Genomic DNA, 56,612 nt, shown 5'->3' with positions numbered 1-56,612 from the left:
CGCGCCTGGGCGAGCTGCACTTCCGCTGGCGTGCCCGCAACTTTGCCCAGAGCCTGGACGCCACCGAGCGCGCTCGCTGGCAGCAGCACTGCGTGGAGCGCTTGCACCATGGGGTGGGCGGGGGCCTCAGCTTGCAGGCCTTCCAAGACCGCATTGACGAGTTGGGGGAGTCGGCCGACGACGCCGCCCAAGACCTGCTGGGCGCCCTGATGGACTGGGCCGAGCAGATTGCGCCGCCCTTGGACTGAGCCTGCCTGGGCGGCCTCGGGCTTGCCCTCTGCACACGACGCACGGGCTGGCGTAAGGTCTGGGCGTAGGATGGCTCAGTCATTCACCAACCCTCAGGAGAACCCATGCTCAAGTCCGGTATCGACCAAGACGCCCTGATCCAGCAATTTGCCCAAGCCAGCGCCAAGGGCACGGCGCAGTTGCGCAAGGGCGTCACCGACGCCACGCTCAAGGCCCTGCAAGGGCGAGAGCTGAGCCTGAAGAACATTCGTGCGGTGGTCAAGTCCGTGACCCAAGCGGCCAGTGCTGGGGCGGCGCAAAACACCAATGTCGACCCTGAGGGTTTGCTCAATTCGGCCGTGGCGGGCTTGGATGACGCGTTGATCAAAGCCGTCGAGGCCAACAAGCTGGCGCTGCAGCGCTTTGTGGACCAAGGCATGAGCTTGCAGCAAAAACCGTTGCAAGAGGCCCTCTCCAACCTGGAGAAATTTGAAGACACGATGTTTGCCGCCATCAAAAAGGCGGCGGCCGGCGCCGACGCGCCGATGACCGGCCCCTGGAGCCAAGTCATGGAGCAGTTCCAAAAGGCCGGCAGCCAATCCGGCCTGCAGGCCACCGCCACCGTGGCCCAGCTCACCGACCAGATGCAAACCACCTTGCGGGACAGCCGCGCCGCCAGCCTCAAGGCCGTGCAAACCCTGGCCGACAGCTACACCGCCATGGTCAGCGGCGTGCTGCTGGGCTTGTCGGATGCCTTCAGCCAGGGCGGTGTGGCCGCTGCTCCTGCCCCAGCGGCCAAGAGCAGCCGGGCCAAGAAGTAGAGCGGCTTCTCTAGAGGCGGCGGGCGTGGGCGCAGACACTCTCGCCTCCCGCTTTTTCGTGCCGCCTGAGCCCGTGGGCTCAGGCGCGCTGTGTCTCACCAACCCTCATCCACCATGACAGCAGTCGTCATCAGCGGCACCGGCTTGTTCCAGGCGCCTCATGTCATCACCAATGCCGAACTGGTCGAGGCTTTCAATGCCTACACCGAGCGCTATAACGCTGAACATGCGGTGGCCATCGCCGCTGGCGAGCGCGAGCCCTTGTCGCCCTCCAGTGTGGAATTCATCGAAAAAGCCTCGGGCATCAAGCAGCGCTTTGTGATGGACAAGGCTGGTGTGCTGGACCCGGCGCGCATGTATCCCAAGTTTGAGCCGCGCCCCGACGACCAGATGTCCTTGATGGCCGAGATCGGTGTGGATGCCGCCCAAAAAGCACTGGCAGCGGCCGGCCGAGAGGGGCATGAGATCGATGCCGTGATCTGCGGTGCCTCGAACATGCAGCGCGCCTATCCGGCCATGGCGGTGGAGATTCAGCAAGGCATTGGCGCCCAAGGCTATGGTTTCGACATGAACGTGGCCTGCTCCACCGCCACCTTTGCCATTGAGCAGGCTTACAACGCTGTGCGCTCGGGCAGCGCACGCCGGGTGCTGGTGGTCAACCCCGAGATCACTTCAGCCCACCTGGAATGGCGCGACCGCGACTGCCACTTCATCTTTGGCGATGTCTGCACCGCCACCGTGGTGGAGCGGGCTGATGAAGCCCGCAGCAGTGATTGTTTTGAGATCCTGGGCACCAAGCTGTCGACCCAGTTTTCCAACAACATCCGCAACAACTTTGGCTTCATGAACCGCTGTGAAGACACGCCGCATGACGCCCGCGACAAAACCTTCCGCCAAGAAGGCCGCAAGGTCTTCAAAGAGGTGGTGCCCATGGCCGCCGCCCACATCAGCGCGCACCTTGAAGCCCTGGGCTTCACCGCGCCGCAGGTGCGCCGCTTCTGGCTGCACCAAGCCAACCTGGGCATGAACCAGTTCATCATCCGCAAGCTGCTGGGGCAGGAGCCCGACGCCGAAGTCGCGCCGCTCATCCTCGACCGCTATGCCAACACCTCGTCGGCTGGCTCCATCATTGCCTTTCACGAAACCCGAGGCGACATGGCCAAGGGAGACTTGGGCGTCATCTGCTCTTTTGGCGCGGGATATTCCATCGGCTCGGTGCTCTTGCGCCGCCAATGAGCGTTTGGCTGTTCGAGACCGCCAGGCTGGGCGCCCGCCCACCGACGGCGGATGACCTCGCGGCCATGGTGGCCGTTTACGGCGATGCCGAGGCCATGCGCTATGTGGGAGATGGCGAGGCGCTGACGGCCGAGCGTTGCCAAGAATGGCTCGCCGTGATCGAGCAGCGCTATGCGCTCAAGGGCTATGGCATGGCCGCGCTGTGCCGGCGGTCTGACGAGGTGGTGCTGGGCTTTTGTGGTGTAGTGCATCCCGAGCTGCGGCCCTTGGGCGAGATCAAATACGCTTTGGCGCGCGAGCACTGGGGCCAAGGCTATGCCACCGAGGCGGTACGCGGCATGCTCGAGTACATCGCCAAGAACTTTTCCCCGACGCAGATCGCTGCCACGGTCAACCCGGCCCACCTGCGATCTCAACAAGTCTTGAGCAAGGCCGGCATGCTCAAAGGCGGCTTGCGAGCCAATGCCGATGGCAGCTTCACCCAGCTCTTTTGGTGGCGCGAGCCGACAGAAGCCGATCTTCAGAGCGTCTGAGTGGCCGACGGCGCATGCAGGGTCACATCCCCCAGCGCCTCCGCCACACAGGGCAGCACCAGCCCTTGCTCACGCTCCTCGGTGCTCAAGCCGGGCCACTCCACCCGATAGCGCACCTGCCCCGACGTCATCGGGCACAAGCACGCACGGCAGGTGCCGTTGCGACAGGACTTCGCCAGCCGCACGCCAGCGCTCAAGGCTGCTTCCAGCAGGCTTTGGCCGGGCTCTATCGGCAGGGTCCAACCGGCAGGGGTGATGGTCAGTTGGGGCATGCAGAGTCCGCGAGGTCGGGCCATCGCAGGCCGTTGGGCAGGCTCGCCGGCCCAAAAACAAAGTGCAAGACTCGGCGCCGGCTGGTGCCAGTCGCTTTCGAGGATGCATGCAGCAGCAAAGGGCGCATGCATACAACATCCCCCACATGCGCCACGCAAGTCTGTTCAGCGGCGCGTTGTCGCCATCCCGGAGCCAGCTCTGCATCAATGACGCCGTGCAGGTGCGTTCCGCACAGCACCCTGAGCGGCCCGTCCTCTGGGCCGCAAGGATCCAGATGCAGCCTCACGGCGACCAAGCTCGCCAGCACCGTTGGGGGAGCTTGAACAAACCATTGCCCTTGCTTCAAAGACCATCCCTGCCACCCCAAAGCTTCAACACGCTGCGCCACGGGAATAGAGAGGTCTTGATGCAGGCTGACCAGCCAGGTACGCAGGCGGTCCTTCTCGAAGTAAGTGCATTGAACGGCACGCGGCGTAGAAGCGAGCAACTGCTTTAAGGAAGGGTGCTCACGCAATTGCGTGGCCAACGCTTTGCACCAGCGTTCTTGAAGCAATTGCCGTGTGCCCGCGGAGTCGCTGACCAAAGGAGCCAGCTCACGCTCGATATCTGCACATTGCGGCGCCGTCAGGACGCCGGGAATCGACAGTACGCCCAGTTGATCTAAGTTTTCCGCAGCGGTCATTCGAAGTGGTTTCCACAGCACAGATGCCATGCTGCCACAGCACACTAAACTCGACCCATGAACATTCCCCAAGACTTGGAACCCCCTCTGCCGGACTTGTTTGCTGGCGCTCGCTTGGCCGCCAGTGTGATCGTGCTGCGCGAAGCCCCTGCTGAGGCCGCGAGCCCTGGCGCGCCTCAGGTGCTGATGCTGCGCCGCGCAGAGCGAGATAACGACTTGCGCAGTGGCGTGTGGGTGTTTCCGGGTGGGGTGCTGGATGCGGTGGATGCGGCCTTGCACGCGCGCTGCGAGGGTGACACGCCCGCGGCGGCCAATGCCCGGCTGGGGCTGGCGAGTGGGGCGTTGGATTACAGCGTGGCGGCGGTGCGCGAGTGCTTTGAAGAAGTGGGTGTGCTGTTCGCGCGTTCGGGCCGCACGCCGGCCAGTTGGCCCACAGCGCAGGAGCGCAAGGCGTCGGTCACCGGCGCCGACTTTGTGGCCCTGTGTGAGGCGCACGACTTGCGCCTCCAACTCGATGCGCTGGTGTATCACTCGCATTGGCTGACGCCGCCGGGCATTCCCAAGCGCTTCAACACGCGGTTTTATGTGGCGCGCTTGCCCGAGGGGCAGGTGGCGCAAGCTGATGAAGGCGAGGCCCAAGAGCTGGCCTGGTTCACGCCGGCCGAGGCCCTGAAGGCGGGGCTCAAGCTCTTGCCGGTCACCACGCGCACGCTGCAAGACCTGGCCCGCTTCGACACGGTGCAGGCCATCTTGGAGGAGGCGCGGGGTCGCCAGCATCCACCGCTGATGATGCCGCGCTTGGGGCAGAACGCCGCGGGCAAGGGACGGCCCGTGCTGCCCGATGAGCCCGCCTGGGCCGAAATCGGCCGGCTTGACCCTCAAGGGCGCGGAGGGGTGTGTTTTGAGCTGCCACCGCTGCGCGCCGTGGCCCTGTCACCGCGCATCACGCGCGTCACCTGCAACAACGGCTCGGTGATGACCGGGCCAGGCACCAACACCTATCTCATCGCTGAGCCCGGCAGCGCCGAGGTCACCGTGCTGGACCCTGGGCCCGACGATGCCGACACGGCGGCCCACCTGCAAGCGGTGATGGCGGCTGTGGGCCCGCGCCGCGTGGCGCGCATCGTGGTGACCCACACCCACAAAGACCATTCGCCCGCCGCTCAGGCGCTCAAGGCTTTGACCGGCGCGCCCTTGGTGGGTTTGGCAGCGCTGAACCCAGAGTGGCAAGACACGGCGTTTCAGCCGGATCACTCGGCTTTGGACGGCGACGTGTTGACGCTGGGGGCGCACACCCATCTGCAAGCGGTTCACACCCCGGGCCATGCGGCCAACCACCTGTGCTGGCTCTTGCAAGAGGAAGAGACGCTCTTCACGGGCGACCACATCATGCAAGGCTCCACCGTGGTCATCAACCCGCCGGATGGCGACATGTCGGCTTACTTCCGTTCGCTGGAGCGCCTGTTGACGATGGCGCTGCGTTGGTTCGCCCCCGGCCACGGCTTTTTGATGGCCGAGCCCCATGCCGAGGTCCGCAAGCTGCTGGCCCACCGCCGCGCCCGCGAGGCCAAGGTACTGGCCGCCCTGCAGGCCAGTGGGCCCAGCACCGCGGTGGCTCTGGTGCCAGCGGTCTATGGCGATGTGCCCGTGCAGCGCCATGGCATTGCAGCCCGCTCGCTGACGGCCCATTTGCTGAAACTGGCGGGCGAGGGCGTTATCCACGCCCGGCCAGGTGATGAGGCCACGATCTGGGAAGCCTGAGCCTCAGGTTGTGGCGGCCCCAGGCGCCGGGCTGGGCCCGACCCCATCTTGTCGCCGTCTCAGCGATCAAAGTCCAGTGGCGGAATCAAGTCCGCCATATTGGGCCGCCAGCCCAGCAGTTGCGCCAGCGCAGCGTCCCAGCGGTGGCGGGCCAGTTTGCTAAAGCCGGCCTTGTTGGGGTGGATCTCGTCCAGCCAATCGCCGCTGGCGGTGTTGGAGCCGGGCAGGGCGGGGTCGAGCAGGCCGCGTGCGTCAATCACATGCACATTGGGCAGCACCGCCACTTCGGCGTGCAGGCGCTCATTGAGCTTGTCCACCACAGCGCGGGCCGCTGAGAACATCTGGCCGTCACTCAAACCTGCACGTTTCATGGATGGGTAGAGCCAAGGGCCGGCCACCTTGAGCAGGCCGCCCACCAACGCGCCCGTGACCGGGCGGGGCTGGATGTAGTCATAGCCGTTGACCAGGATGGGCGCTTTGCGCGTCTTGGCGCTGCCGGCGCGGTCGCGCAGGGTGACAAAGGCCTTGATCTGCGTGATCACCTCGTCAAAAAACTCATCCGCCTGGGGCGAGGCCATTTGGCCCGCCAGCAGCTGCACAAAATGGGCCGGTGCCAGGGTCTGGCCCGAGAGGGCTTGGCTGTGTTGGGCGTCGTACAGCTCGGCAAACAGGTTTTTCAAGTCGTTGCCGCCGCCGGAGAAGAGGATGGCGTCAAAGTCGAAGAGCTGGAACATGGCTTCGGTCTGGCGGCGCTGGCCGCCTCGCACCATGTCCGACACCACATCGCCAATGTGTGAGACGTCTACCACCCCTGTGAAATAGGGGGTGGAGATGGCATCCAGCAGGTTGGTGCCAGTCTCCAGCAGGGGAGTGAATTTGTCGAACCAGGAGTCGCCTTCCGCATAGATCAGGCGCTCGAAGGGGTAGTTCAACACAGCGTCGACGGCGTCTTGTGTGCCCCCGGTGGCTTCGATGCGATGCATCTTGCGCATCACGGGCTGGTGGGTGGCTTGATACCACGGGGCCGCAAAGGCGGCAGCACTGGCGGCATTGATGACAGGCATGAGTTCCTCCTTGTTTTAACGCCCGACTGTAGGGGAAGGCGAGGTTTTGTGCATCCTGCATCAAGGGGAGAGCGTGCCCCTCTTGAAACGGCTGTCGCTGTCCCCATATGGCCTGCCAGCACCCGGGCCGCTTGGGCCTGTGTGGTGTTCAGATTTCATATTCCGAAAACACCATGAGCAAACAAACCCATTCCTTCCAGGCCGAGGTCAAACAGATCCTGCATCTGGTGACCCACTCGCTGTATTCGAACAAAGAAATCTTTCTGCGGGAATTGGTCTCCAATGCTTCAGACGCCTGCGACAAGCTGCGCTACGAAGCCCTGGACAAGCCCGAGCTGCTGGAAGACGCGCCCAACTTGGATGTGCGGGTGTTTTTCGACGCTGAGGCTAAGACTCTGACCATTCGTGACAACGGCATTGGCATGAGTGCCGAAGAAGCCGCCGCTCACCTGGGCACCATCGCCAAGAGCGGCACCCGCGAGTTCATGGCCAAGCTCGATGGCGAGCAGAAGAAGGACGCCAACCTGATCGGCCAGTTCGGTGTGGGCTTCTACTCGGGCTTCATCGTGGCCGACCGCATGACGGTGGAAACCCGCCGCGCGGGCTTGCCGGCCGAGCAAGGCGTGCGCTGGAGCAGTGAGGGGACGGGCGAGTTTGAGCTGGAGACCATCACCCGGCCAGAGCGAGGCACGGATGTGATCTTGCATCTGCGCGACGAAGAGGTCGAGTACCTCTCCACCTGGAAGCTGAAGTCCATCATCAGCAAGTACTCGGACCACCTCAGCCTGCCCGTGCTGATGCAACAAGAGGTGTGGGACGCCGAGGCCAACGAGGGCAAGGGCGCCCAGGTCAAGAAGGACGAGTGGGAGCCCGTCAACAAGGCCCAGGCCTTGTGGGCGCGCGCCAAGAGCGAGGTCACCGACGCTGAGTACCAAGAGTTCTACAAGCAGATCAGCTACGACCAAGAGGCCCCGCTGGCCTATACCCACAACCGGGTCGAAGGCCGCAGCGAGTACACCCAGCTGCTCTACATCCCCAAGAAGGCGCCCTTCGACCTCTGGAACCGCGACAAGCGCGGCGGCGTGAAGCTCTATGTGAAGCGCGTCTTCATCATGGACGACGCCGAGGCGCTGATGCCCACCTACCTGCGCTTCGTCAAGGGTGTGATCGACTCGGCGGATCTACCGCTGAATGTGAGCCGCGAGCTGCTGCAAGAAAGCCGCGACGTCAAGGCCATTCGTGAAGGCTGCACCAAGCGCGTGCTCTCCATGCTGGAAAGCCTGGCCGACAGCGACAGCGCCGACGACAAGGCCAAGTACGCCGACTTCTGGAAGGAGTTTGGCGGCGTGCTCAAAGAAGGCATTGGCGAAGACTTTGCCAACCGCGAGCGCCTCTCCAAGCTCTATCGCTTTGCCTCGACCCATGCCGACGAGGGCGTGAGCCTGGCCGACTATGTCTCGCGCATGAAGGAAGGCCAAGAGGCCATCTACGTGATCACCGCCGACAGCTTGGCTGCGGCCAAGAGCAGCCCGCAGCTGGAGATCTTCAAGAAGAAGGGCATCGAGGTGCTGCTGCTGATCGACCGCGTGGACGAGTGGCTGCTGTCACACCTCTATGAGTTCGACGGCCACCCGCTGCAAAGCGTGGCCAAGGGCGCGGTGGATTTGGGCAAGCTGCAGGACGAGGAAGAAAAGAAGAAGGCGGAAGAGGCCGCCGAAGCCTTCAAGCCGGTGCTCGACAAGCTCAAAGAAGCCCTCAAGGACCGCGCCAAAGATGTGCGCGTCACGACCCGTCTGGTCGACTCCCCGGCCTGCGTGGTGGTGGAAGAGGGCGACATGAGCGCCCACCTGGCCCGCATGCTCAAGCAAGCCGGCCAAGACGCCCCCAAGGCCAAGCCCATCCTGGAGATCAACGCCGAACATGCGCTGGTCAAGCGCCTGGACGGCGACGCCCGCTTCGACGACCTGGCCCACATCCTCTTCGACCAAGCCTTGCTGGCCGAAGGGGGCCAACTGGAAGATCCGGCCGCCTATGTGCGCCGTGTGACGGCCTTGCTGACCTGCGACTGACCAGCGTCTCTTAGATTGTTAAGGGAATCTCCCAGGGGCACCCAAGTCAAGGTGCTTGTCTATACTGAACCGGGCAAAAAAAGTCCGGTTCGGTTCTAAGCATGGACACGGGCTAGCCTACGCACAAATCCATCATCCCCGGGAGGTTCTTTTGACTCATTCCTTACGACTAGTGTGGGCCGCTGCATTGGGCTGCGCGGCAGTCATATCAGGCCAGGTCCAAGCTCAATCTTGGCCGATGTACCAAGCGAACGCGGCTCACACAGGCTATGCACCCTTGAGTGTTTCCGCAGCGAACTTTCAGACGCGGTGGACGAAACAGATCAGCTCTGGCGTCGGTTTGACTGATGTGGCCGTTGCAGATGGTCGCCTCTTTGTGTCAACAACGGGCTACTTCAATGGGCAATTCATCTACGCATTGGATGCGTCCACGGGCGACCAACTGTGGAAGGTAGATTACGGCTCTGTTTTTTCTGTCAATCCACCGAGCTACTCTGATGGCGTTGTGTATTTGCAGACTGGCAATCATGGCTCCGATTCATGGTTGCGTGGGCTGGATGCTGCGACGGGGGAGCAACGCTTCCAGTCGGCGTACTCGGCGCAATGGGAGCATTACCTAGCGCCGACTGTTTATAAGAATCAGGTTTACGTCAATGCTGGCTACTACGGCGGCATGCAGATGTTCCGCAAAGATACGGGCGTCAGTAAGTGGTTCATTGGCATGCCTCAATATGATGGGTGGACGCCCGCAGTTGATGAGAGATATGCCTACAGTTTTGTAGGCAGCACATTTCACGCCGTTGACCGACTCACGGGAGAACTTGCTTTTAAGATTCCCGATCCTGCCTCCAACTGGCAGGGTTCGGGTCAGGCACCTGTGCTGGGCGGTAAAGGTGACGCTTATGTCACCAGCGGCGGGCGTCTCTTGATGTTCAATCTGACCGATAGGAGCATTCGGTGGGCAAAGGATGACGCTGCCTACAAGGGACAGCCAGCCTTGGCGGGCGGCGTCGTGTTTTCGCCCGCTAATGTGGGGGTGATTGGTCGCACCCAGGTTAAAGGCAAGCGAGTATGGAACTGGTGGGTTCCATCGACGGAATCGGTGGCATCCAACTTGGTCGTTACCAATACCCATTTGTTTGTGGCCACCAATGCAGCTACCTATGCTGTCGACCTCCAGACTCAAAAAACGGTTTGGTCTGAGCGAGTGTCTGGGCGATTGGCAGTGGCAGATGGGTATCTGTATATTTCTCAATCGACCGGCAAGCTGACAGCTGTGAAGCTGACGCCATAAGGCCTGAACCAAGCCTCAGGTGTGTATTGGTGTGCCAATTACTATTTCCTTCCGCAGCCAGGCCTTGAAGGCCTGGGCTGCCGGGCTTAAGCCTGTGGGTCGCTCTAGCAGCACATAAGCCTGCAGGGTGTGGGCCTCGGCCACAGGGCGCACCAGCCGGCCTTGTTCCAGGTCGCTGCCCACCAGCAGGGCATTGCTGAGGCAAGCTCCTTGGCCCTGCAACGCCAGTTGCAACACGGTCTCGGCGCTGCCGTAAGCCACCTCGCTGTGCAGGCGGCGTTTCAGCCCGCTGCGGCGCAGCCAATCGCTCCACCACTCGCCCTCGTCTTCATGCAGCAAGGGCCAGCGCAGCCAGTCGCTGGCTTTTTGGGGGGCGCCGTGCTGAGCCAAGCACTCGGGGCTGCACACCGGGAAGATGGCAGGGCGCAGCAGGACCTCGGTGGGGCCGCTGAAGTCGCCAGGGTCGCCATACATCAGGGCGAGGTCGGTCTCGGCCGGGCAGTGGGTCAACCAAGGTTGGGGCTCTACCGACACCCGCCAGTCGGGATAGAGCTGCCTGAACTGCCCTAAACGCGGTTGTAGCCAGCGCGCGGCCAAGCCGGGCGTCACCGCCAAGCGCAGCCAGGCGGCTTGTTGGCGTGCGCACAGCTCATCGGTGGCCGCCGCCAACACCGCAAAGGCCTCGCTGACCTGTGCGTGGTAGCGCCGCCCTTCAGGGGTGAGCTGCACACCGCGGGCATGGCGCTCTAGCAAGGCCTGGCCGACATGCTCTTCCAGCAGGCGCACGTGGCGGCCAATGGCGGGGTGGGTGACATGCAGCTCTTGGGCCGCGGCCACAAAGCTGCCCAAGCGCCCTGCCGCCTCAAAGGCGCGCAGAGCGTTCAGCGGCGGCAGGCGGGCACGGTGGTCTGGGGTGTCGCTCATGCTGCGATGTTAGTTTTTCTTTCAGCCTATGCGTGGAATCTTTGCTTGTGGGGCGGCGAAGGCTTGCCTAGCATGTGGCAATCCTTACATTCCGGTCGTCGTTGGTCATGAGTCCATTGTTCAGCTCACCCTCTGCCGCAGAAGCGGCGCCTTTTGCACAGGCCTCGCGCCGAGCTTGGCTCACCCAGGTTGCGGGCAGCTTGGCCGCTGCTTGGGCCTTGCTGGGAGCCTCCAAAGCCCAGGCCAAAGATCGGCCGGGCGCAGGCCCTGCCGGCCAGGTGTTGGTGGTCGGGGCGGGCATGTCGGGGCTGGCGGCAGCTCGCGCTTTGTCGGATGCGGGCTGGTCCGTCACGGTGCTGGAGGCCCGCCCACGATTGGGGGGGCGCATCTGGACCGACCGCAGCCTGGGTCTGCCGCTGGACTTGGGCGCATCGTGGATTCATGGGGTCAAAGGTAACCCGGTCACAGCACTGGCCCAGGAGGCCGGGGCACGCATGGTGGAAACCAGCTACGACAGCACCATCACCTTCAACACCTCAGGCCAGCCCGTCAGCGCGGCCGAGCGCGCGCGCCTGGACAGCCTGACCAAGCGCATGAACAAGGCCCTCAAAGCGGGCCAGCAAGCGGAGAAGGACAAACCCGTGCGCACCACCGTCACCCAGGGGCTGGGCTATGCGCAGATGAACGCGGAAGACAAGCGCTACACCGACTTCCTCATCAACAGCACCATTGAGCAAGAGTGGGCCGGATCCGCCACCTTGCAGTCGACCTATTGGTACGACGCTGACAAGGCCTTCAAGGGCGGCGATGTGCTTTTCCCCGACGGCTACGGCGCCTTGATTGACCATTTGGCCGAGGGCTTGGATGTCCGCCTCGGCCACGCCGTCAGCAGCATCAACTGGCAAGCCAACAGCGTGAAAGTCCAAACCAGCCAAGGTGCGTTTGCGGCGGATCATGTGCTCATCACCGTGCCGCTGGGCGTGCTCAAGGCCGGTGGCGTCAGCTTCACACCCGCGCTGCCACAGGCCAAGCGCGATGCCATCAGCAAGCTGGGCATGGGTGTCTTCAACAAGTGCTTTTTGCAGTTCGACCAGGTGTTTTGGGACCCCGATTACGACTGGCAGGAGTACATCCCCGAGCCTTATGGCCTATGGACCGAATGGGTCAGCTTGACCAGGCCGACGGGCAAGCCGGTGCTGCTGGGCTTCAATGCGGCGGATACAGCACAGCGCATGGAGACGCAGAGCGATGAGGCCACTGTGGCCAGCGCCATGCAAACCCTGCGCACCATCTTCGGGCCCCAAACGCCTCAGCCCAAAGCCTGGGCCATCAGCCGCTGGGGTGCGGACCCGTGGTCGCGCGGCTCCTATTCCTTCAACGCCCTGGGCAGCCATCCGCGCCAGCGCGATGACTTGGCGCGCTCGGTCTCGGGCCGCTTGTTCTTTGCGGGTGAAGCCACCCACCGTCAGTACTTCGCCACCGTGCATGGCGCGATGATGTCCGGCCAGCGCGCGGCCGAGGAGATCATGTCGTCTGCTGCATCCGCTCGATCTGCTCTCTGAGCTCGGTGGTTTGCTGGCTCCAATAGGCGGGGCTGGCAAACCAGGGAAAGGCTTGCGGAAAGGCCGGGTCGCTCCAGCGCTCGGCCAGCCAGGCACTGTGGTGGATCATGCGCAAGGTGCGCAAGGGCTCGATCAGCAGCAGTTCGCGGTCGTCAAACTCCCGAAAGTCGCGGTAGCCATCGAGCAGGTGATAGAGCGCGGCCTCCACGGCACTGCGCTCACCGGGCAGCAGCATCCACAGGTCTTGGATGGCCGGCCCCATGCAGCAGTCGTCAAAGTCCACAAAGTTCGGCCCCGCATGCTCACCCTCGGCCCGCCACAGCACATTGCCCGAATGGCAATCCCCATGCAGGCGGAGGTGGCGCAGGCCCTCGTGGCGGGCAAAAGCTTGGTCCACCAAGTCCAGGGCTTGGGCGCTGGCGCTGATCCATGCGCCCTCGGTCTCAGGGCGAACAAAGCCGCCGTCCATCAAACGTGCCCGCGCTGCATGGCCAAAGGTCTGGCTGTCCAAGGTGCGGCGGTGTGCAAAGCGGCTGCGGCTGCCCACGCCATGCAAGCGGGCCAACAGCCGTCCCATGCGCGCCAACACCTCGGGCTCTTCCAACTCAGCGGCCCGGCCCACACGGCGCTCACACACCGCAAATCGCCACGCCCCTGCGCCGCTGAGCTCGTCGTTAAAGTGGCCCAGCGTGGGCTGGGGCGTCCTTGGGGCCTCTTCGTCGAACGCATCAGGTGCCGGTGCTTGGGCTTGGCTCACACGCAGGCGCTTGTCGTGCCCGTCTGCCTGTAGGGCCAAGGGTGCCAGCACCGGCAGGTCGGCGGCCGCCAATCCGGCGGTGAAGGCGTGCTCTTCCAAGATCTGCGCATCTGTCCAGCGGCCAGGTCGGTAGAACTTGACCACCACGACTCGCCCGTCGTCCAGCGGTGCTTGCCAGACCCGGTTTTCATAGGAGTTGAGCTGCAAGAGCCGCCCGTCTGCGGGCAGGCCCGCAGCGTTCAGGGCGTCGAGCACGGTGTCAGGCCCCAGGCGGGCATAGGGGGTGCTGGTATCTGTGGGGGTGCTCATGCTGCGATGGTACGGGGCTTGTCAAGGCGCCGCGAGCGTTGGGCAGGGCAGCCGTCGGGGTTGTCCCTGCGGATCGTGGAAAAGGGTGTGAATAAGTCGGGGGTGGTGGTGCTAAGTGCTTGTCGCAATTGAGGATTGAATGCCGTGCCTCATATTTCAGCAGTGTGACACCCTGATGAAAAAGATGCGTCGGCCCTCTAAAAATGGGCTTTATCGCACCTAGAATCGCCCACTTTTTTGGGTTTTCGGCCCCCGGCTTGGCAGGTGGCTTTTCTCTGTATGAGTGCTTCCTGTCGGGCGGATGACCGCTCTTTGGCCGCCCCCTTGGCGCCGGCCGATGTGATCTGGGTTGATGGCTTGAAAGTGCTGGCCGCGCAGTTCATCGTGTGGCATCACTTTGTCTTGTACGGGCCGGTGGCGGCGGCTGCCCATGAAGCCGCCCCCGAGTGGGCTGCATGGCTGGCTGAGCACGGCCGCTTGGCGGTTCAGGTCTTTCTGGTGGTGGGCGGCTACTTATCAGCGCAAAGCCTGCAGCGGGCGCTGTCGGCCCCGGTGACGGTGGGCGGTGTTGCGGGCTTGGTGTGGCGCCGCTGGCAGCGCCTGATGAAGCCCTTTGCGGTGGCCATGGTCGTGACCCTGTGGGCCGCTTGGCTGGCGCGTCGCTGGATGGTCGATGCTGACACGCCCCCAGCGCCCAGCCTGGCTCAGCTTTGGGCCCACGCCCTGCTGCTGCAAGATTGGCTGGAGGTGCCGGCCCTCAGTGTCGGCGTGTGGTACGTCGCCATCGATTTACAGCTTTATATGAGTCTCTTGCTGTGGGCGGCCCTGGCCCAGTCTTGGGCTGCTTGGGCGCGAGGGGGCTTGCTTTTGGTGGCGGTAGCGGCCAGCCTCTGGGTGTGGAACCTCGACAGCGACTGGGACATGGCGCCGTGGTACTTTTGGGCCAGCTACGGCTTAGGCGCATGGGTGCAGCGCGGCGCGGGCTTGCGCTCAAGCTGGCAGCGCGCAGTGGCCTTGGGCCTGATGGCCGTGGTGGTGGTGCTGGCGCTGGACCTGGCTTGGCGCAGTCGCGTGGCCTTGGCCGCCTTGGTGGCGCTGAGCCTGTGGTGGGCCGCACAGTGCCGCCCGCTGCGCCTCCCTCTGAAGATCAAGGCAGTCTTGAGCGCCCTGGCCACACAAAGCTATGCCTTGTTTTTGCTGCATTACGCGGCCAGCCTGGTGGTCAGCGCGTTGGCGTCCCGCTGGGGCTTGGTGGATGCGCAAGCGGCTTGGTGGCTGTTGGCACTGAGTTGGGCATTGAGCATGCTGGCTGCGGCGTGGATGACCCGCATATTGGCGCAACCCATGGTATGGCCCTGGCAGGCACCGCAGCCGGTGGCGCAGCAGGGGCGTTGAGTCGGCTTGTTCAGCCGTCCACGGCCTGCAGAATGCTGGCCTTGAAGCGCCGCAACTGAGCTAATTCTTGCTCAGGGGCTGCAATGGCCGCCCACACCATATCGTGCAAGGCGCGGCTGGTGGTTTCCAGGTCGGTGGTCTTGACGCTGCCACTCGAAGTCTGGCCCACCACCTCCCACAAAATGTGTTCCATCGGTCCGAGCACCATGGGGCGCAGCAGGCGCAGCGGCACATCTTGGCGGATCTCGCCGCTGGCTTGGCCACGCGCCAGCAGGTCCATCAGCGGGGCGGTGTAGCGCCGCTGCAAGGGCGCAAAGCTGTCACCCAGCTCCTGGCCTTTGGAGCGGCCCTCAGAGAGCACCAGTGCACACAAGCCTGTGCCTTGGATCAAAAACAGCTGTAAATGGGTGCGCATCAGCAGGGCCAATTGCTGGCGCAGCGGCTGTTGCTGGGCCTGAGCTTCGCTCAACACGGCCTGCATGGCGGCAATGATCTCGTCGTACCAGTCGCTGATGACGCGCACGCACAGCTCGCGCTTGCCGCGAAAGTAGGTGAACACCGTGGCTTCAGAGATGCCCAAGCGCTGCGCAATCTCAATGGTGGTGGCGCGCTCATAACCCTTCTCGGCCAGCACGTCTCGGCCCACCCGCAGGATGTCGCGCACCCGCTGCTCACTCTTGGCGCTGGCGGTGGCCCGGCGTGCACCCACGAGCCCGCTGGGGGGCTGTTGCTGGGGGGCGGGACGGCGGCTTGATGGCATAAATTGAGTATCACTCAAAAAATACTTGATCCGCAAGAGGCGGGCTGTTAGATTCCTGGTTGCTGCGGCTCATTTTGGACAGCGATGGTCTGGTCTGGGTGCGCAATATCAGGGTTTCTATTGAGGATGGCTCAACAGCGGCCATCCTGTCACAGCGTCAGGAGACACCGCATGTTCGAATCCACCTTCAGCTTCCCTTTGGGCGACGACATCGCCGCGTTGCGCGAAGCCGTGCGCGACTTTGCACAAAACGAGATCGCACCGCGTGCGGCCGAGATCGACCGGGTCAATGAATTCCCGGCCGATATGTGGAAGAAGCTGGGTGACCTGGGCGTGCATGGCCTGACCGTGGCTGAGGAATACGGCGGCACCGCCATGGGCTATGTGGCTCATATGGTGGCCATGGAAGAGATCAGCCGTGCCAGTGCCTCGGTGGGCCTGAGCTATGGGGCGCACAGCAATCTGTGTGTGAACCAGATCCACCGCAACGGCAGCGAGGCGCAAAAGCGCAAGTACTTGCCGGGCTTGATCGCTGGCACCCAGGTGGGGGCTTTGGCCATGAGCGAGCCAGGCGCGGGCTCCGACGTGGTCAGCATGAAGCTGCGTGCCGACAAAAAGGGCGACCACTATGTGCTGAACGGCTCCAAGATGTGGATCACCAACGGCGGCGACGCCGACACCTTGGTGGTCTATGCCAAGACCGAGCCCGAGATGGGCGCACGCGGTATGACGGCCTTCATCATCGAAAAGGGCTTCAAGGGCTTCAGCAAGGGCCAGCACCTGGACAAGCTGGGCATGCGGGGCTCCAACACCTATCCGCTGTTCTTTGACAACTGCGAAGTGCCGGCTGAAAACGTGCTGGGCGGTGAAGGCAATGGCGCCAAGGTGCTGATGAGTGGGCTGGACTACGAGCGCGTGGTGCTGTCTGGCGGCCCGCTGGGCATCATGGCGGCCTGCATGGATGTGGTGGTGCCCTTTGTGCACGAGCGCAAGCAGTTCGGCCAAAGCATCGGCGAGTTCCAACTGATGCAAGGCAAGATTGCCGACATGTATTCCACCTTCCAGGCCTGCCGCGCCTATGGCTATGCCGTGGCCCAGGCTTGTGACCGCGGCGACCATGCCCGCACCCTGCGCAAAGACGCAGCGGGTGTGATCCTCTACACCGCCGAGAAAGCCACTTGGATGGCCGGCGAGGCCATTCAAGCCTTGGGCGGCGTGGGCTACACCAACGAGTACCCCACCGGCCGCCTGTGGCGCGACGCCAAGCTCTACGAGATCGGTGCGGGCACCAGCGAGATCCGCCGCATGCTGATCGGCCGCGAACTCTTCGCCGAGACCTGCTGAAGCCACGCCCCGCAGGGGCGCCAGACGCGCACTACTCTCTTGCTCTGACGACGGACCACAACATGCCCATCATTTCCACCAAGCTCAATGCGCGCTCGGCCGAGTCGCAAGCCAATGCGGCGGCCATGAAGGCCCTGGTCGATGACCTCAACGTCAAGCTGGCCAAGATTGCCGAAGGCGGCGGCGAGGCGGCCCGCGCCAAGCATCTGGCCCGCGGCAAGCTGCTGCCCCGCGAACGGGTGGAGATGCTGCTGGACCCGGACACGCCGTTTCTGGAGATCGCCCCGCTGGCGGCCTTGGGCATGTACCCCGAGAAGGACGGCAGCGACGCCGCGCCTTGCGCGGGCATGATCGCGGGCATTGGCCGGGTCGGCGGCGTGGAGTGCGTCATTGTGTGCAACGACGCCACCGTCAAGGGCGGCACTTACTACCCGCTCACGGTCAAAAAGCATTTGCGGGCCCAAGAAGTCGCGCAGCAGAACAAGCTGCCCTGCATCTACCTGGTGGACTCGGGCGGTGCCAACCTGCCCAACCAAGATGAGGTCTTCCCGGACCGTGACCACTTTGGCCGCATCTTCTACAACCAGGCCAATATGTCGGCCCTGGGCATTCCGCAAATCGCCGTGGTGATGGGCTCATGCACGGCCGGTGGCGCCTATGTGCCGGCCATGAGCGACGAGACCATCATCGTCAAGAACCAGGGCACCATCTTTTTGGGTGGCCCGCCGCTGGTGAAGGCGGCCACGGGCGAGGTGGTGAGCGCGGAAGACCTGGGCGGTGGCGATGTGCACACCCGGCTCTCAGGCGTGGCAGACCACCTGGCGGATAACGACCTGCATGCGCTGGCGCTGGCCCGCTCGGCCGTTGCCAACCTCAACTGGCAAAAGCCTCAAGCCTTGGCGCTGCGTGCGCCGGTGGAGCCCAAGTACCCGGCCGAAGAGCTGCTGGCCGTGATCCCCACCGACACCCGCAAGCCCTTTGATGTGCGCGAGATCATCGCCCGCATCGTCGACGGCTCCGAGTTCGATGAATTCAAGGCCCGCTACGGCACGACGCTGGTCTGCGGCTTTGCCCATATCGAAGGCATGCCAGTGGGCATCGTCGCCAACAACGGCATCCTGTTCGCGGAGAGCGCCAACAAAGGCGCGCACTTCATTGAGCTGTGCTGCCAGCGCAAGATCCCGCTGGTGTTCTTGCAGAACATCACCGGCTTCATGGTCGGCCGCAAGTACGAAAACGAGGGCATTGCCCGCGCCGGCGCCAAGATGGTGACGGCCGTGGCCTGCGCCAATGTGCCCAAGTTCACCGTCATCATTGGCGGCAGCTTCGGTGCCGGTAACTACGGCATGTGCGGCCGGGCCTACTCGCCCCGCTTCTTGTGGATGTGGCCGAATGCTCGCATCAGCGTGATGGGCGGTGAGCAAGCCGCCAGCGTGCTGGCCACCGTCAAGCGTGATGGCATCGAAGCCAAGGGCGGTCAGTGGAGCGCCGACGAAGAAGCCGCCTTCAAGGCGCCCATCAAGCAGCAGTACGAAGTGCAAGGCCACCCCTACTACGCCAGTGCCCGCCTGTGGGACGACGGCGTGATCGACCCCGTCGACACCCGTCGCGTGCTGGCGCTGGGCTTGTCGGCCAGCTTGAATGCGCCGATTCCCGATGCGAAGTTTGGGGTGTTCCGGATGTGACGACTGTGCCGCCCAAAAATGAGGGTGGCGATGCCGATTTTGGTGTTGCGGCAAGGCAAGATGTTGAGTTGGATGTCGCCTGAGCTCACGCGGCAGCCTCAACTTCAAACATCAAGGGAATGTATGACGCGGTGCAAGACATCAAGGACCACTCAGGGCCCCAAGGCGGCTCTCACCACATTGGCGGTGGCCTGCTTACTCACGGGCTGCGTGGCGCCGCCGCAGCGGCCAACGCTCAAGCCCGATTCGCTGGCCGTTCTTCAGGGCAACACTTTGTCCACGGAAGTGAGGCCGGCCAATTTCAGTCTCTCAACCGGTGGTGCAACCGCTGCGACCCTGATCGGCGCGCTGTTTCTGAATGCAGATTTGGTGATTGCAGCCGCAGAAAGTGCAGCCCAGCAGGCTGGCGCGCCCTTGGCCAAAGAGGTGGGCCTGACGGATCCGGCTTACACCGTTGCCACAGAGCTGGCCACCCGGCTGGGGCGGTCCGCGGGTGCCAAGGTGCAAAGCTTGGCCAAGCCTGAAGATGGGAGTGAGCTGGGCGCGCCGCCGCCGAGCAGATTTGTGTTGGAAGCCAGGACCGACCGTTGGGCGGCACAGTATTTGGCGCTGGACAAGGGCCGCTACGGCACTCAATTGGCGTTAACTGTTTCGCTCAGCGACAGCCAAACGGGGAGTATGGTCGCGACAGCACAATGCCAGCGCATCGATGCAGAGTCGGATCGAATCGCGGGTTACGACGCCTTGATCGCGGATGGAGCGGCTCGGCTGCATCAGGCGATGGACAAGCACACGCAAGCCTGTATCACCGAGATGTGGGGTCAGCTGTCGGAAGGCTTGCCTCTGAATATCGGCGCGCCAGTTGCTGTGTCAGAACCTGTGGTTGCCGCCCTTGCGCCGGCACCAAAAGCCGCCGTGGACCTGCCGGACGCATCGCCAGCGCCTGCAAAGGCCCCAGAGCCCCCTCGGCCTGCGGCGCCTCCAGTCTTGGTTTCAGTGGCGCCAGCTTCCACTGCCCCGGTGCCTGACGTGGCTCAGCAAAGCCGTACGGCCACGCAAAAGGCGACTGCTGAGGCCATTGAGCGCAAGAGTGATTCGCTGCCACCCAAGCCCATCCTGCCTGTGGCAGCGGTGAACGCCGCCCCGCCGCCTCCCACGCCCTCTGCGCCCGCGCCAGCCATCTTGCCTGCTCCGCAAACGTCTGCGGCAGACGCTGGGCGTGGCCCGATGATCGTCTTGCCTCCCCGGACGGCCGCGGATCGGGTCCTGGAGAACTCACAGATCGCCCACCGCTATCACATCTACCTGTCGCGGCCCAATCCCAAAGCCTTTGCGGTGTCGGCGAATGGGGGCTGGTGGATGGCTTGGGGCGAGGGGCCAGGCGTCCAGGGCACGGTGTCCCAACGTGCTGTGCGCGGCTGCGAGGAGCGCAGCAACAGCACCTGTGTGCTGTATGCGGTGGATGATCGAGTGGTGTTTGGGTTGACTCAAAAGGAGCGCCCATGAACGCTGTGAACAGTTCAGTGCTGCCCTCTGTCGCTCAAGTCGAAGGGGCGTGGCACTGGCAGCGCTCAGTGGGAAGGCTGCTCGGTTGTGCCTCGATCGTGGCTTTGCTGACGGCCTGCTCGTCTTTCACCAAGCAGTCGGCAACGCCCAGTGTGCTGGCTCAACTGCGCGCAGAACCGCTTGCGCAGACCGTGGGAGACCCGAGGTTCCGTTTCTTGACGAGCCAAGACGGCCTCAAGTTTGCTGTGGTCGCCACCTTTACCGGTGGGCTTCTCGGTGGTGCAGTGCTGAATGACAGTGCGTCCACCAAGGGCCAGGAATTGTCTGAATTGGGAGGGATGACCGACCCCGGGCGCAAAGTCGCTGACACGCTCGCTGCTCGCTTGAAGTCCTCGTTTCAAATCCCGACCTTGGTGCCAGTGGGCATTTCAGAATCGGATGATGTGGGTCACATTCTCAAAGTGGCACCAAGCTCAGCGGCCTTTGTGCTTGATGTGCGTACCGGGGCCTGGGGCGGCACCTACCTGCCAACCCAATGGAATCGTTATCGGCTGGCGTACTCACTGAAAGCCCGTCTGATCGATCGGGCGCGCAAGGCCGTGGTGGCAGAGGGGTTCTGCGACTACCAAAACAGGAGTGAGGCGACGCCACCGAGCTACGAGGACCTTATCGCCGATCGTGCAGCGATGATCAGACAGCGCATGGATGCCTACGCCGCTGAGTGCGCTGAGGAGGTTTGGGCTCATATGTTTCCGGCGTCAATCATGCAGGCGCCGGTGGCTCAGATCAGCAAGCCCGTCGCTGTAGCCGCCGTGGCTGCACCGGCAGCTGCCGCCCAGACAACTGCGCTTGTGCCGTCGCAAGTGAAGCCGGTACCGATTGTGGCGCCTGCGATCAGTCGGGCTGCCGAGGCTCCTGCCATGAGCAAGCAGGCCGAGCAGCGCTATCAGATCTATCTGACCAAACCCAATCCCAAAGCATTTGCCGTTTCAGACAATGGGGATGCTTGGATGTCTTGGGGTGAGTCTCTCAACCCAACGGTCAAGGAGAGCATCCCCCAGCGTGCCGTGCGGGGCTGCGAGGAGCGAAGTCGTGCTCGATGTGTGCTGTATTCGGTGAATGGCAATTTGGTCTCTGGCCAAGGTGTCGATTCGAAACGGTGACTCCCGTGGCGCTGCACGACTCTCTGATCCGTCCGCTGGACGCCGCCGATGACATGGTGGCGCTGACCGCCTTGATCCATCGCGCCTACGCGCCGCTGGGCGCTGCAGGGATGAACTTCACGGCGGTGGATCAGACGCTTGAGCAGACTCGGTTTCGGGTGGAGCATGGCCATTGTCTGGTGGCAGAACAGCATGGTCGGGTCGTCGGCACGCTGACGCTCGACCAAGCCTATGACCCCAATGTTCATGGCTGGGCGCGCGCCACGCCCTGGTTTTTCCGCCAAGACGTGATGCATCTGCATCAGTTTGCCGTCGATCCTGCCCTGCAAGCCCAAGGCATTGGCGCTGCCTTGCTGGCGGCTGCCCAGCAGGCGGCGCATGAACGCGGCGCGCGTGCCCTGGCCTTGGACACCGCCCTGCCAGCCGCACACCTGCTGGCCTTCTATCGCCGCCACGGTTTTGCTGAGGTGGCTCAGGTGCAGTGGGACGCCAAGCACTATCGCAGCACGGTCATGCTCAAGGCCTTGTCAGCGCCGCCGCCTGCCTTGGATGATGCCGAACATCGCTGCGCCATCGTGCGCTGCTTTTTCGCCAGCTTCCAGGCTCGGGATTGGTTGGCTGCGAGAGCACTCTTGCGTGACGATGCCCGCATGCATTGGTTAGCCTCAGAGGAGCACTTTGATGACGCTGATGCGATCATCCGCGTCAACGCCATTTATCCAGAAGGCTGGCGCATTCATGTCCACAGTGTGGAGGCCACTCTGGCCGGTGGCGTTATCAGTGTGATCGAGGTGTTTCACGGCGATCAACGCTTTTACGCTAGCAGCCAGTTCACTTTCACCCAAGGTCTGATTGCCTTCATTCAGGAGATATGGGCCACGCGAGAGGACCCACCTGCATGGCGTCAGGCCAGCATCCTGGGAGCCTACCGCCGCGGCTCCGCGCATTGATCTTTTCTACCAATGACTTCAACACTATCAAGGAGTAACCATGAATCGTACTAAGAATCTGCTGATCGCTGCGGTGCTCTCGGCCTTTGCGGCTGTGGCTGCGGCCAAGAACGTCCCGACCAATGTGCCCTGGGAAACCGTGGTTGCCGATCTCAGCAAGCAAGGTTCTCTGCAGGGCATTGAGTTGCGATTTGGTTCTGCCTCAGCGCAGGGGTTGAACCTTTCGGGCTCTGTGGCATTCCAGCACAAGGAAGGTGCTTTTCCTGACAACAACCGCCAGGTGCCGACCGATGAGGTCTTGTGCAGAAACGCGTTGAAGCAGGTCTTGATTCGTGCTGTGGAACAAGCGCGCGCGCGAGGAGCTAATGCGGTAGTAGGCATCATCTCCCAGGTGGGCAAGAACCGCCAGGACAGCCCTGCCAACGCCGAGTGCCGATCGGGCCTGTCTGGCACGGTGGCTGGCATTTCAGCTCATCTTGCCGTGCTGCCGTAAGGCATTTGAACCCTTAGGACAGCCCTTGACCATGAACACGATCATCACAGAGCGCACCGGCACTGTTGGGCCGGTGGCCCGCGTCTGGCTCAATCGCCCGGAGGTGCGCAATGCCTTCAACGACAGCGTCATCGCCGAGCTGACGGCCACTTTCACTGCGCTGGGGGCGGATGACAGTGTGCGGGCCATTGTGCTGGGCGGACACGGCAAAGCCTTTTGCGCGGGGGCCGACCTGAACTGGATGCGCGCCATGGCGGACTATTCCTGGGACCAGAATAAGGCCGACGCCCAAGGCCTGGCCGATATGCTCTGGGCGATCTATAGCTGCCCGAAACCGGTGGTGGGCCGCATCCATGGCGATTGCTATGCCGGTGGCGTGGGCTTGGCGGCGGTGTGCGATGTGGTGGTGGCGTCTGATAACGCGGGCTTTTGCCTCAGCGAAGCCAAGCTGGGCCTGCTGCCCGCCACCATCGGCCCCTATGTGGCGCGTGCCCTCGGCGCTCGCGCCTCGCACCGCTATTTCTTGACCGCCGAGCGCTTCAGCGCTGCCGAGGCGCACCGGCTCGGCTTGGTGCATGAGGTGTGCAGCGCAGAGGCCTTGGACTCGCAGATCGACGCCCTCACCGCCGCATTGGTGGCCAACGGCCCGGCAGCGGTCAAGGCCTGCAAGCAACTGGTGCATGACGTGGCCCACGCCGCCATCACACCCGCCTTGCGAGAGGACACAGCGCGCCGCATTGCCGACATTCGAGGCAGTGCCGAAGGCAAAGAAGGCGTGTCTTCCTTCTTGAACAAGCGCGCGCCGAACTGGATCTTGGGATGAGCGTGCTGCCCCAAGCTGCTATTGCCGCTGCGTCAGCGGCCCAAGCCACGGCGGTGCAGCTCGGGCAGGGCGTGGGTGCGGCGGCGTCGCACCTGGACACCACCCATCTGTTGGCCGTGGCTGCCGCGCTGGGTTGGGCCAGCGGCATGCGCTTGTATGCCGTGGTGTTCTTGACGGGCTTGGCCGGATGGCTCGGGTGGGTGCCGCTGCCCCCCGGCTTGCAGATGCTGCAGCAACCGGCGGTGCTGTGGGGCGCCGGTGTGTTGATGATGGTGGAGTTTTTGGCCGACAAAATTCCGTGGGTCGATTCCGCCTGGGACACGGTCCACACTGTGATCCGTATCCCCGCCGGGGCCATGTTGGCCGCTGGAGCCTTGGGCGCAGATGCTGGCCAATGGCAGTTTCTCGCGGCCTTGATGGGCGGCACTTTGGCCGCCACAGCCCATGTGGCCAAGGCCACCACGAGGGCGGCCGTCAACACCTCGCCTGAACCCTTTTCCAACATCGGCTTGTCGCTCCTGGGGGATGCCGCTGTGCCTGCGTTTTTGTGGCTGTCCTGGCAGTACCCGGTGGCCTTGTTCGTGGTGCTGGCCGTGGCCATTGTGGTGGCGTTGGCCCTGACCGTGCTGTTGTTCAAATTTGTGCGCGGCGTGTTCGCCGTGCTGCGTCAGAAATGGGGCTCGGGCACGGCTCGGGCTTGAGAGATTGCGTGTGTTGCGTGCGGCGATCGAGCCGAGGAGATGAAGCATGTTTAAGAAGATCCTGATTGCCAACCGAGGCGAGATCGCCTGCCGTGTGGCCCGCACCGCCATGCGCCTGGGTGTGCGCACCGTGGCGGTGTACTCGGACGCGGACGCTAACGCACAGCATGTGCGGGCCTGCGACGAGGCCATCCATATCGGGGGCAATGCCGCCAAAGACAGCTATTTGCAATGGCAGCGCATCCTAGAGGCCGCCAAGGCCACGGGCGCGCAGGCCATCCATCCGGGCTACGGGTTCTTGAGCGAGAACGAAGACTTCGCCCGGGCCTGTGCGGCTGAAGGGCTGGTCTTCATTGGCCCACCGCCCGAGGCGATTGCAGCGATGGGCTCCAAGGCTGCGGCCAAGGCCTTGATGGAAAAGGCTCAGGTGCCGCTGGTGCCCGGCTACCACGGCGACAACAACGAGCCTGAGTTTCTGCTGGCGCAGGCCCAGGCTATGGGCTTTCCGGTGCTGATCAAGGCCAGCGCCGGCGGTGGTGGCCGTGGCATGCGGCGGGTGGACAAGGCGGAAGACTTTATTGCCGCGCTGGCCTCGTGCCAGCGCGAGGCCCAAGCCAGCTTTGGCGACCAACATGTGCTGGTCGAGCGCTATGTGCTGCGCCCCCGCCACATCGAGATCCAGGTCTTTGCCGACACCCAGGGCGACTGCGTTTATCTCTTCGAGCGGGATTGCTCGGTGCAGCGTCGCCACCAAAAGGTGCTGGAAGAGGCCCCCGCGCCGGGCATGAGCGCTGAGCGCCGTGCAGAGATGGGCGCAGCGGCTGTGGCGGCGGCCAAGGCCGTGGGCTATGTGGGCGCGGGCACGGTGGAGTTCATTGCTGAGGAGCGCGACGACGGCGACCTGCGCTTTTACTTCATGGAGATGAACACGCGCCTCCAGGTGGAGCATCCGGTCACCGAGGCCATCACTGGTCATGACCTGGTGGAGTGGCAATTGCGCGTGGCTTCGGGTGAACCGCTGCCCGCCAAGCAAGAGGCCCTGCGCATCCACGGCCATGCCATCGAAGCCCGCATTTGCGCCGAGAACCCTGAAGCCGGCTTCCTGCCCGCCACTGGCGAGTTGGCGGTGCTGCGCTGGCCGGAGCACGTGAGCTTTCAGCGTAACGCAGACAATGAGCCTTTCCATGATCCGGCGCCAGTCCGCGTCGACGCCGGCGTGCGCGAGGGCGACGCCATCAGCCCTTACTACGACTCCATGGTGGCCAAGCTCATCATCTGGGGCGCAGACCGGGCCCAAGCCCTGGCCCGCCTGGAGGCCGCGCTGCGCGACACCCACATCGTCGGCCTGAACACCAACGTGGCCTTTTTGCGCCGCGTGGTGCAGAGCCGGGCCTTCTCGCAGGCTGACTTGGACACCGCGCTGATCGAGCGCGAGCGCGAGGCGCTGTTTGGCCCGTCCAAACTGCCCCTGGAAGTGGCTGCCGCCGGTGTGGCCGCGTTGACCCTGCACAGCGAGGCCGCGCTGCAAGGCAGCGACCCTTGGTCGCGCCGGGATGGCTGGCGCCTTCACGGTGGGGCGCGCCGCCGCCTGGACCTGGCCGTTGGCGACACCCATCATGTGGTGACGCTGGCCCACCAGCATGACGGAAGCTTGTTGATGGGCCTTGGTGGTCAAACCTGGCCCCTGCAATGGCAAGCCCTGGGCGATGGCCGCTTTGACATTCAACTGGCCTCTTGCCGCAGCACCCTGTCCGTTTACGCCCAGGGCGAGCGCGTGGCTGTGTTTGGCGAGGCCGGCAGCCTGGAACTGCAAGAGTTCGATCCGATTGCCCATGCGGCCGATGGCGCAGGCAGCGCGGGCCGCCTCACCGCTCCGATGCCGGGCAAGGTGATTGCCTTCCTCGCCAAAGCGGGCGATGTCGTCAAAGCCGGCCAAGCGGTGGCTGTGATGGAGGCCATGAAGATGGAGCACACCCTGACCGCGCCGCGCGACGGCACGGTCGAGGAACTGCTTTACAGCGTGGGTGACCAAGTGGGTGAGGGCGCGGAGTTGTTGAAGCTGGCCGACTGATTCGTGGCATGCTGGCGTGGTGAGCTTCCCGCACTTCATCGTCTGCACTGGCGGCACCAAAGGTGACCTCTACCCCTATCTGCGCCTGGCCCAAAGCTTGGCTGCCAAAGGGGTGCGCGTCACCATGCTGGCGCCGGAAGTGCATGGCGAACAAGTGAAGGCCGCGGGCTTGGCCTATGAGCCCAACTTGTCAGAGGCGCGCTATCACGAGGTGCTGGACAACCCCTTGTTGTTCGACCCCCATCAAGGCCTGAAGGCTTTGTTTTCGGGCACCGACCAGGAACTACTAGACGCCCGTGCGCAATTGCTGAGGGTGGCCGGTGGGCAGCCTGCGGTGCTTTTGTGTCATCCGTTTTATCTGTTCGCGGCCGGCCTGGCTCGGGCTGCAGCGCCCGAGTTGCGCGTGGTCGGTGCCTACTTGGCACCGTCCAATTTGCGCACCGTGCATGACCTGCACTTCATGGGCCCCATGCCCATCGCGCACTGGCTGCCGCTGGCAGCCCGGCGCCTGCTGTGGCAGCAGGCCGATGCTCGCTTTGTGGACCCCGTGACTTTGCCGGGCCTCAACCGCGTGCGCGCCCATCTGGGCTTGCCCGCTGTTGAACACGGCTTTTTGCTGCACATGCAAGCTCAGGCCGAGCTGTCGGTGGCCTTGTTTCCCTCGTGGTTTGGGCCGACTCAAGAGGACTGGCCCCAGCCGCTGCTGGAAGGCGGCTTTACGCTGCACGATGGAGCTGCCCACCAGGCTCTGCCACCCGCCGTGGAGGCCTTTTTGCAAGCCGGTGCACCGCCCTTGGTGATGACCTTGGGCACCGGGCACAAGCATGCGGCAGCGGTCTACCAGGCGGGCGTGGTGGCGGCTCAGCAGACCGGCCGGCGTTTGATCTGCCTGACCGGCTTTCGGCAACAGTTGCCGCAAGACCTGCCACCCACCGTGCTGTGGGCCGCTTATGCGCCTCTGCATTTGCTGCTGCGCCGCTGTGCCGCGCTGTTGCATCACGGCGGCATTGGCACCGTGGCTGAAGGGCTGCGTGCGGCCGTGCCCCAGTTGGTCCTGCCCTTTGCCTGGGACCAATTCGACAACGCCTTCCGCGTGCAAGCCCTGGGCGTGGGCTTGAGCCTTCCCGCCAAGAAAGCCACGGCCGCCCGCTTAAGCCGAGAGTTAGTGCGCTTGATGCAGGACGCACAGCGCGTCACCCAGTGCCACCGTGTGGCGGCCTTGCTGCCTCACGACCCCAGCCCAGATGCCATCGTGGACCACCTGATGCAGTGGTCCATCACTCCTTGACTTGACCGAGAACTCAGCTATGAGCGCCACCCTTCCGTCCCGCGTCACCCTGGTTGAAGTCGGCCCCCGCGACGGGCTGCAAAACGAGAAGCAGGCGGTGCCTGCGGCCACCAAGATCGAGCTGGTGCACCGTCTGCAAGCCGCCGGCCTGCGCGAGATCGAAGTCACCAGCTTTGTCTCGCCCAAATGGGTGCCGCAGATGGCCGACAACGCCGAGGTCATGGCCGGTGTGCAGCGCCAGTCGGGCGTGCGCTACTCGGTGCTGACGCCCAACCTCAAGGGTTGGGAGGCTGCAGCGCTGACTCAGCCCGATGAGATCGTCGTCTTTGGCGCGGCCAGCGAGGCCTTCAGCCAGAAGAACATCAACTGCTCTATCGCCGAGTCGATTGAGCGCTTTGCACCGGTGGTGCAGGCCGCCCGCGCTGCGGGCGTCAAAGTGCGCGGCGCCATCTCCTGCGCGGTCGGCTGCCCCTATGAAGGTGACATCGCCCCCGAGCGGGTTGAGTTGGTGGCCCGCTTGATGGCCCAGATCGGCGTGCAGCATGTGGGCGTGGCCGACACCATCGGCGTGGGCACCCCGCGCAAAGTCCAGCGCGCGCTGGAGGCTGCGCTCAAGCACTATCCGCTGGCGGAGGTCAGCGGCCATTTCCACGACACCTATGGACAGGCGCTCTCCAACGTCTATGCCAGCCTGGAGTTGGGCATCAGCACCTTTGACACCAGCGTCTCCGGCCTGGGCGGCTGCCCCTATGCCAAGGGCGCCACCGGCAATGTGCCCACCGAGGATGTGGCCTACTTGCTGCACGGCTTGGGCATTGACACCGGCATTAACCTAGATGCCTTGATTGATGCGGGGGTGTTCATCCGTGAAGCTTTGGGCCAGCCCACGGGCTCACGGGTGGCGCGGGCGCTGCTGAGTAAACGCCAAGCCGCCTAAGGCCTACTTGGCTGTGCTGATCTTCGTCTACGGCACCCTCAAAGAGGGTTTCCCCAACGCGCACCTCAACCAGGGCCGGCGCGTCCTCGGCCACTTCCGCACCGTGCAGCGCTTCCCCTTTTATGTGGTGCGCTTGCCCTTGGAGAACCGCGCACCCTGGCTCATGAACCAACCGGGCCTGGGGCATCATGTGGTGGGCCAGGTCTTTGAAGTGGACGAGGCCCATGTGGAGGCGCTCGACCGCTTTGAAGAAGTGGGTCAGCCCACCGGCTATGCCCGCGTGCCGTTGGTGCTGCACGCTGTGGATGACCCCGACACCCAACTGCAGGCCTATGCCTATATGAAGCAGGCTCTGCAGTTGACGGATGACATCCCGCGTGAAGGACCTTTTGAGGAGTACACGCAGAGCTTGGCTGTGGGGTACTGGATTCGTAGCTAGGCGGCGCAACGTAGCGGGATGTCTACCGTGCTCTCCCCGAGACTCGACAGGAAGAGGAGCGATTGCGGAACTGAGGTGCTGGACGAACTCAATCGCGCGTCTTGATGCCCGTCACAGTACCGTCAGCACTCACGATGACCAAAATGCCTTCCTTGCTAAGCGCGAGTTGACCGTGTGCAGGTGTGCTCCAAACCGTCTTTGTGGGATCCTTGCGCTTGAAGGCGTAAGTGCCGCCACTGGTCGAGATGAAGCCGACGGTCTTGGTCAGGATGACGGTGCTCTCTGCGGTTCCTTGCAGCGGGACGGTGCTCAGGAGGCTCCCGTCCGCTTGGTTGAACACGGACAGATAACCTCCATTGGCGTAGAAAACACGACCATCAGCAACCGACGGTTGATTCATCTCGGAATAGTTGACCGAGATGGGGGCCTGCCATTTCAGGCGGCGAGTATTGAGATCGAACGCAATGAGGCGGTTGTACTGGGTCACGATGATGTCAGACATCCCGCCAAGAACAGGTGCGCAACCCACGGAATAGCCCCGCCAATCGAAGCCAGTGTCAGCAATCGAGTACGCCAGTGCGCCCGTCTTGCGATCGAGAACGTCCAACTTCGTCGTGTAGGTATAGACGTAGTTTTCGTCGACTGCGGGCGTCCATTCATCGTATTGGGGCAGGCTTGCGAACCAATTCTGGGTGCCGGTACGGGCATTGAACGAATATGCACCGCCGTAAGATCCACCATTCATATACATGCTGCCGCCGAATGGCGTGGGCGCGTAATAGGTCTCCCACTGGGCGCTGATGGGAGCGCGAAACTTCTGGGTTCCGGTGGCTACGTCGAAGCCCCATAGAGCGGCATCCGTGTGACCACCGGTACTGACGTAAACCATGCCCTTCGCATACGCAGGAGAATGAATGCTGTGGAGGTACCCACCCCCTGTGTATGCGCCTGCGATGGTTTTTGTCCACTCGGTCGCACCCGTCGATAAATTCACCGTGGTGAGTATGCCAATGGCGCTGTTGGGCTTGTTGCTTATGTATACCCGACCACCCCCAGTTGCCGGAATGTTGAACGAGCCTGTCGTGCTGTCGAGCCGGACCTGCCATGCCTGGGAAAAATTCGCCGGGTTCAGTGACACGGCGGCGTAACCCGTGTGGGCCGCATTGCCATTGAGCGTGGCCCAATCAGTGGCGCGTTCCTTGGTGGCTGCTTGAGCCGATGGTGCTGTGACAGCGCAGACCAAGGCCAGCGCGGTCAGCGCTGAAAGTGTAGAAGCAACGTGTTTCATGAAATCTCCTCAATAATTACTGTAGTTGTGATCTGAGTTCACGCAGGGTGAACGATCCCCGACGCCTTCTTTGAAGGACCGCTCATCGCCCGGAGGTCGCGCGATTCTATTTCTGTGAAGCTGACAAATCCTGATCGGCCCCCTAGTCCGTCAGGCCCCTTAGCGGGTTTCAGCGAGGTGGCACTAACTTCAAGGTCGACGCCGTCTGCCTCGCTACATCTTCCTCGGCCAGCCACTGCGGGCGGGTCTCTCCGCGGGCATGGCCTTCGGCTTGGTCGCGGTAGTGGCGGTCGGGCCAGACGCCGCTTTGGCCCACGGGGTTGCCGCCTTGGGCTTTGTGGGGGGCGGCGAAGTCGATGACGCGGCGGGTGGAGGGGCCGTAGGCCACGGCCCAGGGCGCCGGGCCTAAGGGGCCGGAGTAGTTGTTGGGCACCTCGCGGCCGCCGGGCACGGGCAGGGGGCCGATGTTGAAGAGCTTGTCCAGCGGCTTTTGTTGGCCCAGCGGGTGGCCGTGGGTCAGGGTGTGGGCGCGGCCCCAGGTCCACTGGGCCGGGTCTTTGCCAAAGGTGGCGCGCAGGTGCTGCAGTGTGGCGGCCCAGGCGGCTTTGAGCACGTCGTCACGTGTCTCCTTGGCGGGCGTGTCGCGCTTGTCCCACCAGGGGGAGTGAGCGTCGGCGGCCAAGCGGGGCAGGGCGTGGTCCAGGGCCTTGGTACGGCGCAGGTTGCTGAAGGGCGTGGGGGCCGCGCCGTCTTGGCTGTCGCCGCCCAGCTCGTCGGCCATGGCTTCGCGGGCCAAGTCATAGAGGAATTGCTGGAAGAGGGTCGGCGCGGTCAGCTCCATGTCGTAGCGGCCAGGCCATTGCGCCAGCTGTTGCAGCAGGGCTTGCTCTTCGGGCGCTTTGACCAGCTCATTCAAGCGCGGCAGCAGGGGCTTGAGCACGCGTTGCGCATAGGTGGTTTCGGTGTCGAGCTGCAGGGCATGGGTGGTGGCGGCCGTCCAGCGTTGGGTCGGGTCGCGCAGTTGGCGGTCTAGCCGCAGGGCGCGGTCCCAGAGGTTGTAATAGCCGGGCGCGGGTGTGGCGGCCGCGGGCTGGTGGTTGGCCGAGACGATGTAGCCGCGCGCTGGGTTCTCTTCTTGCGGGTTGCTGCTGAAGGGGTGGAAGCCGGGCTTGTCGGCCTCGCCCTTGCTGCCGTCCAACACAAAGGCAGGATTCACACCCGCAGGGCGCTGGGGCAACTTGGCAGCGGCCCACCAGGCGATATCGCCCTGGGTGTTGGCCCACACCACGTTCAGGCCCGGGGCGTGGATGCCCTCGACGGCTTGGCGGGCCTTGTCCAAGGTGTCGGCACGGTTGAGCTGGTAGAAGGCCTCAACGGCCGGGTTGGGGGCCACCAGTTGTGTCCACCACATGGCGATGGGGCGGCTTTGTTCGCGGCCGGTGGTCAGCGCATCACTGATGATGGGGCCGTGGGGCGAGCGGCGCAGCGTCAGCGTCACCGGCGCTTGGCCTTTGACCTTGATGGTCTCGGTGCGCTCGGTCAGCTCCACCCATTGCCCGCCCACCATCACCTGCTTGGGGTTGGCGGGGTTGACGGTTTCGGCAACGAGGTCGATGTCGTCGTTTTGGAACATGGTCAGGCTCCAGCCGAACTGGCTGTTCATGCCCAACAAGGCCATGGGATTGAGCGCGCCAAAGTGGCCATAGAGCTCAAACCCGGGGCTCTGCAAATGCGCCTCGTACCAGACGGCCGGGGCGGCAAAGCTGATGTGCGGGTCACCCGCCAAGATGGGCTTGCCACTGGCGCTGCGGCTGCCGGCCACGACCCAGGCATTGCTGCCTTCAAACAGCGGAACTTGAGCCAGTGCCAAAGCGCTGTCGCTGAGCTGGCCCAGCGCCGCCAAGGTCTGTTTGTCCGCCGGCTTGAGCAAAGCGGCGGCCGGCTTGGGCGATGCAGGCGTGGCCGCAGGCAGGCCCGCCGCAGTGGCTTGGCGCTCGCCCTCGGCCACGGCGCCATCGGGCACCCAGGCCAAGTCAAAGGCTTTGAGGTACTCCGGCCCCAGCTCATCGCGGATCTGGGTCAGCACGGGCCCGGTGCGGAAAGCCGAGGCAAAGCTATAGGCCAGGTAGCCCGCCACGCTCAGGGTGTCGGCGGTGGTGAAGGGGCGTTTGGGGATGCCCAAGAGCGCAAACTCCAGCGGTACCGGGTGGCTGTCTTGAAAGGCGTTGATGCCGTCCAGATAGGCCTGCAGGGCCTGGGTGGAAGGGGCGTTGCTGTCCAGTGCGGCAGCGCGCTTGTCCGCCTCGTCGCGCAGGGTCAGTGTGCGCATCAGCTTGTCGGTGGGCAGCAGCTTGGGGCCCAGCACTTCGGCCAGCTCGCCGCGCGACAGCCGCCGCATCATCTCCATCTGGAACAGGCGGTCTTGTGCATGAACCCAGCCCAGGGTGCGGTAGAGGTCCGCCTCGTTTTGCGCCTGGATGTGGGGCACACCGGCTTCGTCATAGCGCACGGTCACCGGGGCCTTGAGGCCGGTGACCGCCACCTCGCCGCCGCGCTGCGGCAGGCGTTGCTGCACAAACCAGGTGGCGCTGCCCACGCCCAGCGCGATCAGGGTGGCCGTCGCGATCAGGCTGCGTTTCAACCAAGGCTTCATGGTGTGCTCTCCGGGGTTTGAAACAAGCGCTGCCAGCCCTCGTGGCCCAGCGATTCCATGGTCTCGATATTGCGCTCGTATATGTCTTCGGCCTCGGGGAAGGCCTCGACCGCGCGGTCAATGCTGGACTCGCGGATCAGATGCAAGGTGGGGTAGGGCGAGCGGTTGGTGTAGTTGGAAATGTCGTCCGCATCGGTGCCCCCAAACTGGAACTGGGGGTGAAAGCTCGCGACTTGCAACTCACCTTCCAGCCCCAAGCGTGCCACAGCCTCTTCGGCGTCGTGCACAAAGTCGTTGAAGTCCAGAAAGTCGCCCAAGACTTGCGGGTGGACCAGCAGCGTGGTCTCCACCTCGTCGGGGTTGGCGTTGGCCAAGTGGTTCAGCTCAGCCACCAACTCAGCCATCAAGGCCTCGGGGGTGCTGGCGGTGCTCAGCACCCAGCGGATCTGGCCCTTGACATGCGGGGCCTTGGCAAAGGGGCAGAGGTTCAGGCCGATGACGGCCTTCTCCAGCCACTGGCGGCTCAGCGCCAGGGCGGGGTGTTCGGAGGGGGGCGACGACATCGGGTGATTGTCACCCGAGCTCAGCCTGTCGTCTTTCCCCAGTTGCGGTGTTTACAGGCGTGTTACTTGGCCGGCTGATAGGGCAGCGAGGAGTGGTGCAGCACGATGCGCAACTGGCCCTTGTCGTCTTTCTTGAAGCCCCAGGTCTTGTCCACCACCGTGACCTTGCCGGCCTTGTCGGTCAGGATCACATGGCCTTGAGTCAGGGCCAAGTCGCCATTGATGAACACACCAGCGTTCTTGAATTCATATTTCTTCCAGCCCTTCAGCGCAAAGCCGCTGTCGCTGGGGAAGGTCTTGTCGTCACCCACAAAGTAGGCCAATGCACCAGCACGGGTGGTGCGGAAGGTCTGCTCGCCGTGGGTCAAGGTGGGCTTGAACAGCACCACGCCCATGTTGTAGCCATAGGCACCGTCCAGCACGGCACCGGCAGTGGCCTTGGCCTTGGTGATGCCGCCGGCTGCATAGTCGTCGCTGATCTGGATCAGGGCCTTGCCCCAGCCTTCCTGGGCGGCGCGCACGTCGGCCTCGGTGATGTTGGTGTTGACCACCGTTGGCTGGAAGGCCAGGGCTGCGCCCGAGAGTGCCAGCAAGGCAGCGCCCAGGGCGCCACGGCGGGCGGAAGTGGTCAAGGTCATCGCACGGGTCATGGAATTCTCCGGTCAGTTCAAAAGCGGGTGGACTGGCTGACGGCGCCCCAACGACGCCGGTGTGATTCAGCACATTCACAGTCTCGCTGCCCCGGATGACAGGCCACAGACGCTTCAGATGAACGTTAATGACGCCTCAGATGACGGGAAGATGACAACACCGCGTGGCAGGCTCACGGCTGGGCATCGAGCCGATAACCCAGGCCGCGCACCGTGTGGATCAAGGCTTGGGGATGTCCGTCGTCAATCTTGGCGCGCAGCCGGCGGATGTAGACATCAACGACATTCGTCAGCGGGTCTTCATGGGCGCCCCAGACATTGGCCAAGATGCGCTCGCGGCTGAAGAGGCGGCCCGGTGCACTCATCAGCAATTCCAGCAGCGCCATCTCGCGGGCCGTCAGGTCCAGCGGCTGGCCGGCCCGGCTCACGCGCATGGTGTCGCGGTCCAGGCAGAGGTCGGCCACTTGCAGCACGGTGGGGCTGGCTTGGGCCAGCTCTCGCCCGCGTCGGCCCAAGGCTTCAATGCGGGCCAGCAGTTCCTCAAAGGCAAAGGGCTTGACCAAATAGTCGTCGGCGCCCAGCTTCAGGCCGCTGACTCGGTCTTCCACTGTGCCCAGGGCGGTCAGCATCAAGATCGGCAGGGCCACGCCCGAGGCCCGTAGGGTCTGGCAAACCTCCAAGCCGTTCATGCCCGGCAGCATCACGTCCAGCAGCATCACGGTGGGCTGGGCTTGCGGCAGTGGGTCGCGCGCCCAGTCCATGGCCATCTGCAGGCCCTCAGGGCCGGTGCGGGCCACTTGCACCCGGTGGCCTTCGGCGCGCAGGCCACGCTCTAGAAAGTCGGCTACGCGACGGTCGTCTTCAACGATCAGGATGTTCATGCGGCAGTGGCTGCGGTGAGCAGGGGCAAAGAAAGGCGGGCGACGGTGCCGCCTTCGGGGTGAGGCTCCAGATGCAGATGGCCACCGTGCGCCTTGGCCAAGGACTGTGCCAGCGGCAGGCCCAGGCCTGCGCCGTCGGCACGGTGCAAGCGCGCCCGTTCACCCCGGAAGTGCCGCTCAAACAGGCGCGGCAGGTCTTCGGGCTGCAGGCCAATGCCGTGGTCCCGCACCTCCAGCTGCCAGCGGGCTTCAGCTGGAAACTGTTGGGTGCTGATGTGCACCGCGCCGCCGTGATGAGAGTAGCGAATCGCGTTATCTAAGAGCACCATGAATAGCTGTCGCAGCCGAGCCGCATCGCCCAAGGTGCAGAGCCCTTCGGGCAAGGCGTCGTGCATTTCGATTGTGATGTGGCTGGACGCGGCCAAGGCTTGGGCCTGCCGCAGAGCCTCTTGCAGCGGGGCTTGCAGCGGCACCGCTTCGCGGTGAATGCTCAAGGCTTCGGCGTCGCTGCGCGCCATCGTCAGCAAGTCGTCGATGATGCGAGCCAACTGGCTTGAGGTGTCCACAATGCGCCGCAGTGCATCTTGATACTCGGCGACCGGCTTGTCGCGGCCGCGCAGCGCAATCTCGGCCTCGCCCCGGATGGCGGTGGTGGGGGTGCGCAGCTCATGGCTGATGTCGGCAAACAAGCGGCGCCGCGAGGCATCGACGGTTTGCAAGGCTTTCAGCGCTTCCTGCAGCTCAGCAGTGCGGGTTTGAACCTGGTCTTCCAGGTCTTGCCTTACCTGGGCTTCGCGGGCACGGTGTTGCTGCAGCTCTTCGGCCATCGCATTGACCGTGCGGCCCAGCCCTGCGAACTCGTCGTCGCGCTGATCCGGAATGCGGTGCGCCAGGTCTCCCCGTTGCAGCGCCTGGGCACCGGCGCTCAACTCGTTCAAGGGTTGGCTCAGGGCCCGCGCAAAGTACACGGCGAGAAACACGGCAGCTGCCGCAATCACCAGGGTGGCCGTCAAGGCGCCAGCCGCGACCAAAGCCAGCGAGCGGTCGGCGGCTGCGCGCTCGCGCTCCACGGCTTGCTGCTCGCGGGCAATGGTCTCTGCCAGAAGGCTGCGCAGGTCGCGGCCCTGTGAAGCATCAAACACCCGCGTCAACTCGGCCCAGGCCACGGCAGGGTCGGCATCGGCCGGCAAGGGGCGGGTGCTGGCCAGGGCAGTGCGCAGCTCTTCCACGCTGCGGCGCAGGATGCCCAGTGTCTCCTGACGCTGCGCCAATTCTTGCTGGGCTCGCAGGGGGTCGTCGTCCAGCTCGGCGGCGCGGCGAGCATAGCCCTCCAGCCGCTGCAGCGTGACCACCATGTCCAGTTGGTAGCGGTCACGCAGTTGGCCGTCGGCACCGGCTTGCAGCAGGGCCTGAGAGGTCCAACTGCGCAGCCGTTGCTTGGTGGCGGACAGCTCTAGGTAGGCTTTCAGAAGATCACTGGCCACGCGGCCGCGCTGCACATGGCCGGTGGCCACATCAATGGCCCACCACGCCACCGCGCCCTGCAGCATGAAGGCGAGCGCCAGGATGCCCAGCGCGAAGGAGAGTCTTTGGCGAAACATGGTTTGATTGTCACCTTGGCTGCCGCGCGCAGATGAACGGCAGATGACAAGCCCATGAAGCAAAAAGGCGCCGCCCTGTGAGGGGCAGCGCCTTTGCATGGCGCGTGCAGTGGCAGCGGTGTTGCGATCAGGCAGCCGTGGTTTCGATCACGCCGCGGCGGATCTGGTCGCGCTCCATGGACTCGAACAAGGCCTTGAAGTTGCCTTCACCAAAGCCGTCGTCGCCCTTGCGCTGGATGAACTCAAAGAACACGGGGCCGAGCAAGGTTTGCGAGAAGATTTGCAGCAGCAAACGCGGCTTGCCGCCTTCGGTGGTGCCGTCCAGCAAGATGCCGCGGGTTTGCATCTCTGAGACCCGCTCGCCATGGCCGGGCAGGCGCTCAGAGAGCATCTCGTAGTAGGCCGAGTTGGGCGCGGTCATCAGCGGGATGCCGGCCAAGGCCAGCTTGTCGATGGTGTCGTAGAGGTCGTCGGTCAGCAGGGCGATGTGCTGGATGCCTTCGCCGTTGAACTGCATCAGGAACTCTTCGATCTGGCCCGTGCCCTTGGAGGACTCTTCGTTCAACGGGATGCGGATCATGCCGTCCGGCGCGGTCATGGCCTTGGAAGTCAGGCCGGTGTACTCGCCCTTGATGTCGAAGTAGCGGATCTCGCGGAAGTTGAACAGCTTCTCGTAGAAGGCGCCCCAGTAGTTCATGCGGCCTCGGTAGACGTTGTGCGTCAGGTGGTCCACGATCTTCAGGCCATGGCCGACGGGGTGACGGTCCACCCCTTCGATGAACTCGAAATCGATGTCGTAGATGGACTTGCCGTCTTCGTAGCGGTCGATCAGGTAGAGCGGCGCGCCGCCAATGCCCTTGATGGCGGGCAGGCGCAGCTCCATCGGGCCGGTGGGGATGTCGATGGGCTGAGCGCCCAACTCCAAGGCGCGGTAATAGGCCTTATGGGCGTCTTTGACGCGGAAGGCCATGCCACTGGCCGAGGGGCCGTGCTCGGCGGCAAAGTAGCCGGCATAGCTCTTGGGCTCGTTGTTGACGATGAAATTGATGTGGCCCTGGCGGTAGAGCAGCACATTCTTGGAGCGGTGCTTGGCCACCAAGGTAAAGCCCATCTTCTCGAAGAGTGGCTCCAACTGGCCAGGGATGGGGGACGAAAACTCGACGAACTCAAAACCCATGAGGCCCATGGGATTGTCAAACAGATCAGCCATGACGGGCTCCTGCAAAAACCAAACATTGAACGGGGGTGCCCCGGCAAACGGGGACTTCGGTGCGCGATGACTCAGCGCAGGTTTGGGAGCAGGCCCGGCGGCGAGCAGGGGATGCCGCGCACGCTGCGTGCGAGGTGATCTCCGATCAACAGGGGGCTCAGATCTGACATGGGCGCGATGGTAGTGGAAATCCGGCGCCCGTGGTGTCGGCTTTTGGGGCCGACCACCGAATAAAGCTCGGTCAAAGCCGCTTGAGCTGGGTCTTAAACAGCTGAGCGCGCTGGCGATAGCTGGCGGCACTGGCCTGCAAGCGGGCCACGTCCTCGTCGCTCAGGGTGCGCACCACCTTGGCCGGAGCGCCCAAGATGAGCGAGCGGTCGGGGAAGGTCTTGCCCTCGGTGACCACGGCCCCCGCGCCCACCAGGCAATGCTGGCCGATCACCGCGCCATTGAGCACCACCGCCTGGATGCCAATCAGCGAGCCTTCGCCCACGGTGCAGCCATGCAGCATGGCTTGGTGGCCGATGGTGACATTCGCCGCAATGGTCAATGGGTAGCCCATGTCGGTGTGCATCACCGTGCCCTCCTGGACATTGCTGCCCTCGCCGATGGTGATGCGCTCGTTGTCGCCCCGGATCACGACACCGCTCCAGACAGAGCTGTTGTCGTGCAGAGTGACTTTGCCGATCAAGGTGGCCTCGTCAGCCACATAGGCGGAATCGGCGATCTCAGGGGCGTGTTCGCCCAGTTGGTACAGCGGCATGGCAAAAAAAAGGAGAGATGAAAGAGGCTCAGCCTGCGGCAGGGCGGGCCAGCAGCTCCACAGCGTCCAGCAGCGCGGTGGCCTGCTGGCTGAGGGTGCGGCCGTCGGCGGTGGCCAGGCGTTGCAGGCGCTCCAGCGCCTCAGCGCGGGGCAGGGAATAGCGGTGCATCAACACGCCCACGGCAATCGGCACGGCGTCGGCCAAGGGGTTGCCCGCAGGGCTGGGGGCAAAGGCAGGCACGCTGGTGCCCGCGGCGGCAGGCATGGCGGCGGGCTGGGGCGCCAGGCGTTCTCCCGCTACCGGGCGCACCCGAGGCTGTGCACGCACACTGGAGAGCGCGGCCTCGACAGTGGGGACGATCTGGGCAATGTCCAGCGGCTTGACCAGATAGGCCACGGCGCCCAAGGCTTTGACTTGGTTGACCGTGTCGTCGTCGGCAAAGGCCGAGAGAAACATGAAGGGCGTGCCCAGATACTCGCGCAGATAGGCAGCGACATCAAAGCCCGACTTGCCTTCCATGCGGATGTCCAGCAGGGCTAAATCAGGGCGGTGCTCGCGGGCCAGCAAGATGGCGTCATCACCGTTGTCGGCGTCAATGACCTCATACCCAGCCCGGCTCAGGCCGTGGGTGACCGTGGCCAACACCAGCCGGTCATCGTCCACCACCAGAATCTTGCCCTTGCCACTCATGGGTTCATCACGCTGCGAAGCTGCCTTATGCCGCGATTGTCACTCAAGTGCAAGCGGCTTGTTCGCGAGAAAAACAGCCGGCGCTAGACCGCGACCGCAGGCGGTGACAGGCGTAATCGCGCCACGACATCGTCGCCGTCCGCTTCCAGGGAGATGGCCGCACCTTTTCGGGGCAGCAGGGCGCGCACCAGCCCTAAGCCAGAAATGCCCGATGGGATCTGGCTGATGTGGAAGTCCGGCGCCAAACGGCCGCGGTTGCGCACGCTGATGCAGAGGTCGTTTTGCCCGACCTCTAGGCTGCAGCGGATGTCATGACCGGGGCCTAGCGCAGCCGCCTCGCCGCCGCCGCTGTGCTTGATGGCGTTGGTGAACAGTTCGTTGATGGTCAGGGCGATGGGAATCGAGTCGGCTTCTGTCAGCGCAAAGCGCTGGGGCGAGGGACCGCTGACCTCCAAGCTGATGGTGCGGCCGAACATGCGTTGCACCGAGGTGGCGATGGCCTCGATCACCTTTTGCACCCGCAGCGGCCCCGTCATGCCCACCTGCAGGCCGTGCACTTGAGCAATGGCATGGACATGACCCACGGCCTCGGCAATGGCGGCCGCAGCCTCCGGGTGGCGCTGGGCGTTTTGCTGCAAAAGCCCGGCCACGCCTTGCAAGTTGTTCTTGATGCGGTGATGCACTTCTTTGATCAGCATCTCCCGCTGCGAAATGGCTGCCACCAGGCGGGCTTCATCAGCCGCGCGTTGCTCGGTCACGTCACTGGCTACCAAGAGCAATTGCTCTTCATCGTCGTTACCCGCTTGCAGCGAGACGATGCGCATGTCCCAGACCTCTGCGGCATCGCCGGTGTCAGGGTCGGCCTCACGCTGCAGCTCACGGCGCACCATCTCGTGCGTGGCCATGGCGTGGTGCAGGTCGGCGTTCAGCGCGGCGGCCTCAGGGCCGGTCAACCACAGGGCCGGTGGGCGGGAGAGGATCTCGCTGGCCGGGCGCCGGGCAAAGCCCGTCATGGCCTGGTTGAGCTGCAAGACCTGCTGATTGCTGGCGTCGAACAGGGCGATCGCCAGCGGCGCGGTCTCGATGATGCGTTGCAGGCTGGCGCGGGCCTGGGCAATTTGCGCCTCGGCCTCGCGGCGGCGCTCGATGTCCAACAAGGCGAACGTCAGTTGGCCGGCGCCGCTGTCGCGGCCCGTGACCACGGCATTGCCCACCACCCAAAAATCACGCCCGTCGCGGGCCGTGAGCTTGCACTCAAAGGTCTCGGCCTGGCCTTCTTCCAGCGTGGCCAGCCAGTTGGTGCGGCGCAGCGGGTGCTCGGGGTCATCGGACGCCACCACCGAGATGGGCTGGGCGATGAAGTCAGCCAGCTCGCCGCCAAACATCCGGCGCGCCGAGCGGTTCATCCACTCAATGCCTTGGTCGCCCACGGTGACGATGCCCACCAGCACGGAGTCGAGAATCGCCCGCGTGCGATCGGCCTGCACCAGCAGGGTCTCGCGGGCTCGGCGGCGCTCATCCACACTCACAAACGAGCAGATGGCGCCGGCGCCGGGATCTTGCGGGTCGACCGGGCGCACGCTGACCTGCGCCCAAAAACCGGACCCATCGCGCCGCGTCAGGCGCCGCTCGCCCACGGCTCGGCCGTGCAGAGTCAGGTCGCGCCGCTCATGCGCGCTGTAGTTCAAATAAGCCCGCTCGTCCTCATAAAGCTCGGACAGCGCCAAGCCCTTCAGCGACTCTTGCGGCCGGCCGGTCATCTCGGCAATGGCTTGGTTGGCGCGCTCAATGCGGCCCTCGCGCTGGTAGATGATGCCGACATCAGACAGGCTGAACATCAGCTCGCGTTCGCGCTCCAGGCCTTCCATCTCGGCTTGCTGCGCACGCAAGCGGGTGATGTCGGTCAGCACCGCGACGATCTCGCTGGGGCCGGGGCCGCCTTCAGAGGCGCGGCGCAAGGCCAGAGACACCCACACGGGCTGGGGCCGCTGCGTGCTGATAGGGAGTTGGTACTCGACCTCGCACAAGCCTTGCTGCACCGCGTTCAGCAGGGCTTGGCGGGCTGAAGCGCCCGGTACGCCGGCACGGACCAGCAGGTTGTCAAAGCTTTGGCCGGTCGCACTGCCCGCGGGCAGGCCCAATAGCGACTCAAACCGGCGGTTGCTGCGCAGCACCTCGCTGCCACGCAGATAGGCCATGCCGGCGGGGTTGAGGTCGAGGATGGTGCTCAGCTCACGCAGCAGTTGGGCGTTGCGTTGCCGGCTGCTCTCTTCTTCGCTCACATCCAGCGTTACCACCGTGCAGACCGGTCGGCCGGGGCTGAGTTCGGCAGGCTCGACCCGGCTCATCAGCCAGCGCTGGCCTGTGTCGCGGTGCCGCACGGCGTAGCGCACTTCGACATGCTCGCGCTTGCGCAGGGCCTGCTGCAGGCGTTCATACTCGGGCAGGGAGGCTGGCTCCACCACATCGCGGCCGATAGACATCAGCGCGGTGCTGGGGCCGCCATCGCCCCCCGCGCTGCCGCCGCCGGCGCCGCGTCCGGCCGAGCTGGTGACCCAGCCGCGGGCTGAGTCGTAGGTGGCGACGCCCACACCCGCCGTGCCCATCAGGGCGGTGATCTCAATTTTGGAGAGGTCGCGTGCATCTTCGGCACTCAGATCCTCAATCTGGGCCAGCCAGCGCGGGGGCATGGCTGTGCCGGCGGAGCGCACTCGGATGCGGGCACGCAGGCGCTGGTCTTGGGGGGCTTCGATCCAGCCCTCGCGCTCGCGGGTCAGCCCCACGCCGGGCAGCTCGCCCGGCCAGCCCAAGAGGGCGACCAAGGCCTCACCCAATTCACCGAGGTGGCTGACGCGGCCGGCCAAGCCCAGGAGCGGGGCGTTGCTCTGCCAGATCCGGCCCGTTTTGTCGAACAGCATCAGCGCCTGAGGGCTGATGGCGAACAGCTCGGAGAGCTCGCTGTCCAGGGCTCGGCGCACCGAGCTGCCAGGGCCAGCGGGGCGAGGGGGAAGAACAGGTGGTGGCGTCGTCATGCGGGTGAAGAAGAGGTCACCCGCTGAGTGTACGCGCCGAGTCAGGTCCTAGGCGGCTATTCCTCGCGCATCTGCCATGCCGCGCGCAAGCTGATCAAGACAGCACGGTTGACGTCGCCCGGGGCCAGCATCAGGGTATCGGTCGCTTCTTGGATGTCAAAAGGCGACTCCATCTCCACGGCCACCGCCAGGTCCAGCCAAGGGCGTAGCGGCCCGCTGGCCGAGGCCAAGGCATCTGCCACCCGACCCGGCACCGGCAGGCTTTCCAGCAGCTTGTCGAAGGGTTGGCCCAGCATGCGGTCCAACAAAGAGAACACGCCGCAGATAAAGGCTTCGTTGCGCAGGCCTTCGTCGCCTTGGCTACGGACCAGTTCCTCCATCAGCAGGCCTCGGCGCACCGCCAGGAACATCAGCGGCTTCAACTCCGGATCTTCCACGGCGCCGGTGACCAACAGCGCCAACCAGCGCTTGAGCCGTTTGGTGCCCAGCACCATCAAGGCATGTTGGAAGGAGTTGATCTCGACCGAGAGCCCGAAGGCAGGGGAGTTGATGAAGCGCATCAGCCGATAGGCGAGGGCGGGCGCGCGACGCAGCACGCGCTCCAATTCGTCCGGGTCTTCGTCGCGTTCGATGCGTTGCATCAAGTCCATCACCACGCCCACGCCAGCGGGGATCTCACGCTTGGCCGTGTGTTCGTCGGGAGGGTCTCCGAGCGGCCAGCCCACCACGCCTTGGGCGCCGCGCCGGAAGCTGTCAGCGACTTCAAAGGCGCAGGTGTTGCCGGTCTGCACAAAAGGCAGTTGGCGCGGCGGCGCGTCAGCCAGCACCTGGTCGCCAAGGCGCCGATCATCCGGCCGATCAACGATGGCTTGTGCAAAAGCACCGATCACCGCCGGATCCAGCGGCGTCAAGGGGCGGCCCTTGAGCACCCGGCTGGCGCGCGCCGTGCGATCGGAGGTCCACAGCGGGCGCCACGTGGGATCGCCTGCCAAAAATGCAGGCACCTCCACAAATACATGCCTGGGCAGGGTCTGCTGCACCAAGCCCTTGAGGCTGGCCTCGCTGGTGAGGTTCAGCCACAGCGCGCCAGCTGTCTCCGGCCAAACTTCCTGCAATGCGGCCACCAGCGTGGTGGCATCAGGGCTGTGTTCGGCGTGCAAGGGGTGCAGCGTCAATCGGGTCGCCATGGGGCGGCGTCGGGCGTCAAAGACAGTCCCCGCGCCCAACAGCAGGTGGTCGAATACCGCAGCGGTCATCGCATCGGTCCTTTGTGGGTGTGGTCAGGTTTTGATGTAGTCAAACAAGGACATGCGCTGCATGGACGAATAAGTCTGCAAGGCCGCCTGGTAGCCAGACTGCTTGTTCTGGAAGTCGGAGATGGCCTTGATCATGTCCAGGTCTTCGGCCGCAGAGCGGGTGTTTTCGCTGAACAGCTTCAGGTCTTGTACGCGCACCTCGGCGCCGTCGATGCGGGTGAGCATTTCGCCCGTCATGCTGCGGGCACTCTGCAGGTGGTTGCGTACGGAATCAATGTCGCGCAGGCCGGACTGAATGGTTTGGGTCACCGCGGTATTGCCGCGGTTTGGTGTCTTCAGCTCGGCGATCACTTTGTCCAGTGCTTGGAAGACGGTGAGGTTGGGCTGTGATGGCGCAATCTCGAACGCATCTCCGGCGCTGGGCGTGCCGCTGATGTTGACAGCCATGCCGTCAATCTCAATCGCCTTGGTGGGGTCGAAAGGGGCTTGGAAGACGCCAGTGGCCACGCCATCGCGCAAGATGGAGTACACCTTTTGGCCCGGGGCCAGGTCGGTGAACTCAATGGTGTAGGTTGCCCCTGTCAGCTCTTGCGGGTTGGTGACGCGGCCGGTGTCAATCCAGGCTGTGCCGCTGTTGAGGGGGCGCGTCACGAACACGCCGTTGCCGGTGTTGGCTGACAGCCAGGTCTGGTGGCCGTCCAAGGTCAGCGGCAAAGGCTCTTCAGAGGCTACGCGCACCTCGCCGCCTGTTCCGACATAGCCCACACCGCCCGGCCGGTCGATGAAGGGCGGCTGGCTGGCGCCTTGGCCCGCAAAGATATAGCCGCCCGTTCCGTCAGAGCGGTTGGCCACACCCAGCAGTTGGTTGCGGATGGCGGTGATCTGGTTGGCCACATCGCGGCGCTCGGCGTCGGTGAAGCTGGCGTTGCCGGCGCTGGCCAGCAGCTCACGGGCTTGTTGCAACAGCTCGCCGCCGTCCGCCAAGGCGGCTTCGGTCAAGGTCATGGAGTTGCGGCTGGCGTCCAGTGCGCGCTGCGTGGCGTCGGTGCGCTGCATCAAGGCCCGTGCGCGCTCGGCGCGGGCGGCCGCTGTGGGGTCGTCGCTGGCTTGCATCACGCGCTTGCCATTGGTCAGGCGCTCATTGGCGTCGGTGAGGTCTTGCTGGCGCCGCTGCAGTGAGCTCACCGAGGCGGCAAAGGCGTTAGCGGTGGAGACGCGCATCATGATGTGTGCCCTTCAATCAGTCGTTCGGTCGGTCAGGTGCCCAGTTGCAGCATGGTGTCGAACACGGACTGCGCAACCTGAAGCACCTTGGCAGCCGCTTGATAGGACTGCTGGAACTGAATCAGCCGCGAGGCCTCTTCGTCCAAATTGACGCCGGTCTTGGAGGCCAGCGTCCTGTCTGCCTGCTCCGAGGCGGCAGCGGAGATGTTGGTGGCCAGCTTGGAACTTTGCACACGCACGCCGATGTCGGCCATGGCGGCGGCATAGGCGTCGGTGGCGGTGCGCCCACCAATGGGGCTGCCGTTGCTGTCCAAGGTCATGCCGACGATGCGATCGTCCGCCAGAGACGACATGGCCAAGGCGTTGCCGTTGTTGCTGCCGGGAAAGAGTGTCTTGTCCACGGTGATGCTGTCACCGGTCTTGGGGACTCCGTTGAGCGTCACCGAGAAGCCGTTCAGGCTGATGCCTTCACCCGCGTTCCAGGTGCCGGTCCCGACATTGACCAAGGCGCCCGTGTCTCTGTCGATCAACTCCCAGGTGTAATCGCCTGAGTCAGAGGTGAAGCTGATGTTGGTGATCAGTTGGGTGTCGGGCGTTCCGGTCACCAACAGTTCGCGCAACGAGGCCGTGCCCGTATTGCCCACGCCGAAAGTGGCCGTCACCGGGGACGCAGCCGCCAGCCCTAAAGTGTCGTCCAGGGCGCGCTGCATGCCTTGGGCTGCGCGGCCCACGGGCTGCAGGGTGTAGCGGTCACCGGGCTGCAGGCCCAGACCGCCCACGTCAACGCGCATACCGTCCACCACATCGCCGCTGTTGATGGTTCGCACCAAGCCGTCAGACAGGCGGGTCAGTTGCAAACCACCGGCAGCGTCCAAGCGCAAGTCGTAGTCGCTGGCGGCCAGCTGCGTGGGGTCGGTGACCGTCATGCTGACAGAGGCCAGCAACTGCCCGCTGCCATCGCGGGCGTTGAAGCGTGAGGCCAGTGCCTCCGGGCCACCAAAGCGGAACAGCGCCACGCCAGGGCCCGGGGGCTTGCCCAGGTCCAGGCCGCGAGACTGCGCCTCGTTGACCTTGCCAGCAAAGGCGGCCGCCATCTGCCCCAGCATATTGCGGGCGTCCACCAAATCATGGTTTTGGAAGTTGATCAAGCCCGCCATCGAGCCACCGGCCAGGGTGTCTTCGTTGAGGTCCAACTCCTGCCCTTGTGTGGAGATGACCAGTGCGGCCATGGACGGGTCTGGGTCGCCGTCCTTGACCTTGATCTGCGAGGCCTCGGCCCCCAAGACCAAGCGTTGGCCGCCGGCAATGAAAATGCCCACGGTGCCGTCGCTGGCGGGCAGGGTGGTGACCTGCAAGAAGCCGCTCAGCTCTTTGATCAGAGAGTCGCGTTGGTCCAGCAAGTCATTGGGCAATTGGTTCAGCCCGGCATAGCCCGCGATCTCATCATTCAGGTCGGCGATGCGCGCGGCCAGTGAGTTGACGCTGATGGCCGAGGACTCCAGGTCGGCCACCACGCCCCGCTGCAGGATGTCGATGCGGTTGGCCGCCCCGGCGAAGCGGTCGGCCACATCGGCGGCACGGGCCAGCACGACTTGTCGTGCGGAGTTGTCAGATGGCGAGTTCGCCAGGTCGGTCATGGAGGCGAAGAAGTCGCCCATGGCATAGCCCAGGCCTTGCTCGCCCGGCGGGAAGACGTCTTCGAGTTGCACCAATTGCTGCTGACGCGCCTCGTCCATCTTGGCCATGGAGGTGGCCACTGCGGCCTGCATGGTCAGAAAGCGGTCATGGGCGCGGCGCACATTGACCACGTCCACGCCTTTGCCGTAGAAGCCCGCACCACTGAACTGCCCTTTGGAGGTGGCGACTTCGGTTTCTTGGCGCGAATATCCCGCGACATTCGCGTTAGCGATATTGTGCGAGGTGGATTGCAATGAGGCGGTGCTGGCGAACATCGCCCGCATGCCGATACTCATCAAGGCGGAGCTGGACATGGTGCTCTCCTGCGTCTCAGCCGTTCACGCTGCGCTGCAAGCGCAAGGTGGTGTTGATCACCCGGCCCAGCTTTTCGGCGTAGGCAGGGTCGGTGGCATAGCCAGCCTTTTGCAAGCCTTCTGCAAAGCCCTTGGCATCAGCGCCGGCAGCCACCACATTGGCATAGCGCGGGCTGTTCTTGATCAGCTGGGCATAGTCTTTGAAGGAGTCGGCATAGCTGTCATAGGCGCGGAACTTCTGCACCACTTTGCGGGCGACGCCGTTGCTGTACTCCGTGGTCAGCACATCCACGGTATCGCCTTTCCAATTGCCTGTGGCCTTGATGCCAAACAGGTTGTGGGCGCTGCTGCCGTCGGGATGCTTGATCTCTTTGCGGCCCCAGCCGCTTTCGTGGGCGGCTTGGGCAATCATGAACTCGGCCGGAATGCCGCTGGTCTTCTCCGCGGCTTCAGCCGCTTGGGTGTGCTGCTGCACAAAGCTGGCGGCCGACTTCTGCGGGAGTGTGACTTTGGCGTCCGGGCGGGTCAGCTCCAGGGGCTTGGCCAGCGCCTCTTTGTCGACCTTGGGGATGGGCCCCGGGCTCATGCCCATTTGGCGCTCCAACTGGCGAGCGATCACGTCGCTCAAGCTGCCGGGTGCGCCCGAGAGCTTGGTGGCCAGTTGGGTGTCCAGCATTTCATAGCCCAGCTTGGTGCCTTCGTTGGAGAGGGGGTCTTCGGCCAGGGTCGCATTGCGCATGCTTTTGAGCAGCTCTTGCATGAAGATGGCTTCAAACTGCTTGGCCGCTTCGCGGGTGACGGCCTTGGGGTCTTGAGCGGCGCGCTGCTTGAGCAGCTCCAGCCCGCGCACATCACCGAAGCCGGATCCCGCGCCTTGTAACGAGCTTGAGGGCGTCATCAGATCACCTCCAGTTCCGCTTGCAGTGCGCCTGCGGCCTTCATGGCCTGCAAGATGGCCAGAAGATCTTGTGGTGTGGCGCCCAGTGAATTCAAGGCCTTGACCACATCGGCCAACTTAGCCCCTTCGGGCAGTTGGATGATGGCGCCGCCTTGCTGCTGGATGGCGATGTCTGCTTTTTCGCCCACCACAGTTTGGCCGCCGGACAGCGCATTGGGCTGGCTGACCACCGGTGTGGAATTGATGGTGACCGACAGGCTGCCGTGTGCAATGGCGCACGGCGCCAAGGTCACGGCCTGGTTCATCACCACGGAGCCGGTGCGTGGGTTCAGCACCACGCGCGCCGCAGGTTTGGCCAGCTCAATCGGCAGGTTTTCAATGTCGGCCAGGAAGGCGACCCGCTCATTCATGTCTTGCGGCGCTTTGACTCGCACGATGCGGCCATCCAAGGCCTGGGCGGTGCCGTCGCCTTTGTCTTTGTTAATGGCTTGGGCCACTGCGCGTGCGGTGTTGAAGTCGCCGGCGGCGACATCCAACTGAATGAACTCACCTTGGTGCAGCGGGGTGGGCACGCTGCGCTCCACGGTCGCGCCTTGCGGCACACGGCCGCCGCTGAGGTGGTTGATTTGCACCTTGGAGCCGCCTGCGGCCGCACCTGCGCCGCCCACGATCAGGCCGCCTTGGGCGATGGCATACACCTGCCCGTCGGCGCCCTTCAGCGGGGTGGCAATCAGGGTGCCGCCGCGCAAGCTCTTGGCATTGCCGATGGACGACACGCTGACGTCAATTTGCTGGCCCGGCTGGGCAAAGGCTGGCAGTTGCGCCGTCACCAGCACGGCGGCGATGTTCTTGATTTGCATGGCCGTACCGGGCGGCACGGTGATGCCCATTTGCTGCAGCATCGAGTTCAGGCCTTGGGCCGTGAACGGGGCTTGTGCGGTTTGGTCGCCGGTGCCGTCCAGGCCCACCACCAGGCCATAGCCCATCAACTGATTGCTGCGCACGCCTTGCACGGCCGCCACCTCTTTGAGCCGCTGTGCGGCTTGGCTGGGCCAAGGCCACCAGAGTGCGGCCCAGGCCATCATCGCAACAAGGGTGAGGGCGTGTTTGCTGGCGCGGGAAAAGGTGGTCATGGTGTTGGCAAGTACTTCAGGGAGCTTGCCAAAGATTCTGAGCAAACTTAAACCGGCAGAAGGTTTAAGAAGAACCGTGCGAGCCAGCCAATTCCCTGGGCATCGGACATTTGGCCGCGGCCGCGGTGCTCGATGCGCACATTGGCGATCTGAGCGCTCTGAACGGTGTTGCCCGGCAGGATGGCGCGGGGGTCCACATGGCCGGTGAAGCGCAGCACATCGACGTTATGGTTGACGCCGATTTGCTTCTCGCCAGCGATCAGCAGATGGCCGTTGGGCAGCACACCGGTGACGATGGCGGTGATGGTGCCGCTGAAGTCGTTGGTGTTCTCGGTCGTCCCCGAGCCTTCAAACTTGTTGGTGCCGTTGGCGTTGGCTGCAGTACGGCCCAGCTCGAAGCTGTTGGGTTTGACGCCGGGCAGCGCGGTGATGCCCGCATCGACCGAGGCCTTTTTGTCCACCGTGCTGGTGGCCGACTGCGTGGCACTGACCTTTTCGGCAATGCGCACGGTCAGTGTGTCGCCGACATGGCGTGCGCGGTAGTCCTCGAACAAGGGGCGGTAGGCGGCAGAGGCGTAGATGGAGCCTGTGACGGCGGGGGGCGGTGGTGTCGGCACCGCCATGGGCTCGTAGGCGGCCATGACCAAGGGCCCGCTGGCGGGCATGGCCGGCGCCGTGGCCGTAGGGAACTCGACGTTGGGCACAGGGTAAATGGTTTGGCAGGCGCTCAGGGCCAAGAGTGGCAGGGCTGCGGCCAGGGTGCGGGTGAGGAGCGACATCATCAGCCTCACAGTTGCGACAGACGCTGCAGCATCTGGTCGGAGGTGGAAATGGCCTTGGAGTTCAGCTCGTAAGCGCGCTGAGTCTGGATCATGGACACCAGCTCTTCCACCACGTTCACATTGCTGGTTTCCAGAAAGCCTTGTTGCAGCGTGCCCAGGCCGTTGGCACCTGGGTTGCCCGCCTGCGGCGCGCCGGAGGCGGCGGTTTCAGCAAAAAGGTTTTGCCCGCGTGGCTCCAAGCCCGCCGGGTTGACAAAGGTGGCCAACTGCAACTGGCCGACGGTTTGCGGCACGGGCTGGCCGGGCAGGGCCACGCTGACCACGCCGTCGTTGGAGATGGTCACGCTTTGAGCGGTCACAGGAATAGTGATGCCCGGCTGCAGCAAGTAGCCACTGTTGGTGACGATCTGGCCTTGCGCATCCAACTGAAACGCGCCATCGCGGCTATAGCCGGTGGTGCCATCCGGCATGGTGATCTGGAAGAAGCCGTTGCCCTTGATGGCAATGTCCAAGGTGCCTGAGCTCTGCTGCAAGTTGCCTTGCGCGAAGTTGCGCGCCGTGGCGACCGCCCGCGTGCCCAGGCCGATCTGCAAGCCCGTGGGCAGTTGCGTCTGCTCAGAGCTGGCGGCGCCGGCTTGGCGCAGGTTTTGGTAGATCAGGTCCTCGAACACCGCATGGGCGCGTTTGTAGCCGGCCGTGGCGGTGTTAGCGAGGTTGTGCGAGATGTGGTCCAGCTGAGTTTGCTGGGCCTCCATCCCGGTCTTGGCAATCCAGAGTGATCGAAGCATGGGTACTGCTCCCATAAAGGGTGATGACCCGATGATCGACTGGACTTGAGGCGCCCAAGGCCCCAAAAAGCAGGGGCTTCACCGCGCAGTTTGCAGGCGCCGTGGTGCTGGCTCAGAGGGGGGCTAGCGGCTCAAACTGGGCGGCCTGCTTGGTCTGCCACGCCGCGATGGCTTGGCTCATCTCAGCGATGTCAAAGATGGCGCTTTGCAGCAGGCTCATCTGGGCCAGGGCGTCTGCCGTGCTGTGGTCGCGGGCATAGTTCAGGGCCTGCTTGCTGCCGGAGATGGCCAAAGGGCTCTTGGCGGCGATCTCAGCGGCCAAGGCCAAGGCGTGCGCTTCAAGCGCCGTTGCATCAGGCAGCACGGCATTCACCAGGCCAGCCGCCAGCGCGCGCTCGGCCCCCAGGCGCTCGCCGGTGTAGCAAAGCTGGCGCACCAAGCCCTGCGGCAGCAGCTTGGGCAAGCGCTGCAGCGAGCCCAGGTCGGCGGCCATGCCGATGTGGATCTCTTGCACCGTGAAGAAGGCATCGGCGCTGCACACCCGCACATCACAAGCGGCAGCCAGGTCCAACGCCCCGCCAATGCAGCCCCCTTGCACGGCGCAGATCACCGGAAAGCGCGCCTCCTCCAGCACCGAGAAGCACGCCATCAGCCGCTGCAGGCCCGCGGTGAAGGCCTGGCGCTGCCGTGCGGTGGAGGTGTTGAGCATGGATAAGCCACCGGCAAACACCTCCAAGGCCATGCCCGCTGAGAAATGCTTGCCGGTGGATGAGATCACCAGCACCCGCGTCTGCCCCGCATCGTCCAGCGCCTGCACGGCGTCCTTGAGGGCCGGGAAGAAGGTCGGCTCCATGGTGTTCATGCGTTCAGGGCGGTTCAGCACCAGGCGCGAAATGCCGCTGGCAGGGTCGGTGTGGACGGTGAAGGCGGGGTGGGACATGGGGAGCTTTCTGTCTGGTAGGGCAAGGGGACTGTCGATCGCCACGGATGTTAGGGCTTGAGGCCGAGCCGGCGCGCCAGGGTTTGCGGCAAGATAGGGCGATGCAGCGCCAATCGGATGAACCTTGTTGTTTGATGCTCCCAGGATTGGACGGTACAGGCCACCTGTTTGAGCCCTTGTTGCAGTCATTGGGTGATCGGTGGCCCAGTCGAGTCATGTGCTACCCCGCCAATCCCGGCTGGGGTTATGCAGAGCTGCTGTCGTGGTTGCAGCAGCAAATCTCTAACGATCAGCCGCTTTTCCTCCTTGCGGAGTCCTTCTCGGGCCCTTTGGCCATTGAGTTGGCGACGCGACGGCCTGATCAGGTGCGAGGCATCGTGCTGTGCTGCACCTTTGCCGCCAACCCGCGGCCCAGCTTGCGGTGGGCGGCACGGCTGTTGCCTTGGCTGCCTGTGGTGACCTGGCCCAGCGGGCCCATGCTGCGTCTGCTCATGGGGTCCTACGGGACAACTGAGGGCCGCAGGCAGATGGTCGAGGTGGTGTCAAGCCTGTCACCGGAGTTGGTGCGGGCACGCTTGGCGGCTGTGATCGCGGTGGATGTGCGGCCCGTCCTGCCAAGCTTGAGGCCGCCCGTTTGGGTGCTGCAAGCTGGGGCTGACGCGCTGGTGCCTGACGCTGCCACGCAAGAACTCTGTCACGGCATTGCCCAGGCCCAACGTGTGCGGCTGTTGGGGCCCCACGCCTTGCTGCAGGCTTGTCCTGAGGCGGCTGCCGCTGTTTTGAGGGATGCTTGGCGGCAGTGCTTCCCCGATCATCCTGCTGAAAGAGCCTCCTCATGAACCACACGCTGACCACTCCTGACGGCATCTCCTTGGCGCTGCGCACGTGGGTGCCGGCAGGCTCGCCACGGGGCCAGGTGCTCGTCGTGCATGGCTTGGGCGAGCACATGGGCCGCTATGAGGCGCTGGCGCAAGACTTGGCGGCACAGGGCTGGGCGGTGCAGGCCTACGACCAGCGCGGGCACGGAGCGTCTGGCGGCGGGCGCGGGCAGATGGCGGCTGACGAGAGCCTGCTGGCTGATTTGGGCCAGGTGCTTCAACATGTGCGCAGCGCGCCCTCATGCGGGCCTTTGATCCTGCTGGGGCACAGCATGGGCGGCTTGGTGGCGGCGCGCTATGTGGCCGAAGGCCTGCAAGCCAGGCCGGCGCCTTGGTGGCAGGCGGTGGACGGGTTGGTGCTGTCCTCACCGGCCTTGGATGCGGGCATGACGGTGATTCAAAAGCTGTTGACCGCCGTGGTGTCGCGTGTGGCACCCAACTTGGCCGTAGGTAATGGCTTGAACCTGGATGACATCTGCCGCGACCCTGCCGTGGTGAAGGACTATGCGGCCGACCCCCTGGTGCACGACCGCATCAGCGGCCGCCTGGCCCGCTTCATTGCCGAGGCGGGGCCTTGGGTCGAAGCGCGGGCAGCGCAATGGCGCACGCCCACCTTGCTGATGTGGGCGGGGGCCGACCGCTGCGTCAATCCGGCTGGCTCAGCGCGATTCGCTGCGGCCGCACCGCAACAGGTCTTGACCGCCCAAACTTGGCCCATGCTGGCCCATGAAATCTTCAATGAGCCCGAGCGAGCAGACGTGGTGGCGCGGTTACAGGCTTGGCTGGGCAGCCGCTTGAACGCATAGACCCGGCTTACTTGGCGGTGGGCATCACAAACTCAGCGCCCTTGCCAATGCTGGCGGGCCAGCGCTGCATGATGCTTTTTTGCTTGGTGTAGAAGCGCACGCCTTCTTCGCCATAGGCGTGCATGTCGCCAAACAGGCTCTTCTTCCAGCCGCCAAAGCCGTGCCAGGCCATGGGCACGGGGATGGGCACGTTGATGCCCACCATGCCTACTTGCACGCGGCGGCTGAACTCGCGCGCCACATTGCCATCGCTGGTGAAGCAGGCCACGCCGTTGCCGTATTGGTGGGCGTTGACCAGGTCGAGGGCCTCGGCAAAGTCTTTGACGCGCACGCAGGCCAGCACCGGGCCGAAGATCTCTTCTTGGTAGATGCGCATCTGCGGGGTGACATGGTCGAACAGCGTGCCGCCGGTCCAGAAGCCGTCTTCCAGGCCTTGCGGGCGCACGCCGCGGCCATCCACCACCAACTGAGCGCCTTCTTCCACGCCCAGGGCGATGTAGCCCTCGATGCGGTCGCGGGCCTCGCGGGTGACGATAGGGCCCATCTCGGCGTCCAACGCCATGCCGTTCTTGATCTTCAGAGTCTTGGCGCGCTCGGCGAGTTTCGGCATCACCTTGTCGGCCACATCACCCACCAGCACCGCCACGCTGATGGCCATGCAGCGCTCACCGGCGGAGCCATAGGCGGCGCCAATCAGCGCGTCCACAGCTTGCTCCACATCGGCATCGGGCATCACCACCATGTGGTTCTTGGCGCCGCCCAGGGCTTGCACCCGCTTGCCATGGTGGGCACCGGTCTCGTAGATGTATTGGGCAATGGGCGTGGAGCCCACAAAGCTGATGGCCTTCACATCGGGGTGGGTCAGCAGCGCATCCACGGCCAGCTTGTCGCCCTGCACCACATTGAACACGCCGTCGGGCAAGCCGGCCTGCTTGAGCAGGTCAGCAATGAACAGGCTGGGGCTGGGGTCGCGCTCGGAGGGCTTGAGCACAAAGGTGTTGCCGCAGGCCAGGGCCACCGGGAACATCCACATGGGCACCATGCAGGGGAAATTGAACGGCGTGATGCCGGCCACCACGCCCAAGGGCTGGCGCAAGGTCCAGTTGTCGATGCCGGTGCTGACCTGGTCGGTGAAGTCGCTCTTGAGCAGCTGCGGCGCACCACAGGCGAACTCGACGATGTCGATGCCGCGCATCACCTCGCCCTGGGCGTCGGTGAAGACCTTGCCGTGCTCGGCCGTGATCATGGCAGCCAGAGTGTCTTTGTGCTGGTTGAGCAAGGCCAGGAAGTTGTTCAAGACGCGGGCGCGGCGAATCGGCGGGGTCTCGGCCCAGGCCGGGAAGGCGGCGGCGGCGGCGGCCACCGCGGCGTGCACATCGGCCTCAGCGGCCAGGCGCACATGGCGAGCCACGGCGCCGGTGGCTGGGTTGTAGACCGCTTGGCGACGCTCGCCGGACCCGGCATAGGGGGCGCCCGCGATGAAGTGGGCAATGTCGGCGGAGCTGGTGTAGGGCAGGGGTGCTGTCATGGCGGCCTGAAGACAAGGGAGTGGAAGCTGGCAGTCTAGTGAGTGCGGCGAGGCTTTGAAATGCGGCCCCACTGGATTCATTGTTCTGAAAAATGAACAATAGAGGGTGAAATGCGCTTTGGGAACTGCACGATGAGCACCGACCTGAGAACCCTGATGTGGAGCCATGTGCACGCGCTGACGGTGCTGGCCGAGGCTGGCAGCTTCACCACGGCGGCCCAGCGTTTGGGCGTGTCCAAGGCGGCCATGAGCCAACGCGTGGCCGAACTGGAGCGGGCCTTGGGCGTGCCCCTGGTGCGCCGCACCACCCGCAGCATGCAGCTCACCGAGGCGGGCTTGCGCCTGGTGGAGGCCACCCGGGGCAATTTCGAGGCCATTGCCCAGGCCTTCAGCGGCATTCAAGAGCTGGCGGCTGAGCCCCGTGGGCTGCTGCGGGTGACCGCCCCGGTGGCCTTGGCGCGCCAGCATTTGGTGGACTTGCTGCCGCAGTTCTTGAAGCAGTATCCGCAGGTGCGCTTGGAGCTGGACCTGTCCGACCGCCTGCGCCCGCTGGCGCAAGAGGGCTTTGATCTGGCCATCCGCCACACCAGCATGCCGCCTGATACCCATGTCGCCTGGGCTCTGCGGCCCACACATTCCTTGCTGGTTGCCAGCCCGGCTTACCTGGCCCAGCGCGGGCAGCCCGGTCACCCGAGTGAGTTGAGCCAGCATGCCTGTTTGCTCTACCCCCGACCCGGCGAGGCCAGCGCCTGGAGCTTGGAGCCCAAGAACGGCGATGCAGCGGGGCGTGTCAGCGTGGCGGTCAGCGGGCCCTTTGCGGCCAATAACAGCGAAGCCCTGCGCGAGGCCGCCGTGGCGGGATTGGGCATCGCGCTGCTGCCCGACTTCAGCGCACAGCGCGCGCTGGCCAGCGGGCAGTTGCTGCCGGTCTTGCCGCACTGGCAGCCGGTCGGGGCGTTTGGCTCGCAGATTTGGGCCGTGCGCCCGCACAGTGCGCAAGTGCCTTTGGCGGTGAAGGCGCTGGTGGCGTTTTTGCGTCAAGCCTGGGGCACCAAGCCCTGAAATGCCCCCCAAAGCGCAGCTACTTTCAGCCGCCCAGCGGCCTAAGCCCTCCAGACAATCGGGCATTGATGAGTGTTTCCCCGAAAAGAGGGTCTATGGGCAAATCCGCTGCGCTCCATCTCAGCCTGGCCAAGCGCCTGGGGCTGGGTTTTTCCATGTTGTTGTTGGCGACGTGCTTGGTGGCAGGGCTTTCCCTTTGGGAGCTGCAGGCCCAGGGGCAGCGCATGCGGCAGATTGTGGAGGTCAACAACAGCAAAGCAGAGTTGGCTCATGGTTTGATGGAGAACATCAGCAGCATGGCCATCCAGGCGCGATCCATCACCCTCTTGACAGATGTGAAGGACATAGACGCCGAGACTGCCCAAATGGCGCAGGCCCTGCGTGACTATGCCAAGTTGTTCCAGACGCTGGATCAACAAGTTCGGGCCGAAGGTGATCCGCCAGAGCTGGCGCTGACCACCGCCATCGCAGCCGCCGCCGACAAGGCGATTCCCTTGATCAAGCAGGCCGCCCATGAAGGCGAGATCGGCGCAGGGGTCGAGGCGACGCTGACCTTGACCAGCCGGGTCAGGCCCGCGGAGACGGAGTGGCGCAAGCACGTCAGCAGCTATTTGGCGCATGTGGCTGCCGAGAACGGCCACGCTGCCGAGCAGGCCTTGCAGGCCCAGCACCGCGCGGGCCTGCTGATCGGTGGGGTGCTGCTGCTGGCCTTGGTGTTTGGAGCCTTGCTGGCGTGGCGGACGACCCGCAGTGTCACAGTCCCGGTCGGCCAAGCCGTACAACTGGCCGAAGGCATTGCGCAAGGTGACCTGAGCCTGCCTCTGCCAGACCAGCGCCATGATGAGATGGGGCGATTGTTCGATGCGATGTCGCGCATGCAAAACCATTTGCGCGAGCTGGTGGGGGGTATCCGCGCCTCAGCAGAG

At 64.3% G+C, this 56,612-nt stretch carries 50 protein-coding genes (2 of these 50 cut by a window edge); 25 read left to right on the top strand and 25 right to left on the bottom strand.

Annotation, left to right across the window (positions count from 1 at the left end):
• The 4 genes from sbcB to KAK11_RS20740 all read left to right on the top strand — a co-directional run.
• Positions 1-248, top strand: partial view of an exodeoxyribonuclease I gene (sbcB, locus tag KAK11_RS20755; protein ID WP_210811449.1) — the 3' portion only. The gene continues 1,186 nt to the left of window position 1, outside the view; 248 of the gene's 1,434 nt are visible here — the last part of the coding sequence; the start codon falls outside the window, past its left edge; its stop codon occupies positions 246-248.
• Between the two features lie 105 nt (positions 249-353).
• Positions 354-1,049, top strand: coding sequence for a DUF6781 family protein (locus KAK11_RS20750; protein ID WP_210811446.1), 696 nt, complete (start codon positions 354-356; stop codon positions 1,047-1,049).
• Between the two features lie 114 nt (positions 1,050-1,163).
• A complete protein-coding gene (locus KAK11_RS20745) occupies positions 1,164-2,285 on the top strand; it encodes a beta-ketoacyl-ACP synthase III (RefSeq protein WP_210811444.1) in 1,122 nt (373 codons plus the stop codon).
• Positions 2,282-2,818 carry a GNAT family N-acetyltransferase gene (locus tag KAK11_RS20740; RefSeq protein ID WP_210811443.1) on the top strand — a complete coding sequence of 179 codons (537 nt, stop codon included), beginning with the start codon at positions 2,282-2,284 and terminating at the stop codon, positions 2,816-2,818. Before KAK11_RS20745 ends, KAK11_RS20740 begins: the two co-directional genes overlap by 4 nt.
• On the opposite strand, the gene KAK11_RS20735 is transcribed toward KAK11_RS20740, so the two are convergent.
• Both KAK11_RS20735 and KAK11_RS20730 read right to left on the bottom strand, forming a co-directional pair.
• A complete protein-coding gene (locus tag KAK11_RS20735) occupies positions 2,806-3,090 on the bottom strand; it encodes a 2Fe-2S iron-sulfur cluster-binding protein (protein ID WP_210811442.1) in 285 nt (94 codons plus the stop codon). The genes KAK11_RS20740 and KAK11_RS20735 overlap by 13 nt on opposite strands.
• The gene (locus KAK11_RS20730) at positions 3,078-3,773 is read right to left on the bottom strand and encodes a phytanoyl-CoA dioxygenase family protein (protein ID WP_210811440.1); all 696 of its coding nucleotides are present in this window, start codon (positions 3,771-3,773) and stop codon (positions 3,078-3,080) included. Before KAK11_RS20730 ends, KAK11_RS20735 begins: the two co-directional genes overlap by 13 nt.
• A gap of 57 nt (positions 3,774-3,830) precedes the next feature.
• On the opposite strand from KAK11_RS20730, the gene KAK11_RS20725 reads away from it, so the two are divergent.
• Positions 3,831-5,534 (top strand): MBL fold metallo-hydrolase, encoded by a 1,704-nt coding sequence (locus KAK11_RS20725; protein ID WP_210811439.1) that lies wholly within the window; start codon positions 3,831-3,833, stop codon positions 5,532-5,534.
• A 59-nt stretch (positions 5,535-5,593) separates the two neighbouring features.
• Here the strand turns inward: KAK11_RS20725 and KAK11_RS20720 are convergent, their stop codons facing one another.
• Positions 5,594-6,598, bottom strand: coding sequence for a hypothetical protein (locus KAK11_RS20720; protein WP_210811438.1), 1,005 nt, complete (start codon positions 6,596-6,598; stop codon positions 5,594-5,596).
• A gap of 173 nt (positions 6,599-6,771) precedes the next feature.
• Here KAK11_RS20720 and htpG point away from each other — a divergent pair, with 173 nt between their 5' ends.
• Together htpG and KAK11_RS20710 are read left to right on the top strand one after the other, a co-directional pair.
• Complete coding sequence (htpG, locus tag KAK11_RS20715) at positions 6,772-8,667, top strand: molecular chaperone HtpG (protein ID WP_210811436.1); 1,896 nt, start codon at positions 6,772-6,774, stop codon at positions 8,665-8,667.
• Positions 8,668-8,944: 277 nt separating this feature from the next.
• Positions 8,945-9,961 (top strand): outer membrane protein assembly factor BamB family protein, encoded by a 1,017-nt coding sequence (locus KAK11_RS20710; RefSeq protein ID WP_210811435.1) that lies wholly within the window; start codon positions 8,945-8,947, stop codon positions 9,959-9,961.
• A gap of 15 nt (positions 9,962-9,976) precedes the next feature.
• On the opposite strand, the gene KAK11_RS20705 is transcribed toward KAK11_RS20710, so the two are convergent.
• A complete protein-coding gene (locus KAK11_RS20705) occupies positions 9,977-10,885 on the bottom strand; it encodes a LysR substrate-binding domain-containing protein (RefSeq protein ID WP_210811434.1) in 909 nt (302 codons plus the stop codon).
• Between the two features lie 107 nt (positions 10,886-10,992).
• Here KAK11_RS20705 and KAK11_RS20700 point away from each other — a divergent pair, with 107 nt between their 5' ends.
• Positions 10,993-12,447, top strand: coding sequence for a flavin monoamine oxidase family protein (locus KAK11_RS20700; RefSeq protein ID WP_210811432.1), 1,455 nt, complete (start codon positions 10,993-10,995; stop codon positions 12,445-12,447).
• Here the strand turns inward: KAK11_RS20700 and KAK11_RS20695 are convergent.
• Positions 12,410-13,513, bottom strand: coding sequence for a serine/threonine protein kinase (locus tag KAK11_RS20695; protein ID WP_210811430.1), 1,104 nt, complete (start codon positions 13,511-13,513; stop codon positions 12,410-12,412). The two genes, KAK11_RS20700 and KAK11_RS20695, sit on opposite strands and share 38 nt — an antisense overlap.
• 279 nt (positions 13,514-13,792) lie before the next feature.
• Here KAK11_RS20695 and KAK11_RS20690 point away from each other — a divergent pair, with 279 nt between their 5' ends.
• Positions 13,793-14,908, top strand: a complete 1,116-nt coding sequence (locus KAK11_RS20690; protein WP_210811427.1) for an acyltransferase family protein — start codon at positions 13,793-13,795, stop codon at positions 14,906-14,908.
• Positions 14,909-14,918: 10 nt separating this feature from the next.
• On the opposite strand, the gene KAK11_RS20685 is transcribed toward KAK11_RS20690, so the two are convergent.
• Positions 14,919-15,668: a TetR/AcrR family transcriptional regulator gene (locus KAK11_RS20685; protein WP_210811425.1), complete on the bottom strand. Its 750-nt coding sequence runs from the start codon at positions 15,666-15,668 to the stop codon at positions 14,919-14,921.
• A gap of 171 nt (positions 15,669-15,839) precedes the next feature.
• Between KAK11_RS20685 and KAK11_RS20680 the strand changes: the two genes are divergently transcribed.
• From KAK11_RS20680 to KAK11_RS20625, 12 genes are all read left to right on the top strand, one after another.
• Entirely contained in the window at positions 15,840-17,012 is a 1,173-nt protein-coding gene (locus KAK11_RS20680) for an isovaleryl-CoA dehydrogenase (RefSeq protein ID WP_210811424.1), read from the top strand.
• 62 nt (positions 17,013-17,074) lie between these two features.
• Positions 17,075-18,697 (top strand): carboxyl transferase domain-containing protein, encoded by a 1,623-nt coding sequence (locus KAK11_RS20675; RefSeq protein WP_210811420.1) that lies wholly within the window; start codon positions 17,075-17,077, stop codon positions 18,695-18,697.
• 186 nt (positions 18,698-18,883) lie between these two features.
• Positions 18,884-20,203, top strand: coding sequence for a hypothetical protein (locus KAK11_RS20670; RefSeq protein WP_210811419.1), 1,320 nt, complete (start codon positions 18,884-18,886; stop codon positions 20,201-20,203).
• Positions 20,200-21,366 carry a hypothetical protein gene (locus KAK11_RS20665; RefSeq protein WP_210811417.1) on the top strand — a complete coding sequence of 389 codons (1,167 nt, stop codon included), beginning with the start codon at positions 20,200-20,202 and terminating at the stop codon, positions 21,364-21,366. The genes KAK11_RS20670 and KAK11_RS20665 overlap by 4 nt, the downstream gene beginning before the upstream one ends.
• A gap of 5 nt (positions 21,367-21,371) precedes the next feature.
• A complete protein-coding gene (locus tag KAK11_RS20660) occupies positions 21,372-22,316 on the top strand; it encodes a GNAT family N-acetyltransferase (RefSeq protein WP_310737844.1) in 945 nt (314 codons plus the stop codon).
• A 40-nt stretch (positions 22,317-22,356) separates the two neighbouring features.
• The gene (locus tag KAK11_RS20655) at positions 22,357-22,809 is read left to right on the top strand and encodes a YbjQ family protein (protein ID WP_210811415.1); all 453 of its coding nucleotides are present in this window, start codon (positions 22,357-22,359) and stop codon (positions 22,807-22,809) included.
• 31 nt (positions 22,810-22,840) lie between these two features.
• Positions 22,841-23,632, top strand: a complete 792-nt coding sequence (locus tag KAK11_RS20650) for an enoyl-CoA hydratase/isomerase family protein (RefSeq protein ID WP_210811413.1) — start codon at positions 22,841-22,843, stop codon at positions 23,630-23,632.
• The gene (locus KAK11_RS20645; RefSeq protein ID WP_210811411.1) at positions 23,629-24,333 is read left to right on the top strand and encodes a DUF4126 domain-containing protein; all 705 of its coding nucleotides are present in this window, start codon (positions 23,629-23,631) and stop codon (positions 24,331-24,333) included. Before KAK11_RS20650 ends, KAK11_RS20645 begins: the two co-directional genes overlap by 4 nt.
• A 46-nt stretch (positions 24,334-24,379) precedes the next feature.
• The gene (locus KAK11_RS20640; protein WP_210811410.1) at positions 24,380-26,404 is read left to right on the top strand and encodes an acetyl/propionyl/methylcrotonyl-CoA carboxylase subunit alpha; all 2,025 of its coding nucleotides are present in this window, start codon (positions 24,380-24,382) and stop codon (positions 26,402-26,404) included.
• A gap of 19 nt (positions 26,405-26,423) precedes the next feature.
• On the top strand, positions 26,424-27,692 hold the full coding sequence (locus tag KAK11_RS22265) for a nucleotide disphospho-sugar-binding domain-containing protein (protein WP_210811409.1): 1,269 nt from the start codon (positions 26,424-26,426) through the stop codon (positions 27,690-27,692).
• Positions 27,693-27,711: 19 nt separating this feature from the next.
• Entirely contained in the window at positions 27,712-28,629 is a 918-nt protein-coding gene (locus KAK11_RS20630; RefSeq protein ID WP_210811408.1) for a hydroxymethylglutaryl-CoA lyase, read from the top strand.
• 13 nt (positions 28,630-28,642) lie between these two features.
• Positions 28,643-29,068 (top strand): gamma-glutamylcyclotransferase family protein, encoded by a 426-nt coding sequence (locus KAK11_RS20625; RefSeq protein ID WP_310737846.1) that lies wholly within the window; start codon positions 28,643-28,645, stop codon positions 29,066-29,068.
• 88 nt (positions 29,069-29,156) lie between these two features.
• Here the strand turns inward: KAK11_RS20625 and KAK11_RS20620 are convergent, their stop codons facing one another.
• The 18 genes from KAK11_RS20620 to KAK11_RS20535 form a co-directional block, all read right to left on the bottom strand.
• Positions 29,157-30,356, bottom strand: a complete 1,200-nt coding sequence (locus KAK11_RS20620) for an outer membrane protein assembly factor BamB family protein (protein WP_210811404.1) — start codon at positions 30,354-30,356, stop codon at positions 29,157-29,159.
• A 169-nt stretch (positions 30,357-30,525) separates the two neighbouring features.
• Complete coding sequence (locus KAK11_RS20615) at positions 30,526-33,009, bottom strand: penicillin acylase family protein (RefSeq protein WP_210811403.1); 2,484 nt, start codon at positions 33,007-33,009, stop codon at positions 30,526-30,528.
• Positions 33,006-33,572 (bottom strand): DUF1415 domain-containing protein, encoded by a 567-nt coding sequence (locus tag KAK11_RS20610; RefSeq protein WP_210811401.1) that lies wholly within the window; start codon positions 33,570-33,572, stop codon positions 33,006-33,008. The genes KAK11_RS20615 and KAK11_RS20610 overlap by 4 nt, the downstream gene beginning before the upstream one ends.
• 62 nt (positions 33,573-33,634) lie before the next feature.
• Positions 33,635-34,222 carry a metal-independent carbonic anhydrase family protein gene (locus KAK11_RS20605; RefSeq protein ID WP_246499185.1) on the bottom strand — a complete coding sequence of 196 codons (588 nt, stop codon included), beginning with the start codon at positions 34,220-34,222 and terminating at the stop codon, positions 33,635-33,637.
• A 173-nt stretch (positions 34,223-34,395) separates the two neighbouring features.
• Positions 34,396-35,103, bottom strand: a complete 708-nt coding sequence (locus KAK11_RS20600; RefSeq protein WP_210811400.1) for a response regulator transcription factor — start codon at positions 35,101-35,103, stop codon at positions 34,396-34,398.
• Positions 35,100-36,704, bottom strand: a complete 1,605-nt coding sequence (locus KAK11_RS20595; RefSeq protein WP_210811399.1) for a sensor histidine kinase — start codon at positions 36,702-36,704, stop codon at positions 35,100-35,102. The genes KAK11_RS20600 and KAK11_RS20595 overlap by 4 nt, the downstream gene beginning before the upstream one ends.
• Before the next feature lie 127 nt (positions 36,705-36,831).
• Complete coding sequence (gene hppD / locus KAK11_RS20590; protein WP_210811397.1) at positions 36,832-37,914, bottom strand: 4-hydroxyphenylpyruvate dioxygenase; 1,083 nt, start codon at positions 37,912-37,914, stop codon at positions 36,832-36,834.
• 241 nt (positions 37,915-38,155) lie between these two features.
• Complete coding sequence (locus KAK11_RS20585; RefSeq protein WP_210811395.1) at positions 38,156-38,677, bottom strand: gamma carbonic anhydrase family protein; 522 nt, start codon at positions 38,675-38,677, stop codon at positions 38,156-38,158.
• Between the two features lie 28 nt (positions 38,678-38,705).
• On the bottom strand, positions 38,706-39,368 hold the full coding sequence (locus KAK11_RS20580) for a response regulator (protein WP_210811394.1): 663 nt from the start codon (positions 39,366-39,368) through the stop codon (positions 38,706-38,708).
• 83 nt (positions 39,369-39,451) lie between these two features.
• Positions 39,452-42,400, bottom strand: a complete 2,949-nt coding sequence (locus KAK11_RS20575; RefSeq protein ID WP_210811392.1) for a PAS domain-containing sensor histidine kinase — start codon at positions 42,398-42,400, stop codon at positions 39,452-39,454.
• A 56-nt stretch (positions 42,401-42,456) separates the two neighbouring features.
• The gene (locus KAK11_RS20570; RefSeq protein WP_210811391.1) at positions 42,457-43,656 is read right to left on the bottom strand and encodes an EAL and HDOD domain-containing protein; all 1,200 of its coding nucleotides are present in this window, start codon (positions 43,654-43,656) and stop codon (positions 42,457-42,459) included.
• A gap of 24 nt (positions 43,657-43,680) precedes the next feature.
• The gene (gene flgL, locus KAK11_RS20565) at positions 43,681-44,880 is read right to left on the bottom strand and encodes a flagellar hook-associated protein FlgL (protein WP_246499184.1); all 1,200 of its coding nucleotides are present in this window, start codon (positions 44,878-44,880) and stop codon (positions 43,681-43,683) included.
• Between the two features lie 32 nt (positions 44,881-44,912).
• On the bottom strand, positions 44,913-46,871 hold the full coding sequence (flgK, locus tag KAK11_RS20560) for a flagellar hook-associated protein FlgK (protein WP_246499183.1): 1,959 nt from the start codon (positions 46,869-46,871) through the stop codon (positions 44,913-44,915).
• A gap of 16 nt (positions 46,872-46,887) precedes the next feature.
• A complete protein-coding gene (gene flgJ, locus KAK11_RS20555; RefSeq protein ID WP_210811390.1) occupies positions 46,888-47,769 on the bottom strand; it encodes a flagellar assembly peptidoglycan hydrolase FlgJ in 882 nt (293 codons plus the stop codon).
• Positions 47,769-48,854, bottom strand: a complete 1,086-nt coding sequence (locus KAK11_RS20550; RefSeq protein ID WP_210811475.1) for a flagellar basal body P-ring protein FlgI — start codon at positions 48,852-48,854, stop codon at positions 47,769-47,771. The genes flgJ and KAK11_RS20550 overlap by 1 nt, the downstream gene beginning before the upstream one ends.
• A 95-nt stretch (positions 48,855-48,949) precedes the next feature.
• Complete coding sequence (locus KAK11_RS20545; protein ID WP_210811387.1) at positions 48,950-49,681, bottom strand: flagellar basal body L-ring protein FlgH; 732 nt, start codon at positions 49,679-49,681, stop codon at positions 48,950-48,952.
• Between the two features lie 8 nt (positions 49,682-49,689).
• Positions 49,690-50,472: a flagellar basal-body rod protein FlgG gene (gene flgG / locus KAK11_RS20540; protein WP_210811386.1), complete on the bottom strand. Its 783-nt coding sequence runs from the start codon at positions 50,470-50,472 to the stop codon at positions 49,690-49,692.
• Positions 50,473-50,584: 112 nt separating this feature from the next.
• Entirely contained in the window at positions 50,585-51,412 is an 828-nt protein-coding gene (locus KAK11_RS20535) for an enoyl-CoA hydratase-related protein (RefSeq protein WP_210811384.1), read from the bottom strand.
• Between the two features lie 215 nt (positions 51,413-51,627).
• Between KAK11_RS20535 and KAK11_RS20530 the strand changes: the two genes are divergently transcribed.
• Together KAK11_RS20530 and KAK11_RS20525 are read left to right on the top strand one after the other, a co-directional pair.
• Positions 51,628-52,251, top strand: coding sequence for a serine aminopeptidase domain-containing protein (locus KAK11_RS20530; RefSeq protein ID WP_210811383.1), 624 nt, complete (start codon positions 51,628-51,630; stop codon positions 52,249-52,251).
• Positions 52,248-53,096: an alpha/beta hydrolase gene (locus KAK11_RS20525; protein ID WP_210811381.1), complete on the top strand. Its 849-nt coding sequence runs from the start codon at positions 52,248-52,250 to the stop codon at positions 53,094-53,096. The genes KAK11_RS20530 and KAK11_RS20525 overlap by 4 nt, the downstream gene beginning before the upstream one ends.
• 7 nt (positions 53,097-53,103) lie before the next feature.
• Here KAK11_RS20525 and KAK11_RS20520 read toward each other — a convergent pair whose 3' ends face one another.
• Entirely contained in the window at positions 53,104-54,624 is a 1,521-nt protein-coding gene (locus KAK11_RS20520) for a CoA-acylating methylmalonate-semialdehyde dehydrogenase (RefSeq protein WP_210811380.1), read from the bottom strand.
• Between the two features lie 132 nt (positions 54,625-54,756).
• On the opposite strand from KAK11_RS20520, the gene KAK11_RS20515 reads away from it, so the two are divergent.
• Together KAK11_RS20515 and KAK11_RS20510 are read left to right on the top strand one after the other, a co-directional pair.
• Positions 54,757-55,686 carry a LysR family transcriptional regulator gene (locus tag KAK11_RS20515; RefSeq protein WP_210811379.1) on the top strand — a complete coding sequence of 310 codons (930 nt, stop codon included), beginning with the start codon at positions 54,757-54,759 and terminating at the stop codon, positions 55,684-55,686.
• Positions 55,687-55,781: 95 nt separating this feature from the next.
• Positions 55,782-56,612: the 5' portion of a methyl-accepting chemotaxis protein gene (locus KAK11_RS20510; protein ID WP_210811377.1), read on the top strand. 729 nt of this gene lie beyond the right edge of the window; only the first 831 of its 1,560 coding nucleotides appear in the window; the start codon lies at positions 55,782-55,784; its stop codon lies off the right edge, out of view.

This window comes from Ideonella paludis (assembly GCF_018069865.1).
Lineage (GTDB): Bacteria > Pseudomonadota > Gammaproteobacteria > Burkholderiales > Burkholderiaceae_C > Ideonella > Ideonella paludis.
This window is presented reverse-complemented; position numbering and strand designations above follow the sequence as displayed.

Excerpts from the sequence above, each read along its gene's own strand:
- KAK11_RS20750 (WP_210811446.1), top strand. The coding sequence starts at position 354 with ATGCTCAAGTCCGGTATCGACCAAGACGCCCTGATCCAGCAATTTGCC.
- KAK11_RS20745 (WP_210811444.1), top strand. The coding sequence starts at position 1,164 with ATGACAGCAGTCGTCATCAGCGGCACCGGCTTGTTCCAGGCGCCTCAT.
- KAK11_RS20740 (WP_210811443.1), top strand. The coding sequence starts at position 2,282 with ATGAGCGTTTGGCTGTTCGAGACCGCCAGGCTGGGCGCCCGCCCACCG.
- KAK11_RS20735 (WP_210811442.1), bottom strand. The coding sequence starts at position 3,090 with ATGCCCCAACTGACCATCACCCCTGCCGGTTGGACCCTGCCGATAGAG.
- KAK11_RS20730 (WP_210811440.1), bottom strand. The coding sequence starts at position 3,773 with ATGACCGCTGCGGAAAACTTAGATCAACTGGGCGTACTGTCGATTCCC.
- KAK11_RS20725 (WP_210811439.1), top strand. The coding sequence starts at position 3,831 with ATGAACATTCCCCAAGACTTGGAACCCCCTCTGCCGGACTTGTTTGCT.
- KAK11_RS20720 (WP_210811438.1), bottom strand. The coding sequence starts at position 6,598 with ATGCCTGTCATCAATGCCGCCAGTGCTGCCGCCTTTGCGGCCCCGTGG.
- htpG (WP_210811436.1), top strand. The coding sequence starts at position 6,772 with ATGAGCAAACAAACCCATTCCTTCCAGGCCGAGGTCAAACAGATCCTG.
- KAK11_RS20705 (WP_210811434.1), bottom strand. The coding sequence starts at position 10,885 with ATGAGCGACACCCCAGACCACCGTGCCCGCCTGCCGCCGCTGAACGCT.
- KAK11_RS20700 (WP_210811432.1), top strand. The coding sequence starts at position 10,993 with ATGAGTCCATTGTTCAGCTCACCCTCTGCCGCAGAAGCGGCGCCTTTT.
- KAK11_RS20695 (WP_210811430.1), bottom strand. The coding sequence starts at position 13,513 with ATGAGCACCCCCACAGATACCAGCACCCCCTATGCCCGCCTGGGGCCT.
- KAK11_RS20690 (WP_210811427.1), top strand. The coding sequence starts at position 13,793 with ATGAGTGCTTCCTGTCGGGCGGATGACCGCTCTTTGGCCGCCCCCTTG.
- KAK11_RS20685 (WP_210811425.1), bottom strand. The coding sequence starts at position 15,668 with ATGCCATCAAGCCGCCGTCCCGCCCCCCAGCAACAGCCCCCCAGCGGG.
- KAK11_RS20680 (WP_210811424.1), top strand. The coding sequence starts at position 15,840 with ATGTTCGAATCCACCTTCAGCTTCCCTTTGGGCGACGACATCGCCGCG.
- KAK11_RS20675 (WP_210811420.1), top strand. The coding sequence starts at position 17,075 with ATGCCCATCATTTCCACCAAGCTCAATGCGCGCTCGGCCGAGTCGCAA.
- KAK11_RS20665 (WP_210811417.1), top strand. The coding sequence starts at position 20,200 with ATGAACGCTGTGAACAGTTCAGTGCTGCCCTCTGTCGCTCAAGTCGAA.
- KAK11_RS20655 (WP_210811415.1), top strand. The coding sequence starts at position 22,357 with ATGAATCGTACTAAGAATCTGCTGATCGCTGCGGTGCTCTCGGCCTTT.
- KAK11_RS20650 (WP_210811413.1), top strand. The coding sequence starts at position 22,841 with ATGAACACGATCATCACAGAGCGCACCGGCACTGTTGGGCCGGTGGCC.
- KAK11_RS20645 (WP_210811411.1), top strand. The coding sequence starts at position 23,629 with ATGAGCGTGCTGCCCCAAGCTGCTATTGCCGCTGCGTCAGCGGCCCAA.
- KAK11_RS20640 (WP_210811410.1), top strand. The coding sequence starts at position 24,380 with ATGTTTAAGAAGATCCTGATTGCCAACCGAGGCGAGATCGCCTGCCGT.
- KAK11_RS20630 (WP_210811408.1), top strand. The coding sequence starts at position 27,712 with ATGAGCGCCACCCTTCCGTCCCGCGTCACCCTGGTTGAAGTCGGCCCC.
- KAK11_RS20620 (WP_210811404.1), bottom strand. The coding sequence starts at position 30,356 with ATGAAACACGTTGCTTCTACACTTTCAGCGCTGACCGCGCTGGCCTTG.
- KAK11_RS20615 (WP_210811403.1), bottom strand. The coding sequence starts at position 33,009 with ATGAAGCCTTGGTTGAAACGCAGCCTGATCGCGACGGCCACCCTGATC.
- KAK11_RS20610 (WP_210811401.1), bottom strand. The coding sequence starts at position 33,572 with ATGTCGTCGCCCCCCTCCGAACACCCCGCCCTGGCGCTGAGCCGCCAG.
- KAK11_RS20605 (WP_246499185.1), bottom strand. The coding sequence starts at position 34,222 with ATGACCCGTGCGATGACCTTGACCACTTCCGCCCGCCGTGGCGCCCTG.
- KAK11_RS20600 (WP_210811400.1), bottom strand. The coding sequence starts at position 35,103 with ATGAACATCCTGATCGTTGAAGACGACCGTCGCGTAGCCGACTTTCTA.
- KAK11_RS20595 (WP_210811399.1), bottom strand. The coding sequence starts at position 36,704 with ATGTTTCGCCAAAGACTCTCCTTCGCGCTGGGCATCCTGGCGCTCGCC.
- hppD (WP_210811397.1), bottom strand. The coding sequence starts at position 37,914 with ATGGCTGATCTGTTTGACAATCCCATGGGCCTCATGGGTTTTGAGTTC.
- KAK11_RS20585 (WP_210811395.1), bottom strand. The coding sequence starts at position 38,677 with ATGCCGCTGTACCAACTGGGCGAACACGCCCCTGAGATCGCCGATTCC.
- KAK11_RS20580 (WP_210811394.1), bottom strand. The coding sequence starts at position 39,368 with ATGAGTGGCAAGGGCAAGATTCTGGTGGTGGACGATGACCGGCTGGTG.
- KAK11_RS20575 (WP_210811392.1), bottom strand. The coding sequence starts at position 42,400 with ATGACGACGCCACCACCTGTTCTTCCCCCTCGCCCCGCTGGCCCTGGC.
- KAK11_RS20570 (WP_210811391.1), bottom strand. The coding sequence starts at position 43,656 with ATGACCGCTGCGGTATTCGACCACCTGCTGTTGGGCGCGGGGACTGTC.
- flgL (WP_246499184.1), bottom strand. The coding sequence starts at position 44,880 with ATGATGCGCGTCTCCACCGCTAACGCCTTTGCCGCCTCGGTGAGCTCA.
- flgK (WP_246499183.1), bottom strand. The coding sequence starts at position 46,871 with ATGTCCAGCTCCGCCTTGATGAGTATCGGCATGCGGGCGATGTTCGCC.
- flgJ (WP_210811390.1), bottom strand. The coding sequence starts at position 47,769 with ATGACGCCCTCAAGCTCGTTACAAGGCGCGGGATCCGGCTTCGGTGAT.
- KAK11_RS20550 (WP_210811475.1), bottom strand. The coding sequence starts at position 48,854 with ATGATGGCCTGGGCCGCACTCTGGTGGCCTTGGCCCAGCCAAGCCGCA.
- KAK11_RS20545 (WP_210811387.1), bottom strand. The coding sequence starts at position 49,681 with ATGTCGCTCCTCACCCGCACCCTGGCCGCAGCCCTGCCACTCTTGGCC.
- flgG (WP_210811386.1), bottom strand. The coding sequence starts at position 50,472 with ATGCTTCGATCACTCTGGATTGCCAAGACCGGGATGGAGGCCCAGCAA.
- KAK11_RS20535 (WP_210811384.1), bottom strand. The coding sequence starts at position 51,412 with ATGTCCCACCCCGCCTTCACCGTCCACACCGACCCTGCCAGCGGCATT.
- KAK11_RS20530 (WP_210811383.1), top strand. The coding sequence starts at position 51,628 with ATGTGCTACCCCGCCAATCCCGGCTGGGGTTATGCAGAGCTGCTGTCG.
- KAK11_RS20525 (WP_210811381.1), top strand. The coding sequence starts at position 52,248 with ATGAACCACACGCTGACCACTCCTGACGGCATCTCCTTGGCGCTGCGC.
- KAK11_RS20520 (WP_210811380.1), bottom strand. The coding sequence starts at position 54,624 with ATGACAGCACCCCTGCCCTACACCAGCTCCGCCGACATTGCCCACTTC.
- KAK11_RS20515 (WP_210811379.1), top strand. The coding sequence starts at position 54,757 with ATGAGCACCGACCTGAGAACCCTGATGTGGAGCCATGTGCACGCGCTG.